This window comes from Acinetobacter legionensis (assembly GCF_048551735.1).
Lineage (GTDB): Bacteria > Pseudomonadota > Gammaproteobacteria > Pseudomonadales > Moraxellaceae > Acinetobacter.
Genome location: NZ_JBIMBV010000024.1, coordinates 1 through 57671, shown reverse-complemented (window position 1 = coordinate 57671; position 57671 = coordinate 1). Strand labels below are relative to the sequence as shown.

The window sequence follows — 57671 nt, the reverse complement described above, 5'->3', positions numbered from 1 at the left end:
ATTTTAGTCTGTATTTCTTTATAACCTAAAAATAAAGCATCTGTGTATTCAACTAGAAATAATCGATTTGGAAGTTTAGTCAGATTGTCTTGAAGTGCTAAGTCTTCAAGCTCTTTATTGGCTTGTAATAACTGTAAACTACGTTCTTCTAATCTTCGTTCTAAAATCGCTACACAAAAAGCAGAAACAAGGATCAAACTCGCTACAAAAATAATGGTAAACAATAAAATACCTTGTCCTTCGTGTAGTTGACTTCCAAAATGTTTTTCATGCACCGATGAGATCGTCGCCGCAGCCATACCAATATAATGCATTCCCACAATGCTGAGCGCGATCATGATCGATACAGCAATTTTATAGAGCATCTTATGATTAAAAGAATTCTTATATTTAAAGGCGAGCCAGAAAGACAATCCTGAACCACTTATAGCCATGATGACTGAGAGCATCACTAAAATAACATCATAATCAACTTGTTGATTTGGAATATTTAAACCCAGCATGCCGATATAGTGCATCCCAGAAATTCCCAACCCCATCAACAATCCACCCAAAATCAGCCGTACAATAGGCAAAGTTTCTTGAGTTGTCAGCCAAATCGCAAAAGTCGACGCCAATGCAGCAATAATATATGAAATCACTGTGAATGTTAGATCAAAGGAATAACCTTGTGGTAGATCACAAGCCAACATTCCGATAAAATGCATTGCCCAAATTGCAAACCCAAAAACCATGCCACTCAAGCATAATATAATTTTTTGTTGGCGAGGCGAATGTTGCGTAAATATGAGTTGTTCTAATGAAATAGCTACGTAACAGATGATAACTGCAATACATGCAGAGCCTATTACGAGATTACTATCATAACTCATATAACTCATAAAAATTTACTTCCAGTAATGAACCTATTTTTGTTATAAGCAACCTTTATATATACAACCTAAAATTGCGAGAAGGTTCACCTTTTTTAAAGAGCGTTCGTTTTACTTAAAATATCACTATCCTATTGAACGTCAAGTTATTTTTTAAATCGAAATAAAAAAGCATACCCGAGATATGCTTTTTTATTTTACCTAAATAGAATTTTTAGTTATTTACTTGTTAGATGTGCCAAATCTAACAGAACGTTGGCAGCTTCATTCACAAAAGTCTCTTCTTCTGGCAAAGCTGGGCGCTGGTTTACTTTCATTTTTGCTCTCGACTCAGCCAAAGCATCCAAACTTGCTTGGTAGCTTTCCCAATTTGAATATGGTTTTAGTCCTGTTTCAGTACGGCGTTTGTTCTCTGCAGCCAATGTTCTTGCTTCAAGCGCTATTAACTCCGCTTTACGTTTATCAATATCTAGAGAGATTCGTTTCTGATCTTTAGCTTCTTGAGCAATCGCTTTACGCGTCTCTAAATATTGGAACTGAGAATCGCCTGCCGTACGAACTTTTGATTTTTCACCAAGCTGTGCCACATAAGGTTGAATTGAACCTTCACGTTTAAATGGCGCAGTCGGAATCGTATCCCATTTCAGGGCATTTTTCGCTTTACGCTCACCAAACTCTTCATCGTAAATATCAACCAATTTGATATCTGGTATCACACCTTTGTTTTGTGTGCTTCCACCTGTAACACGATAAAATTTACGCTGAGTTAAGGTCGCTTGACCATAAGCAAGACTATCTAATTGAACTTGTGCAGTTCCCTTACCTGTTGTTGTGCTCCCTAAAATAACTGCACGATCGTAATCTTGGAGTGCAGCAGAGTAAATCTCACTGGCAGAAGCTGATGCTAAGTTAACCAAAACAGCCAAAGGTCCTGAATAAGTTTGAGCACCACCGTCGGTGTCTTCAAACACACTCACATTCCCGTTACCGTCACGGATTTGAACCACTGGGCCCTCTTTAATTACCTGCCCAATCATTTTGGCAACTTCTTCTAAAGAACCACCTGGATTATTACGCAAATCAATAATAATGCCTTCAACATTTTGTGCTGCAAGTGACTTCAATGCTTTATTGGTATCTTCTGAAACAGAGCGATATTCAGTCCCTGCACGACGTGCACGATAGTTCAAATAGAAAGATGGTATTTCTAAAACACCAAACTTATGCTTTTTACCATCACGTGTAAGTTCCACAGTCCGTGAACGGACACCAGCATCTTCTTCTTGAATCACATCACGAGTAATTGTGACAACTCGCGCTTGGCTCATAGAGGCACCAGCAGCTAACAATTTCACTGAAACTTTGGTTCCACGTTTCCCACGTATCAATCCAACAATTTCGGAACTTGGCCAGCCAATCACATCGACCATCTTATTGCCATCTTGTGCAACACCAATAATGCGATCACCCGATTTAACCTGTCCAGTCTTACTTGCCGGCCCACCATCTACAATAGTTTCAATCTTGGTGTAGTCTTCATTACCACGCTCAGGACGAATCGAAACACCAATACCTTCAAGTTGTAAGGTGGTTTGACGATTCAACTCCATGGCATCAACAGGTGGAAAATAATTGCTGTGCGGATCGTAGGTCAAGGTCATTGCATTGAGGATACGTTCCAGCACATCATCACTCTTGGTTCGTCCAATACGCTCTAGTTGGCGGGTATACCGCTTGGTAAGCGTTTGAACCGGTGTAAGATCTTCTGATGCGGCTAAATCCTGACCATTGGCCAATGTTGGATCATCTTTTAATGCTTTTTGTTTGGCTTGATCTTCTTGCTTAGCAATAGTGAGATTGATTAATTGCGACACCAGCATTTTACGCCAATAGTTTTGCAACTCGGCTTTGCTTGCAAAAAACGCAGCTTTTTCACGATCGGCATCAATAAACTCATTCGGTTGATTTAAGTTCTGTGTCTTTTTAAGTTCAGCCAATTCAAATTCATAAAATTCTTTTAAACGCGCTCGATAATGCGCATGAATCGCAAATGGTCCAGACAAATCACCTGCTTTTAGTTTTGCGCCAAGTGTTGCACCATACTGTTTTTTATATTGTTCAATTTCTGAAGCTAAAAATAATGTGTGCTCTGGATCGAGGCTATCAATATACATGTCTAAAATACGATTTGATGTGGTTGCATCTAAACGCATATTCAAATAATGCTGACGGTCAATCAATGTTGCAAGTTGACGTGTCACTAAAGCTTGATCTTGTGAAGGATGAATCGATTGAGACACGTTTGTAGCATTGGTTTCCGCCATTGCCTGATTGATGGTATGGGTAAAGAATAAACCACCTGTTGCAAGTGCTATAGCGCAAGCGAGAGTTTGAATTTTCATAAATTCTTAATACTTCCTTGGGTTTTCCAATTTCTATATCGTTTTTCAATCTGAACTCAACAGTTTCAATATCTTAAACGACTTTATCTGTTTATGTTGTGTAGTTTTAGCATAATCTGTACTGACTAAGTGTAGCAAATCATTGCAGAAATCGGGTATTGTTTCCCAGTTTAAATAAATACAACCGTGGATTCCTATGATCGGCGCATTGATGCTTGATATTGCAGGCACAGAACTTACTCAAGAAGATATTGAACTATTACAAACTCCGCAAGTCGGTGGCATGATTTTATTTTCAAGAAATATAGAATCACCTGCACAAGTTCGCGCATTAACCGATCATATGCGCCAAATTCGCCCAGACATTCTTATTGCAGTTGATCAAGAAGGGGGGCGAGTACAACGCTTAAAACAAGGGTTTACTCTACTACCAGCTATGGGGCATTTTGGTGAGCTTTACTTAACTCAACCTGAAAAAGCATTAACACTGGTTGAACAATGTGGTTGGCTCATGGCAATTGAAGTGCTTGCTGTCGGGATTGATTTTAGTTTTGCCCCTGTTTTAGATCTCAATGATATAAGTGATGTGATTGGCGATCGCGCCTTTGCAAAAAATGTACAAGATATTGTGCCACTAGCTAGTGCATTTATGAAAGGGATGCAACGTGCTGGTATGGCAACTACAGGCAAACACTTCCCTGGACATGGTTCAGTTAAAGCAGATTCTCATGTTGCTGCAGCAATTGATCCACGTGAATACCAAGATATTTATAATAATGATATGCAAAGTTTTATTCAGCTACAAACCCAGCTGGATGCACTTATGCCTGCACATGTTATTTATGAAAATGTAGATCCAAATCCTGCGGGCTTTTCACCCTATTGGATTGAAACGATTTTACGTCAAGAACTTCAATTTGATGGTGTGTTATTCTCAGATGATTTAAGTATGCAAGCTGCTTGTGTCGCAGGCGGAGCAGACGCACGTATCCGAGCTGCTCTCGAAGCTGGTTGCGATATGGGCTTGGTGTGTAATAATCGTGAATCAGCATGTATTGCATTGGCTGGAATTAACAATCTACCATTACCAAATCAAGCACGTTTACAACGTATGCGTGGCAAAATTCCAGATATCACCATTGGTGAAAAATTTGAGCTTGGAAATGAATGGCAAACTGTCAAAAAAGTCATTGAAGAATTTAAAAATTCACTTTAAAAAGAATAGAAACACATCTATATGATGTTGATCTAGAAAAATTAACATCTCTTTCTTTTTATAAAAAGAAAGAGAAAATTTTAAGCTTTTTAACAGTTTAAAAAGCTTAAAATGCATATCTCTAAATAGTGCATTGGGAAGGATAAAAAAGAAGAACTGAGTAAAATTAAATTTTAGTCTTCTTTTTAATTGTTTTCGTAATCATCGAATTAGAAAAAATATAAGTTAAGGATAACTATGTCAGACCAACAACTTTCAAAGCACCGCCATATCTCATTTACAGCCCATTACACAGGCTATATTTGGTATAAAATGGGAATTTCTCATCCATTATTTGCTACATCAAAGGGTAAAACTTTAGCGATGATTGCCCATCCAATAGAAAGTTGGGGAGAAAAATATGTAGGCGGCAGTATGCGTACCACACTCAAACAACGTCATACTATGTTAGATGAGCGCTTAGCTAAACTGATCGAACAGTCTCCTGACTTACAAGTATTAGAAATAGCCGCAGGACTATCACCAAGAGGTTGGTGGTTTAGGCAACATTATCCCACGATTGATTATCGTGAATTAGATTTGCCCGATATGGCAAAAACTAAGCAAGCAGCGCTTAAGCAAATTGATAACGCGAGCCCAGATGTATTGTCTGTAGATTTATTTACAGACGATTTTAAAAAAGCCTTTGACGTATTTGATCCCCAACGACCGCTCGTTGTGATCAGTGAAGGTTTAATTAACTACTTTACCAAAGCACTTTTACAACAATTGATTCAATCGATTTCCCAGTACGGACAAGACTTCAAGAGCTTACATTATCTCACAGACCTCTATCCTGAACCTGTAAAAAACAAACTGGCTAAAGTGATTTGGAATAGTAGCAAGCTATTAAAAATCATGTCTCGAAGTGCTTTTACCTTTCACTTTATCAATCCAGAACAAGTGAAAAATTTTATCTATCAAGCTGGTTTTCAAAAAGTTGAAGTAATCCAGCCTAATTCCTATTTTAATAAAAATTCAATTGAACACGATGCTGAAGAACATCTAGGTGATTTGGTGTGGATGATTGATGCACAACGATAAAGCAATCATTTGTTGCTATGATCGAGACTTGAACTCCTAACTATAAAAAACCAGTGAAAAAGACTGGTTTTTTAACAGAATAAACCCTGACTACCTTAAAGCTACAGCATTTTCTTGTTCAATACACACCGGTACTGTTTGAGTTTGGCGCGCGATAAAGCGTAATAAGCGATCTGCATTTTCAAAGCTACCATGCTTAAATAGAGCCCGAACACCAAATTCAGATGTTTCAAAAATCAAACATTCAATCGCAAACTCACCTTCATCATCACTTAAGTTTAAAGCCAAATCACGGGTATGTTCATTGACAAAAGCTAAATCCTGTTGATGATCAAGGCTTATCAATAGACCAAAATAATTTAAATCAATCACATCTACCTGTATCACTCTATTTGAATGGCGGTGGCTCAACTGGCGATGCGGATCAAGCACTTGAATACGTTGTTCTCCACGGCGCTCGATATGTTGCATTTGTTCCCGTGTGAAATTAACAATGCCATCTAGCCCTTGAATAGAATCACCTTTTAAATAAGTAGTGAATAAGGTCATGGTTTCTTTACGACGCTGTAATTGTGGAACATGATCTGCATTGGCAATCATTGCAAACTGCATGTCTGGACATTGCAAAGCAAAGTTTGCATTTTCATGGGGTAAGGTAAAACTGTCGTATTGACCACATGCCACCAGCGTATTGACTTGAGGGACCGGCACATGGTTTAACCGCAATAAGCGATTACAATTGATTTCATAACGTTCTTGTTCTGTATGAGAAAACTCAGCCATTTGCTTAAAGAACAATCTTTTTGCTGTAGGCGACATTCGGGTTTTGTCTAATTTAGCATGATTGACTAAATACAAAATGACCGCTTGACCAAACTCCCCCATACGTTGTTCTTTCATCAGCATCAATGATTCTTCTAACAGCATCCGCCAGCTTTTACGCGTTTCTTGCATGACGCCCATCAGGATCATTTTCTCGACCAATTCTGGACGTTGATCAACAAAAAATGAAGCAATCACAGAACCTAAAGATATCCCCACCACGGCAACCTTTTCAATCGCGACAATATCAAGCCACTGTCCCAACATACGAGAAAGATCTGGTAACTCTAATGTACCTGCTGATAAGCCAGAATCGATATTGGTGATTTGTTGATTGGCGCCCATTGAGGGCAAATCAATCAGAATGACTGGGCCACTTTCAAAAAACTGCTCGACACAATATTTATATGAGTTAAAGTTTTGGAATGCTCCACCCACAATCACAATAGGGGTATTGTGAATTGTTCGTGGATCTGCGATCGCCATATACTCAATTTTCCAGCCATCAATCCAAGTTGTTCTTGGTTCCTGCTTAAAACTATTTTTGTGGTATATGTCGAAAAAACCAAAGCTTGATAAAGATTGGTGTGATTCTGTGTCCATTTGGATAATGGAATTCATATCCTTCCTCCATCCTTGCTTTATTCTTTTAATATGCAAGATTTTGACCCGCATTATTCTTTCAAATTCGTGATACGTATAAATTCTGTATCACTTCAATGTCCTTATTGTTTCATTCTTACAGATGTGTGATTTATACGCAATCGCTAAATTGACCGTTTATCCAGTTTAAATGGCAAAAGACTTTGCAAAATATTCTGAGTTCTGGCAACACAAAATAAGTTTATTTCAGTGAAATACTTCCTTGGCTTTACTTAGACTGCTACTATCAAAGGGAAATTTTTAATGATCAAATAAACTGCTATGCAAGACTCAATTGAACAGTATATGCAAACTGTAGGGAAGCAAGCACGCCAAGCCGCTAGTGTTTTGGCAGGCGCAACTACACTTGCAAAAAATAATGCCTTATCTGCGATTTATACTGCTTTGGAAAATAGTCAACCGCAAATCTTGGCCGCCAACCAAATTGACATGAGCAAAGGTCGTGACAATCAATTGGATAGTGCTTTACTTGATCGTTTAGAACTCAACCCCACACGCTTTAAAGGAATGTTACAAGGCTTAAAAGATGTCATTGGTCTTGTCGATCCGATTGGTGAAATCACGGATCTTGCTTTCCGCCCAACAGGTATTCAGATTGGTAAAATGCGCGTGCCTTTAGGTGTGGTCGGCATGATTTATGAATCACGCCCAAACGTTACCCTTGAAGCTGCCTCACTTGCGTTAAAATCTGGCAATGCCATCATTTTACGTGGTGGCTCTGAAGCATTGAATTCAAATCAAGCAATTGCTGAAGCCATCCAACATGGTTTAAAAGCAGCGGGCTTACCTGAAACTTGTGTACAAGTGATAAACACCACTGACCGTGCTGCAGTGGGCCAATTAATTACCATGTCTGAATATGTTGATGTGATTGTACCTCGTGGTGGTAAAAGCTTGATTGAACGCATCACCAATGAGGCAACCATCCCAGTGATTAAACACCTTGATGGAAATTGCCATGTTTTTGTTGAAGCTCAAGCTGATCTACATAAAGCACTTCCTATCGCATTAAACTCCAAAACACATCGTTATGGTGTATGTAATGCAATGGAAACTCTCTTGGTTGATGAAAAAATCGCTGAGGAGTTTTTACCACGTATCGCCGAGCTTTATGCAGAAAAAAACGTTGAATTACGTGGTTGTAGAAATGTTCAAAAAATCTTAGGCAACGCTGTAAAACCAGCAAGTGAAGAGGATTGGTATGAAGAATATCTAGGCCCAATCTTAGCAGTGAAAATTGTGACAGGGATTGAGGAAGCCATTCAACATATTAACAAGTATGGTTCACATCATACTGATGCAATCATCACCGAGAACTTTAGCTTAGCGCGTCAATTTTTGACACGCGTAGATTCAAGTTCGGTCATGGTCAATGCTTCGACTCGTTTTGCTGATGGTTTTGAATATGGCTTAGGTGCTGAAATTGGGATTTCTACAGATAAAATTCATGCCCGTGGTCCAGTTGGTCTTGAAGGATTAACCTCTCAAAAATGGATTGTTTTGGGAGATGGTCAGATTCGTCATTAATTCCAAGCATGAATAACTCGACTCAGCATTTATCTTAACAATAAATGCTGAGTTTTTTACTTTTAATACATCGTTAAAATATAACTAAATTCAATTTTTTTTATAAAAAAACAATTAATTAAATTTTAAAACACCAAAACAACATCATTTTTATAGGACAAGATTATTTACAAGAAACTATATAATGCAGATAGATAAAAACGGCAATGAGTGATAATTTTTAACAATCAATTGATAAATATTAATTATTAATCAATATCAGGTCGATAGTCCAAAAGTCTAATCACCTAAAGTCTATCTAGGACAAAAAAACTACACATGGTACAACATGACTGCCGATCTAATTTGCCCTATATAAACAAGCATAATCAGATCAATCAGGATGACTTTTTTAAATTATAATTTCGGGTATTCAAACGTGTCTACATCAGTATTAGTAATTAACTGCGGATCTTCATCAATCAAATATGCGCTTGTTTCTGAACGTCGTGAAGATCGAATCTTTGGTTTAGCAGAAAACCTAGGTTCTGCTGATGCACGTATTAAAGGAATCACGGCGGGTAATCAGCCTCTTGAACTGTCAATTCCTTATGCAGACCATGAAAAAGCTTTAGAAACTATCTTAGGTCGCTTATCACAATATAAGCCTCAAGCCATTGGACACCGTGTCGTTCACGGGGGTACCTTAACCAAAGCGGAATTATTGACACCTGAAATTGTAGAAAAAATTCGTGAAGCAACACCGCTTGCACCGCTGCATAATCCTGCTCATTTAGTCGGTATTGATGCGACAATGCGCCTATTCCCTGAATTACCACAGGTTGCAGTATTTGATACAGCATTCCATCAAACCATGCCTGCACATGCATATCGTTATGCTTTACCAAAGTTTCTTTATACACAACACAATGTTCGTCGTTATGGTTTCCATGGTACCAGTCATGCGTATGTTTCTGAACGTGGTTCTGAACTTGCGGGTAGCTACAAACATGGCGGTTGGTTAACAGCACACTTAGGCAACGGTAGCTCAACTTGCGCAATCTGGAACGGTCAAAGTGTCGATACATCCATGGGACTTACCCCGCTCGAAGGCGTGGTGATGGGCACACGTAGTGGTGATGTTGATCCTAGCATTCATAGCTTCCTTGCTTCAAACTTAGGTTGGGATATCTATAAAATTGATAAAATGCTAAACAGCGAATCAGGTTTACTAGGCCTATCTGATCTTTCAAATGATATGCGTACCTTGATTGATGCCTCAGAACAAGGCAATGAAGATGCAACTTTAGCGATTGAAGTATTCTGTTATCGTTTAGCCAAATCTCTGGCTGCATTAAGCTGTGGCTTACCACGTATCGATGGTTTGTTCTTTACTGGTGGTATTGGCGAAAACTCTGCCTACATTCGTGAAAAAACTGTTGCTTACTTACCTCACTTCGGTTTCAACCTTAGCAAAGAACAGAATGATGGTTTAAAACGTGGAACAGAAGGTCGAATTGATGCAGGAACAGGCCCTCAAATTTGGGTAATTCCAACCGATGAAGAAGGTCGAATCGCTAAAGAAACGGTTCATGTTGTAGAACACGAGGTACAACAGGCTGCAAAAAAGCCTGAATCTGATATTGCGACAGCTTAAGCTGTCGTAAGTCTTGTACGAGCTTTGCGTGTACATGTTGAAATAGCAGCATACTCAAGATCATTATCTATAATGATCTTAATCAGATTTTTGATATAAAGCTATTTTGTAATCGTTTAAGCTGGCATAAATATATAAACCAGTCTTGTAGATGATTGGAGATATTCATCTTCAATTTATCCATGAATTCACACTATTTACTGATTAAAGAATCGTCTATGAAAACAATTTTATTGGTTCCGACTGGGGAAGGCGTTGGCTTAACGTCGGCGTGTTTAGGTTTGGTCTATGCATTGGAATGCCACGGTGTTAAAGCCGGTTTTTTAAAACCATTTTCACAAGAATTAATCACTGAACCAGATCGCACAACTGCGCTTTACCGTCATATTTCAAAATTAGATACAGTTGAACCAATAGCTTATGTAAAAATCACACAACAGCTCAATGATGGTGAAACAGATGAACTCCTTGAAGAAGCGGTCAGCTTACAACGCCAAATTGCAAAGTCCCATGACATTGTGATTGTAGAGGGCTTAGTACCAACTGCTCGTGATGCTTTTGCCAGTGATTTAAATGCCTCTTTAGCGCAAGCTTTAGATGCCAAAGTCATCTTCGTCAGCAATGCCAATATCGAAAAACCAGAACAAACTGCTGAAAAAGTTGAAGCACAAGTACGTAATTTTGGTGGAGCATCATCATCGCGTAATGCGGGCGTATTGTTTATGCGTACTCGTGGTCTACCTGCTGAATCTGCACAAATTCCAGTAACCATTGATCCAAGTTTACGTTTAGTTGCAGATACTGAAAAATTTAAAACTGAAATTCAAAAAACTTATGCACACATTGGTTCAGCAGCATTCCCAATTATTGGCTTAGTTCCATTCAGTGATACCTTAAGTGTGCCACGTATTTCAGACCTAGCTAAACAAATTCAAGCCACATGGATTAATCAGGGCAAAGCTAACACACGTCGTGTATTGCACAGTAGCTTAATTGCTTCAAATATTGAACATGAGCTACAAAAATTCGTTGCAGGCGAACTGATTATCAGTGCTTCTGATCGTATTGATGTGCTATTGGCGAGCAGTTTAGCCACCAGCAATGGCATTCCACTCGCAGGTTTAGTTTTAACTGAACATCATGAGCCAAATCCATTGGTTTTAGAATTCTGCCAGTCTGCAATTAAAAATGGTCTACCTATTTTACATACACCACTCAGTACCTTTGAAACAGCACAGCAGCTTGCCAATTTAAGCAATGAAATTCCTGTGGATGATACCGAACGCGCAGATCAAGTGACCCGTTTCGTTTCAAGCCATATTGATCCAGCATGGCTGACCCAGATGTTGAACGGTGACTATAAACCTCGTTTATCCCCTTCCGCATTCCGTCATGAATTGGTACAAAAATCAATTGCTGCAAAAAAACGTATTGTACTGCCCGAAGGCGATGAACCTCGTACTATTCAAGCCGCAGCGATCTGTCAATCACGCGGTATTGCGCAATGTGTATTGTTAGCAAAACCTGAAGCGGTACTTGAAGTCGCCAAAGCACGTAATATCGAACTTCCTGTGGATTTAGAGATTATTGATCCAGATCTGATCCGTGAAAACTACGTGACGCAAATGGTTGAATTACGTAAAGGCAAACTCAACGAATTACAAGCACGTGAGCAACTGCAAGATACTGTGGTCCTTGGTACGATGATGCTGGCACTTGATCAAGTCGATGGACTGGTTTCTGGTGCTGTACATACTACCGCCAATACGGTGCGCCCAGCATTCCAGCTGATCAAAACCGCACCAGAGTACTCATTGGTTTCTTCAATCTTCTTTATGCTGTTGCCAGATGAGGTTTATGTATACGGTGATTGTGCAATCAACCCCGATCCAGATGCTGAGCAATTGGCAGAGATTGCAATTCAATCCGCAGACTCAGCAAAAGCATTTGGTATTGACCCACGTATTGCCATGATTTCTTATTCAACAGGAACCTCAGGTGCAGGTGCAGAAGTCGAAAAAGTAGCTAAAGCCACTGAAATTGCCAAACAACGTCGTCCAGATTTATTGATTGATGGCCCTTTGCAATACGATGCTGCATCCGTTGAAAGTGTTGGCCGTTCTAAAGCCCCTGACTCTCAAGTTGCAGGTCGTGCCAATGTCTTTATCTTCCCTGATCTCAATACGGGCAATACGACTTATAAGGCGGTTCAACGCTCTGCCAATGTCGTCAGTGTTGGTCCAATGCTGCAAGGTTTAAATAAACCTGTAAATGATTTGTCTCGTGGAGCATTGGTGGATGATATTGTGTTTACCATTGCATTGACAGCGATTCAGTCAGAACAACAAACTACACATTAATTCTCTACTAATAATAAAAACCACCCAAATCAATTGGGTGGTTTTTATTATCGACTTACTATAAACGCATGCATCATGCTTTCATCTGACCAAACGATTAGATTGCTATCATGGTAATCAGGCAACCTCTTTTCCGATGAGATTAAAGTTTAGAAGAAATAGTTTAAACGGAATAAATAATTTCGAGGAGTCCCTGGCATTGCATTTGAACGCCAATATTCTTTATCCGTTAAATTATTTACAGCAATCGTCGCGCCCCATTTATCGTCTTTATAACCAATTGCAGCATCTACACGAGTCCAATCTGGCATTTTGATGGTATTTTCATCAGAAGTATAATAATCCCCCATATAGGTTGCACCAACCTCGCCATAAATTTTTTCGGTAGGAAGATAACGTACAAATAAATTGCCTGTATGCTTGGACACATTGCGTAAATTATTATCAACTAATTCAGGTCTTACATCATGTTTAGTAATTTTGGCATCTGTATAACCATAGCCACCTCGAACATAAATATTATTCAGTGCCTGACCAATAAAACTAAACTCTAATCCTTTAGATTCATTTTCACCAATAACAACATAAGGCGAGTTATTATCATCTGGATCTTTACGCGCTCGAATATTATGTTTTTTAATATTGAATACAGATAGTTGGGTGTTTAGCTTAGAATCTAGCCAATCACTTTTGATACCCACTTCATATTGATCAAGATATTGTGGCTCATAATTAAATGCGCTTAGGTCATCAGTTGCATTTATAACATTGACGCCCATATTACCACCAAAGGGTGAAAAACTTCGACTATAAGATGCATATAGACTTTGCTCAGGGACGGGTTGCCATACAAAACCTACATTTGGACTAAATGTCTCGTCTTTAACTTCGCGTGATTGTCGATATGAGGTTGAACTCTCTAATTTATTTGTGGTTTTTGATTCATAGTAATCATATCGCCCGCCTAACATCATTTTAAACTGATCATTGAAGCTAATAAGATCTTGAAGGAAAAGCGCATAATTTGTTCCTTCATTATAATTATGCGAGGTAGTAATATGCCCTGTACCACGGTTACTAAAACGATCACCTGTTAATGGATTAACAAACCCATAAATCAATGAGCCATCCTTGTTTTTATTTGATAGTAAGGGTTCTCTCTGCTCATAAGACCAGTCTGTACCGACTAGAATATTATGTTTAATTGTCCCAGTATTAAACTCACCAGTTATATCCCAAGTATTGGTTGTGGTTTTATTGGTTGTCTGTTGCCAATAATAAATTTGATTGATATAACCTTTATAACACCCTTTATTTGTATTCGTTGGCTTCACGTCAGCAGTACACATAGAGCCTAAATAAAAATGATCAAAATTTTGTTCCGACTCACGATGGCTTAAGCCCCAATGAAATTTCCAATTTGGTGCAAATTCATATTTAACATCTGTACGCATTGTTTGAAGAATATCTTCTACATAATCACCAGGTTGAGCAAACCCCATCTTAATTGAAGTTCCTGCAGGCAAATTATCATAAGCAGGCCCACGATCAGGAACTCGATTTATATTGTCGTAAGTAAATTCCGTTGTCCAAAGTAGCTTTTCATCATCACTACGATAAGTCACACTTGGAGAAATCATTTCCTCATTGGCGCCAATTTCTGAACGGAAACTATTGGTATCGGACTTTTCACCAACCAAACGTACAGCCCAGTTATCATTAAGTACTTTATTAATATCAAGCGTTCCGCCAACATTGTCATAAGAACCCACGTATGCCCCAACTGAGCTTCCCGAGTCAAAATTTGCATATTTGGTGACCATATTGATCACACCACCGCCGCCACTACGGCCATATAATACAGATGCAGGACCTTTTAAAATTTCAATTCGTTCAACATTGGCGGTACTGCGACGTATTTGTCCACTTTCACGCACACCATCACGATAGATATCCCCAGAATCCGCACTAAACCCACGCAGCATAATACCATCACCACGCATATCGTAACTGGTTGAAACGCCTGGTGTGCCTTGTAGCATGACACTCAAATCATTTGCACCATATAGCTTATATTTAGAAACATCAATTGTATCAATCGTTTGTGGTATATCTTTTTTATCTAAACCATTTCTCGTAACATTGGCTTGTTTATAGTCCACATATGTTTTTATTGGGTCACCATCATTCATTGCTTCAATTACAATCGTGGGAAGCGTTGCTGTACTTTTTTTCTGTTCTTCACTGCTATCTGTATTTGCAAATGTTAGAGAGGAAACGAAAAGTCCTCCCGTCGACAGCATCATTAAAGTTAAGCTTTTTTTAACAAAAGGCATGATTACACCGAAAACATAATGAGAATAGTTATCATTATAATACAATTTCTCACCAAAATTTACAATAACATGCTAATTTAACTACAAAATAATCATAGGTAAATAAAATAAACGTGAAAAGTACATTAAAGGAGATAGGCTTTTTTTTCTTATTTAGAAATTTAACTAAAAAATAACTTTAATACTCACAATTAAAATAGATGAGTCTCTTAATTTGAGAATCTTAAAATTTTTAGATATTTTTAATTTATTGCTTAATTTATTTTCATCTAGGTATTTTATATTCGCTTGGCTAACCAAACAGTATGTCCTGTACAATTACGGTCTTCTGCAATCATCGCTATCACTGCAAAATTATACTTTTTAAATAGTTCGTGGTACTCAGCCGATGATAAGCTCGCATGATACAGAGCATCACCAAACATCTCTCCAATCGCCTCCCCTTGGGATGGTCCACTGCTAAACATTGAAGTAGCACCAGCTTTTGTATATGGATTAAAAATTTCAAACATATTTCTCTGATCTTGTGGTGTAAGATGAAAAAACTATCCCAAGCAAGTATTGCATCAAACTTGCGATCTAAATTTACTGTTCGCATATCAGCTAAAATCCAAGTGTGCTCAGGAAAATTCTGTTTCGCCATTTCAATCATCACATCAGAACTATCAACACCTGTCACTGTATTCGCTTGCTCAATCAAATAAGCAGTAATGGGCTTTGCTGAACCACAGCCCAAATCCAGAATATGAGAGTGAGCTGGAATTAAAAGTTAAAAAGCGATCCAACCACGCTTTTTCATAAAGAAATTCCCCACGTAAATCAGTCCATGCACGGGCATTTTTTTTAAAATTTCAATAATATTTTCCGCAAGATGTGTATAGTTTTCCATATTGTTGTTATTCAGCCCAAGCTTCCGACTTCAAAAAGTATTGAGCTTTTTACCCTGTAAAATCTGAAATTTATTTCAATAAGATTATTCGATTGTCTCCTTTTAAGTTCAATTATTTTAAGGGAGAATTACCCTGTTTTTGTATGAATTTTAGAAGTTTTGGCAATGAATAAGTTTTTGTATTTTTGAATTCTAGATAGTTATCCTAGCGTGGGACGACATGGATGTCGCCGTGGGCGGGAATACAGGACGTACCCCTCACCCATGAGCAAAAACAAAGCACGGCTTTGTTTGCAGCGCAAGGTTTGACATCCCCTACGACAAGTGAGGCATCACCTACGCAAAGACATTTAAACGTTGAATGTAAGGTGTGGCATTGCAAGCTTTTTTATAATCAAACAATTTATTTTTCCATTCAATTGATGTAATTAACAATACTAATTAAGAGAAATATATTTATGTATCTAAGTTTTTTGACAGGTTGAATATATATAAAGTAGAAAAGTTGACTTGATCAACCAAAATATAAGCTGAGTTTCTCAAATAAAATCATAAAACTTTAGGCTGAAATTAGATCTAAGCCACCACAAAACAAGCAATATCACGTATAATTTAGCCCGCTAGCTAACAGCCCGCTCAAGAGATTTTTGATATGACAACTATTATCAAACAAGATGACTTGATCACATCGGTCAAGGACGCGCTTCAGTTCATTTCGTACTATCATCCACAAGACTTTATCCAAGCGATGAGCCGTGCTTATGATCGTGAAGAGAACCAAGCTGCAAAGGATGCTATTGCACAAATCTTAATTAATTCACGTATGTGTGCAGAAGGTCATCGTCCAATCTGTCAAGATACTGGTATTGTTAACGTCTTTGTTGACGTGGGCTTAGATGTTAAATTTGATTTAACCATGAGCTTAGATGATGCAATCAATGAAGGTGTCCGCCAAGGTTACTTAGAAAACTCCAACGTACTCCGCGCTTCAGTTTTAGCAGATCCTGCTTTTGGTCGTAAAAATACCAAAGACAATACACCTGCTGTAATTCACTACAAACTCGTTCCAGGCAATAAAGTCGATATTACTGTTGCAGCGAAAGGTGGTGGTTCAGAGAATAAATCTAAACTGGCAATGCTTAACCCTTCTGATTCGATCGTAGATTGGGTACTTAAAACTGTACCAACGATGGGTGCGGGTTGGTGCCCTCCTGGTATGCTCGGTATTGGTATTGGTGGTACTGCTGAAAAAGCCATGATGCTTGCAAAAGAATCGCTCATGGAAGAAATCAATATGGACGAGTTACTTCGTCGTGGTCCACAGAACCAAATCGAAGAACTGCGTATTGAAATCTTTGAAAAAGTAAATGCATTGGGTATCGGTGCACAAGGCCTTGGTGGTTTAACCACAGTGCTTGATATCAAGATCAAAGACTACCCTTGTCATGCTGCTGGTAAACCAGTGGGTATGATTCCAAACTGTGCTGCAACACGTCACGCTCATTTCCAGTTAGACGGTTCAGGTATTGCACATATTCAAGCGCCTTTACTTTCTGATTACCCTGAAGTGACTTGGGATACCTCAACATCTAAACGTGTTGACTTAGACAATATCACACAGGAAGAAATGAACTCATGGCAACCGGGCGATACTTTATTATTAAACGGTACTATCTATACAGGTCGTGATGCCGCGCATAAACGCATGGTTGATATGTTGAATAAAGGCGAACAGTTACCTGTAGATCTTAAAGGTAAATTCATTTACTACGTAGGACCTGTAGACCCTGTAGGCGATGAAGTGGTAGGCCCTGCTGGCCCAACAACAGCAACTCGTATGGATAAGTTCACACGTCAAGTGCTTGAAGCGACTGGCTTGTTCGGTATGATTGGTAAAGCGGATCGTGGTCCTGCTGCTGTTGAAGCAATCAAAGATAATAAGGCGACTTATTTGATGGCTGTTGGTGGTGCTGCTTATTTAGTATCTAAAGCCATTCGTGAAGCAGAAGTTGTTGCATTTGCTGACTTAGGTATGGAAGCTATTTACAAATTTAAAGTACAAGACATGCCTGTATCTGTTGCAGTTGATGTCAATGGTACTTCTATTCATGCGACTGCACCTAAAATCTGGCAAGCCAAAATTGGTAAAATCCCAGTGGTTGATGCTGTTGCACAATAATCTGATCTAAAGCTTAGATTAAGCTTGAGCATCACTTAAAAAGCACTCTATGATTAGAGTGCTTTTTATTTTGAGTCAGATCATGAACTTTATAAAATATATTTTTTTTCCTGGGTTATTTGTATGCTTGATCTCTATTCAAAGTTTTGCTTCAAACACAGATAGTGACGTCGTTGACCGACTAGCGCAAGGTATTATTATCAATCAGATATGGCGCCTACAATACAATGAAAGTGCAAAAAGGATTTATCAAAATCAAGCAGAAGATTTAATCAAAAACGGATTAAGTACAATAGAACTCACTGATGAAGAAAAACAAATCATCCCTCAAATTGTAGAAATTTATCAGGCAATACCAGAAAATATTCTCCGAGATCCACAATTTATCGCTCAAACCAAACAAATTCTTTTAGAATCGTTAAGTTCTCAAGAAATTGAAATGCTCTATCAGCGTGATAAAAGGTTGAGCCAAGAGCTGTACACAAAACTTGCCAATATTGACACAGAAATATTCATAGAAAGCAATGCTGCTATTCATAAGGCAGTCAATGACCCTCAATTTATCCAACAATATCGCAATAAAATTGGAGAAATTATTCAGCAACTGCATCATTTAGATGAAAATAAATAAAGGAAAACCTATGAAAATTAAGCAGTTCGTTTTAACTTTAAGTTTATGCTGTATCACAGTGTCAAGTTTTGCATCTCCAGCAACAGATAAAAGTGTCGACAAGTTGATGCAACTTTCCAATATCTCAGAGATTTTCAAACAAAGTACCCGCGATATGCAACCTTACTTTGACGATCAAGCAGAAGCACTTGTCCGCCAAGTGACGGGTGCTCAAACATTGAATATCGATCAACAAAATGCAGCACTACAAATTAGTGCGCTGTATAGTGATCTTCAACAACAGCTGGTAACTGACCCCGAATATCTCAACATGTTTAAATCATTATTTAAAAAGACCTTTACAGAAGAAGAAGTTCAAGCCAATATCGCTTTTTTAAGTACACCGATTGGACAATCTATCAATAAAAAGATGAACACCCTGATGACAGAAGTCATGCAAGAAACCACAACGTTTTCTCAAGAAAAAATGATGAAAGTAGAAAATCAAAAAGCATTGAAGGAAAAAATGGAAACGATTTTAAAGCCAATTCTTCAGGTTGATTAAGCTTTCACTCAATCATTTTATGATGTTAATTACAGCAGGATCCTATAGGTATTTTATGAAATTATTCCAACACTTACTACTTGCAAGCGCATGTATCACCACAAATTTTGCTTTTGCAGCGCCCGCTTCAGATCAACAAGTTCAACAATTATTGAAAGTCATGAATATTGATGAACTGCTGCAAGAAACATTACAACAGATTCGTCCTCAGCTAGATCAACAGGCTTATCAAATCATTCAAATGACGGTCAAAAAAGATCAGCTCAATCCACAAGAACAAATTGTCGCCAATGAACTTGCTGACAAAATGTATGAGCAAAGTAAAAAAACTGTTGCTTGGGATCAAATCAAACCCGTTTATCTTAAGATTTATAAAGACATATACAGTGCTGAAGAAGTTCAAGCTCAAATTGATTTTTATTCAAGTGCTATTGGACAGTCAATTTTGAAAAAAACACCTCAAGTTGCTCAAGAAACCATGAAAGTCATGAACAGCCAACTGATTAAAAGTGTACAAAATGCATCTGAAGATTTTAAAGAAGTAACTAAAAAATTAGATGCTTTAAAAAAGTCTGCAAATACTCAATAAAACAAATAAGAAAAGAGAGCTTCGCTCTCTTTTCTATATCAAGCAGCATCTAGCGATAGATTACCAAGTCATTGGATTCCAAAGTTTAAACTGCTGCCCCAAATGTACGTCATCACTCACTTTGTATGGCTCACCTTTGATTTTTTCTTTAGGTTTGATCAATCGTCCATCCGCAGTCATTTCTGCGACAAAATTAAGACCAGGTGTCTTCAATTGAGTCATTGAAATTTCTTTTAGTCCTTGTCGGGTAGGCATTTGCATTAAAGGCCCTACACGCAATAACCCAGCTTCACCATTTGGTCCACCGCGAAACTTTTCTTCTTCATATTTGACAAAATACTGCCCGCCAGCTTCCACTGAGAAGTAAGCAACTTTGGGTTTCTGGAAATGAAAAACAGTTAATGGACGACTGAGACTTAACTTATAATCCCCCTCAGCCAGTTCAATCCAGTAGTAATGATTACTGATCAAGCTTGGAATTTTCTTACCATTCAGAAAAAAATTGTTTGGAATAATTTCTTGTCTATTCCAACGACTATCAGGTCGATAAAAATACACAATTGCAGCTTGAGGATTCTGAGGTTTAACCAGCTTAAAATATTGCCCCGGTTTTTGATTGACCCAAGACCCTGTAGAAAATGATGCAACTTTATATTGTTCCAGCTTTTCATGAACCAACGAATCTTCTTTTTTGAAATCGATTGGCTCTAAAGTTGAGACAACTTTTGCTGGTTGCTGTTCAACAGATTGATGACTTTGACAAGCTGCCAACCCACAACTGATCAAAACGACTAGACCGATGTAACGCATGATTTTCCCTCACCGCGTATTTTTTATTTTCGTTTTTAATAAACCCTATTGTCTACAGCCAGCTTAACATTTCAATGACCATTTAAAAATAAAAAACGTGCAAATAGTCAAGCTACTTGCACGTTTCAGATGAATTGCACTGAGGATGAATCGAAACCCAGCTTTTAAGCTGACTTTGTATCCAACACCTTCAAGTCTACTTTTTCAACTTCAGTATTTTCATGCTTGGGTTGACGTTCAGGCTTAAACTCTGGCTCAGCTTTATCGTTGATAACAGCTTCATTGATAATCACAGTACCAACGTCTGAACGGCTTGGTAAGTCATACATCGTTTCAAGCAATACATTTTCCAAAATAGAACGCAGACCACGCGCACCTGTATTACGTTCTAACGCCTTTTTCGCGATCGCACGTAAAGCAGAATCTTCAAAAAGAAGGTCTACATTTTCCATCTCAAAGAGATATTGATACTGACGCGTTAATGCATTTTTTGGTTCAGTTAAAATCTGCATCAACGCGTCTTGATCAAGTTCTTCAAGTGTTGCAATCACAGGTAAACGACCAATGAATTCTGGAATTAAACCAAATTTCACCAAATCTGCGGCTTCAACTTGACGGAATAATTCAGATACTTTCTTACTATCGTCTTTATTCTTTACGTCTGCCGTGAAACCAATGCCACCTTTTTCTTGACGTTGTTGCACAACTTTTTCAAGACCAGAGAACGCACCACCACAGATAAACAAGATATTTGCAGTATCAACTTGAATAAACTCTTGTTGTGGATGTTTTCGTCCACCTTGAGGCGGAATTGACGCAACCGTACCTTCAATCATTTTCAACAATGCTTGTTGCACGCCCTCGCCAGACACATCACGTGTAATCGAAGGGTTTTCAGATTTACGGGTAATCTTGTCAATTTCATCAATGTAGATAATACCCTTTTGTGCTTTTTCTACATCGTAATCTGCTTTTTGCAAAAGTTTCTGAATAATGTTTTCAACATCTTCACCAACATAACCAGCTTCGGTCAAAGTTGTTGCATCCGCCATTGCAAAAGGTACATCAAGCAAACGTGCAAGTGTTTGTGCTAGCAATGTTTTACCTGAACCTGTCGGTCCAATCAGCAAAATATTACTTTTAGCAATTTCAACTGCATCTTTAGGCTTATGCCCTGTCTGAGATACTTTTAAACGTTTGTAATGGTTATACACTGCAACTGAAAGTGTTTTCTTTGCTGTGTCTTGACCAATTACATACTGGTCCAAAGCCGCACGAATTTCATGTGGTTTTGGCAATGGACGTGTTGCCCAATCGCCTGTTTCCACCTGTTGACTCGTTTGCACTAAGTCTAAGCACACATCCACGCATTCATTACAAATATATGCGTCCTCGCCTGCAATCAGCTTACCGACTTCAGACTGCGTTTTACCGCAAAATGAACAATGCTTTTGTCCTTGAGGAAGATCGGACATTTTCACTCCAAATTCTTAAATCTTATCTATAAATGTTTAGTCTTGAGGTCGTTTACTTAATACCTGATCCACTAAACCATATTCTTTTGCTTGCTGTGCAGTCATAAAATTATCACGATCTGTATCTTTAGCGACAGTTTCGTAATCTTGACCACTATGTTCAGCCATTAAACGATTTAAACGTTCTTTGATGAATAAAATTTCACGTGCATGAATTTCAATATCCGATGCTTGACCACGGAAACCACCCAATGGTTGGTGAATCATCACACGCGCATTTTCCAAGCAATAACGCTTACCTTTTGCACCAGCATTTAATAAGAAAGCCCCCATAGATGCAGCTTGCCCCATACAATAGGTCACTACATCAGGCTTAATAAATTGCATCGTATCGTAAATTGCCATACCCGCAGTCACTGAACCACCAGGTGAATTGATATATAAATGGATATCTTTATCTGGATTTTCAGCTTCTAAAAACAGCATTTGCGCGACAATAAGATTCGCCATGTTGTCTTCAACTTCACCAGTTAAAAAAATCACACGTTCACGTAAAAGACGTGAAAAAATATCGAAAGAACGCTCACCACGTGAAGATTGTTCTACGACTACTGGCACCAAAGCGCTTTCAATTGATGGAACATACATACGTTATTTATTCCTGAATTCTTGTTACTTCACTCATGTTCACAATATGAGGGATAATTGCTGAAAATGCAAAATATTCCCAACTTAATATCAGATATTTTTTGCATAAGTATTGTGAATGGAATGATTAAATCCATGTTTAAGCTCATAAAAAAAGGCGCCAAAGCGCCTTTTTTAGATCAAACAATTTAGCCTTGTTGGCGCGCTTGTTGCTCTTTTAACAAATCTTGATAGCTAACAACTTCATCAGTTACTTTAGCAGCAGCTAAGATATGATCAACAACTTGATCTTCTAACACTACGCCTTCGATTTGAGCACGTTGTTGCTTATCAGTTTTGAAATATTCGATCACTTCAGTTGGATCTTCATAAGAAGAAGCCATATCTTCGATATAAGCATCAACACGTGATTGATCTACTTCAAGTTTAGCATCAGCCAATACTTTGCTTACCAATACACCAAGTTTAACTGCTTTTTCAGCTTGTTCTTTGAACAATTCATCAGGAAGCATGCTGCTGTCAAATGCTTTAGCACCTTGAGCACCAAACTGCTGAGTAAATTGTTGAATCATTTGTTGACGTTGACGATCAATTTCTTGAGCCAACATAGATTCAGGAACTTCTACGTCATTTGCAGCAACAAGTGCATCAAAAGTTGCACCTTTTACTTGGTTCCGTAGGCCATTTTTTACTTCACGTTCCATGTTTTTGCGAACGTCAGCTTTTAATTTCTCTACGCCTTCTTCTTCAGTTAAACCGAAGATTTTAAGGAATTCAGCATCAATTTCAGGAAGTTTTTGTTTTTCAACAAGTTTAACTGTGATTTTAAATTGAGCCGCTTTACCTGCTAAGTTTTCAGCTTGGTAATCTTCAGGGAAAGTTACATCAATCACTTTCTCTTCGCCTTTCTTCATACCAACGATACCGTCTTCGAAGCCAGGGATCATACGACCAGAACCTAAAACAAGTTTAAAGTCTTCAGCAGCACCGCCTTCAAACTTCTCACCATCAACAGTACCTTCAAAATCGAAAGTTACTTGCATGTCTTTTTTAGCCATGCCTTTAGTTTCAGTCCATTCAGCGCGTTGCTTTTGAAGGTTTTCAAGCATTGCATCAACGTCTTTATCTGTTACTTCAGATGATTTACGTGATACTTCAAGACCTTCAAATTTAGCTTCAACTTCAGGATAAACTTCAACTGTAGCTTGATAAACTAAAGCATCATCTTTGTTTTCAACTTTGTCGATGTTTGGCATACCAACAGCGTTGATTTTTTCTTGTTGAATTGCTTCAAATACTGTGTCACGAATGATGTCGTTTACAACTTCTTGGTAAATACCAGCGCCGTATTCACGACGTACAACGTTTACTGGCACTTTACCTTGACGGAAGCCGTTGATCTTCACAGTTTTGGCAGTGCGTTTCAAGCGAGCTTCAAACTGCTCGTTAATACGGCTCGTCGGTACAGATACATTTAAACGACGGGCAACGCCCGAAACCGCTTCAGAAGTTACTTGCATGGCTTCCTCGATAGAATTTAATAATTACAGTTTTTCAAAAAGTGCCACATTATATGACAACATTTGAATATATACAAAACACCTGTGTAAATCATTTTATTTCGGTCACGGATTTCCCCATTATGTCGCTTTTTTAAACAAATCCCCTTCTTTGTAGTCAAAAGGCAGAAATCCGCATATTTTGAGAAATTTACCAAATTCAAATACTTTAGTGACAATAGAATAAATTTATTTACATTTTGAAATATCCAAAAATAAAGCTAAATAGATAAAATTCAAAAAGTTAAGTGAAAATTCAATACATTTTCAATTCATTTTCTCATCATAAACTTTTAAAACTATCGACAAATTCAATTTCAAACAGATGAAATAAACAATAAGAATCATTATTATTCGCATACAAATTTGCACTACTCTTAGTGAGTTTAAGTATGTCTTTTATCAAATCACGCAAAAAGATTGTTACTACAGCAATCGCTTCATCTCTTTCAGTTATTGCAACGTCAGCCATCGCTCAAGACGAAATCGCAAAACTACCAACAATTAAAGCACAAGCAACGACTGAACAAGGTTTAAAAGTAGATCAGTCTGCCAATACAAAATTTGTTGCGCCACTTTTGGATACACCTAAATCTGTATCTGTTATTTCAAAACAACTGATTCAAGATACTCAAGTAACAACACTGGCAGATGCACTTCGTACAGTTCCAGGAATTACTCTTGGCGCTGGTGAAGGTGGCAACCCAAATGGTGACCGTCCATTTATTCGTGGTTATAACTCTGAAAGTTCTATGTTTGTGGATGGTGTGCGTAATTCCACTTCGCAAAACCGTGAAATGTTTGCAGTAGAACAAGTAGAAGTTATTAAAGGGTCAGCATCTTCACTTGGTGGTGCTGGTTCGGTTGGTGGTAGTGTAAACATGATTTCTAAAGTCGCTAAAAAAGGCGATGCTTTAGAGGGTTCTGTTGCGGGTGGTACAGATAACTACCAACGTATTACCCTAGATGGCAATAAAGATTTTGGTAATGGGATTGCTGCTCGTATTGCTGTAATGGGACACCAAAATGAGAAAGCGGGTCAACATGACGGCGCAGAATATAAACGTGCTGGTATTGCACCAAGTATTACTTTTGGCTTAGATACAGCGACTCGTGCAACGTTAAGTTATTACTATTTAAAGTCAGACGATACACCAGATTCGGGTGTGCCATATAATTATGATGCTTCGAAAAAAGCAACTTTTGGTAAGCCTGTAGATGTTAAACAAGGCATTTACTATGGTTTACATGATCGTGATTTTCAAAAACAAGAAAACCAAATTGGTACAATTAAATTAGAACATGATTTAACTGACAATTTAACCATTACCAATACTGCAGTGTATAACAAGTCAACGAATGATTATCTTTGGACTCAACCAGATGACTCAAAAGGTAATGTCCTAAATGATAAAGTTTGGCGTCGTATTAACTCACGTATTACTGACACAGATATTTTCACAGATCAACTTGCATTGACTGGTAAATTTAACACTGGTGCAATTAAGCATAAGTTTAATGTTGGTGCAGAATATAGTGATCAAAAATCAGATAAAGGCAGCTATACAACTACTTATCCAGGTTATACAGGTACTACAACTGGTGGTTTCAACAGCGATTGTAAAATCAATGATGCGTGGTGTACGTCTTTAACAAATCCAAATTCGAAAGAAGAATGGTTAGGTTCTGCAGTTGCTAATCGTAATACCACCACGACTACAACAAAAGTTACATCAGTTTATTTGCTTGACAATATTGAATTTAATCCACAATGGCTACTTGATCTAGGTGTTCGTTGGGACAAATTTGACACTGAGCAAGTGACGAATGCAACAGGCGCAAAACTAGAAAATAATAAAGACTTTTTTACTTACCAAGCTGGTTTGACATATAAACCTATGAAAAATGGTTCAATCTATGCAAGCTATGCAACATCAGCCAACCCAGTGGGTGTTGATGGTGGTGATGGTTCAGAAGCGATCGGACAAGCTTATATGGACTTAAAGCCAGAAGAAGCGCGTACGTATGAAGTTGGAACTAAATGGGATCTTTTCAATGATCGCATAAACTTAACAGCTGCTGTATTCCGTACAGAAAAACAAAATACTCGTATCCAATTAGATGCTGGTACCTACACCAACGGCGGTGAAAGTAAAGTTGATGGTATTGAGCTTAGTGCTACAGGTAAAATTACAGACAAATGGGATATTACAGCTGGATACTCTTATCTAGACAGTGAAATGACCAACCCTGGCCCGTCATGTAATCGTGCTGGGACATGTACATACCCTAACCCTGCGAAAGGCAAACAACTTCCTAACGTACCTAAAAACTCTGCAACACTTTGGACAACGTATCAAGTGCTTCCACAGTTAACTGTTGGTGCTGGTGCATTAGGTATGGACAAAGTCTATGGTGATGCTGCAAATACTAAGTATGTATCTGGCTATGTACGTTATGATGCAATGGCTCGTTACAACATTAACAAAAATGTTGATTTACAGCTTAATGTAAACAACCTTTCAGACAAGCGTTATTTTACTAAAGCCTATGCATCTCACTATGCAACTGAAGCTGAAGGTCGTAATGCTGTTTTATCAATTAACTTTAAATATTAATAGTTAATATTTTAAAAATTAAAGTGAAATGGCTCCTGCTCATAGGGGCCATTTTTTACCGATAATTTAGCTCGTTGTGTCTTTTATTAAAGATAAATCTCATTGTTGTTAATCCTCACTAAAAAATAATTCTATAACTTCCAATAGTTACTTTTTACCAAAAAGTAAAAATACTTTAAATTTCAGCAATATGATCAAACTCCATCAATCATATCCCCTATAGTTTTCTTTAATTATATTTAATAGATTAAACAGTTTTTCCGTATGAATAATCATTTATATTTATTGTTAATGAAAATAATTATCATTAGAATTCGCAACACTGGTTACACACCCTAACAATTTCTCCATTATTGCGACATGATGTTTCCTGAGCAGTATTGGGTAAGTTTGATACAACCTGCGATGGACGCAAAAAATGGCTCAAAAATACTCTGTAAAAAACAAAAAAGTTAAAACAGTTGCACTTGCAATTGCTTTACCCAATCTAGCTTTTGCAGCAACTGAAGACACAACAGTACAACTTCCTACTATTCAAGCTCGTGCAGAACAAAATACTGCATATTTAGCAGCAAAAACATCTTCAACTAAACGTACAGAAAACATTTTAGATACCGCTAAAACTGTTCAGGTCATCACGGAAAAAGCACTCAAAGATCAAGGCTTACTTTCACTACAACAAGCCCTTGCAACAACTCCAGGCATTAGTTTTGGTGCTGGCGAAGGTGGTGGTGGTTATGGCGATAAAATCAACCTACGGGGTTATGATGCAACCTATAACACAACTGTAGATGGCTTACGTGATGCAGCATTAACCAACCGTTCTGATTTATTCAACTATGAAGCTGTTGAAATCATCAAAGGTGCGAATTCTGTTGAAAATGGTGTAGGACAAATCAGTGGGGGTGTCAATTTAGTCTCTAAAACACCTAAGAATCGTGACAGCAATGAAGTTACTTTAGGTTTTGGTTCAGATAGCTATAAACGCTTTACCGGTGATTTTAATAAAGTTGTAGATGAAGATTTAGCATTTCGTTTAAATATAATGGGGCATCAAAACACCTATGCGGGTCGTGATGAAGAAATGAAACGTTGGGGAATTGCGCCATCGGTTACTTTTGGAATCAGCGATACGACCAAGGCAACTTTATCTTACTTATATCAAAAAGATGAAAATGATCCACAGTACGGCGTTCCTTATTATAATGGCAAACCTGTCAAAGGGATTTCAGATAAAAATAACTATGGCTATAGCAACTTAGATCAACAAGATATTGAAAATCAGGTTGTCACATTTAAAGTAGAAAGCGAGATCAGTCCCAACGCAAAACTGAACTCCATTACTCGTTATAGTGATATTCAACAAAAAGCAACTGTTTCTGCACCACAAGGAACATTTTGTTTAGCAGATGGCACATCACCAACAGCACTGACCAATACCAACCAAACTGGATATAAAAATTGTAATGTAACTTCTGGTACAACCACGATTACTGTTCCAAAGGGTTCATATTATATTTCTGGTCCACGTGGTTATTATCGTGATACCCATAATAAGCAATTTGCCAATGACACCAACATCAATGTGCAATTCAAAACTGGGGTTATCGATCATGCTCTTGTTGCTGGGGTTGGCTTTAGCCGTGAAGACTATGAGATTACCACAGCTGGCTTTTTATATAATTCAAATGGTTCATCAGCAGGCAGTTCTATTACTAACCCGCTTTACATGGATGTGTACAATCCAGATAACTTTTGGTATGGTCCAACAAATTTCCGTAAAACAGCTGTTGCTGAAGGCTACTTAAATGTTTATTCAGCGTATTTGTTTGATACTTTAAAGTTTGGTGAACAATGGTTACTTAACCTTGGTGTGCGTAATGATTATACTGACGGTCAATATCGTTCAGATACTATTTCAACAACTAATGCAGCGGTAACTCGTGGTCAAAACTATAAACAGTCTGATAATTTAATTTCCTATAATGTAGGTTTGACATTTAAACCAACACCAGCAACTAGTCTTTATTTGTCTTATGCTAATGCTCAAAAGCCGGTACAAAATACTGCAAGTGGTGGCTGTTCTCAAACTATTACCAACAATGCAATCACAGCAAATTCTTGCAGTACAGACCCAGAAAATGCAGTTGCCTATGAAGTGGGGGCAAAGTGGCAAGTAAATCCTAACTTCTTAGTGTCTGCCGCAGTATTTCGTAATGAACAAGATAAAGTCCGTGTAACCAATGATATACCTGGACAACCAGATGCCAAATTAGATGGTAAAAACTATGTACAAGGTGTTGAACTTGGTTTAGCCGGTGAAATTACGCCAAAATGGAACATCACAGCTAGTGCTGCTTATATGGAAGGAGAATACGACCAAACTAAAGTCAATGGTTCACCGAATATTGACTTCCAAAAAGGTGACAAATTGGTCAATGTTCCTAAAGTTTCAGGCAGCTTATGGACAACGTATCAATTCAATGATCAGTGGCAAGCTGGCTATGGCTTAACCTATCAAGGTGAAATGTATTTAAGTACACGTTCAGCGACGAATAATCTTGTGCCACAGGTCAAGTCTGAAGATTATGTGATTCACAATGCTTCTGTAACGTACAGCTACAACAAAGATTTAAGTTTCCAATTATTGGGGCAAAACTTAAGCGATGAGAAGTACTACACCCATATCCGTAACAATGGTTGGGCAATGCCTGGTGAGGGTCGCAAAGGCGTATTCAACATCAACTATAAGTTCTAAGATTTAATCAATCTATGTTAAAATTCAGCGTCTGATTCATCAGGCGCTGTTTCTTTTTTGGGGAAGAAAATCATGATTTTACATATTCCAAATTTACTTAGTCTGGATGAACTAAATCATTGTCGTCAGACACTTTCTCAAGCAGAGTGGACAGATGGAAAAGTAACAACAGGCTATCAATCTGCACATTTAAAAAATAATTTACAACTGGCTCAAGATTCTCAACAAGCATTAGAACTTGGACAAATCATTCAAAATGCTGCCAACGCAAATCCTTTGTTCTTTAGTGCCGCACTTCCAAAAACATTTTTACCTCCGCTGTTTAATTGTTATCAACACGGTGGAAATTTTGGGATGCATGTTGATAATGCTATCCGTCGCCATCCTCAACTCAATCAGTACTTAAGGACAGATGTGTCTTGCACTGTTTTTCTCACCAATCCCGATGAATATGATGGCGGCGAACTGGTGATCGAAGATACTTTTGGTACACAAGAAGTAAAACTTCCAGCTGGCGATGCAATTGTCTATCCTTCTACCAGTTTACATCAGGTCAACCCAGTCACTGAAGGTGCACGTATTGCCTCGTTCTTTTGGGTACAAAGCTTTGTATCATCCGATGCGCAACGACGAATTCTCTTTGACTTAGATCAAAATATTCAAAAGCTGACCATCGAGCTATCTGCTACACATGAGCAAGTGATTAGTCTTACAGGGATCTATCACAACCTTCTACGTGAATGGAGTGATTTATAAGTTTTAGCTTGCAAGTCATTATTGTAATGAAAGTGTTTTGTATAAATTTGGACAATCAATAAATGAGTAAAAAAATCCAAGCACCACTCACTCAAATTCCAGCATATTTACAGACCATTGCGGATTACGAGAAACAAGCAGAACAGCATCTGCCTGAAAACACTTGGCACTATTTGCAAGGTGGGGCGATGGATGAGCAAAGTGTTCAAGAAAACTTACAACAATTTAAAAATATTCAACTGATTCCAAGACTGCTCAATGACTTAACTCAAGGCTCGACCGAATGTGAGATTTTAGGACAAAATTTTTCTCATCCAATTTTTCTTGCACCGATTGGACATCAACAATTGTTCCACCCTGACGGCGAAGCTGCGGCTGCACTAGCGGCCGAAGTTTTAGGAAGTAATATTGTACTGAGCACTTTCACCAATACCGATATGCGAAGTTTAAAACAAGAAAACCCTTTGAAATGGTTTCAATTGTATTGGCAAGGTGATCGTGAGAAATCATTGGCCTTAGTTCGACTCGCAGAACAACAAAATTTTAAAGCGCTTGTGATTACAGTAGATTCACCGCATACAGGGATTCGTGATCGTGAACGTCGGGTGAATTTCCAATTGCCAGAAGGCATGCAACACCCCCATACCCCCACCCACATTCCTCTACCCGAAATTTCTGAGCATCAACATCCAGTATTCAATGGCTTAATGCAAATTGCACCCAAATGGGCAGATATCGAATTTATAATTGCCCATAGCCATTTGCCTGTAATTTTAAAAGGTGTGCTACATCCACTCGATGCAAAAAAAGCAGTCGAAATCGGAGTAAAAGGCTTAATCGTTTCCAATCATGGTGGGCGGGTACTCAATACGAGTATTTCCCCACTGATCGCCTTAGCAAAAATTAAGGCCGTTGTTCCTCATGATTTTCCTTTGCTTTTGGATGGTGGAATCCGTCGTGGTACAGATATATTTAAAGCATTGGCATTAGGCGCATCTGCGGTGCTGATTGGCCGTCCTGCGATCTACGGGCTCTCTGTTGCTGGTGCTTTAGGTGTCGCCCATGTGATTAAAATTTTAAAGGAAGAATTTGAAATTACCATGGCATTAATGGGAACAGCTACCGTAAAAGAAATCAATCAAGAATATATTTTTCAAGATTAAGACATTCAAAGAAAATTTTTCTCTCAACTGATATTTTTTATGCAAATTAAGGAAATTATTTCCAAGATAATTGTTTTAGAATTAATCTCAAGTTAAACCATTTGTAAGTTATCAGTGTTTAGATTTATCTCGTGCTACCCACGTATAAGTTTATGAAAATTTATAAGTGTTTTCATCATAAAAACACTTGTAAATTGAACAGATAGACACAATCTATATTTGTAGTAAGTTGCCTTTACCCAAGAGACGAGCAACAACAACTACACAAGGAGTTCCCTCATGATGTTGGCTGATCCAAGTAAAAAATATCGTCGCATGTACCAACGTGTAGACTTGCCTGACCGTCAATGGCCAAATAACGAAATCAATAAAGCGCCAATTTGGATGAGTACCGACCTTCGTGATGGTAACCAAGCGATTTTCGAACCAATGAACATCGAACAAAAATTCAAAATGTTTGAAATGTTGGTCAAAATTGGCTTTAAACATATTGAAATTGGCTTTCCTTCAGCTTCACAAATTGATTTTGATTTCACCCGTAAGTTGATTGAAGAAGGTCATATTCCAGATGACGTTTATATCGAAGTCTTGGTGCAAGCCCGTGATCATTTAATTGCACGCACCTTTGAAGCCTTACAAGGTGCGAAACGCGCCATTGTGCATATCTATAACTCAAACTCACCCACTTTCCGTAAAAAAGTATTGAATGTTGATGTCAATGGTGCAAAGCAATTGGCAATGAATGCGGCAAGCAAAGTAAAAGAATATGCAACCAAACAGCCTGAAACTGAATTTATTTTCCAGTACAGCCCAGAATGTTTTACAGCAACAGAATTAGAGGTTGCTAAAGATATTTGTGATGCTGTGACTGAAATTTGGGAAGCATCGCCTGACAATAAAGTTATTTTAAATTTACCTGCAACTGTTGAGGTTTCAGGTCCGCATGTCTATGCCGACCAAATCGAATGGATGCATCGTAATTTGAAACGTCGTGATGGTGTGATTATTTCAGTGCATTGTCACAATGACCGTGGTTGTGGTATTGCAGCATCTGAGTTAGCGATCATGGCTGGTGCTGATCGTGTTGAAGGTTGTGTATTTGGGAATGGTGAACGTACTGGCAACGTTGACGTGGCTGCAATTGCATTAAACATGTACACACAAGGTGTGGCATGTGAGTTAGATTTCTCAAACATTAACGAGATTATTGCCACAATAGAAGAATGTACTGGTTTGCCTGTACATCCGCGTCATCCATATGCAGGTGATTTAGTCTTTACTGCATTCTCGGGTTCTCACCAAGATGCAATTAAAAAAGGCTTTGAGTTCCAAAAAGATGAAGAAATTTGGGATATGCCTTACTTACCAATCGACCCTAAAGATTTAGGTCGTGATTATGATGCGGTGATTCGTGTCAACTCACAGTCGGGTAAAGGCGGTATTGCTTACTTGCTAGAATCTAACTATAACGTGGTTTTACCTCGTCGCTTACAGATTGAATTCTCACAAATTGTTCAGCAAGTTGCAGATGAAGAAGGCGTTGAAGTTTCAGCTCAACAAATTTGGACCTTGTTTAAAGATACCTACGTTGCTGCAAAAGATGCACATTATTCAGCAAAAAACTATAGATTGTCAGATGAAAATGGTAGTCAAGTGATTGAACTTGATGTGGTCATCAATGGTGAAACTCAGCACTTACGTGGTGAAGGGAATGGTCCAATTTCTGCGATTTTAAATGCACTTCAATTACCAATTGATGTCTTAAACTACGAAGAACGCAGTATCAGTTCAGGCGCACATGCAAAAGCGTTGGCATTGATCGAACTTCAAGTCCAAGGCACAGGTAAATCTGCATTCGGCGCTGGTGTACATGATAATATCGTCACCTCTTCAATTGAAGCAATCATTGCCGCAACCAATCGTTTGATTGACCAAGGTGTTTTAAGTACTGAACAAGTCATCGCAGCTGCTGTATAAGCCATATCAGTTAAAAGACTTTAGAAAGGATGCCCCTAGTGGTATCCTTTCTTTCATTCATGGATATTAGCAAGTGACTTTCTCGAATAGCTTTATGCCTCTCAAAGATAAAAAATACGTGGAAATTTCATCCATGATTGTTTGAGATCAGACAGCTGTGAATGAGTAGCGAGTAAGTTCCGTAGTGATCATAAGATCGTTCTGTTGCAAAGCTTTGCATTTCATTTTCCAAAATGGAAAATAAGTTAAAGCCAGTGAAGTGAAGACATTCCATTTCGACTCACTATCGCTCTAGACATCATCACTCATTCTGAAAGTGAACTTTAATGATAAAACACTATTGTGAAAACCATGGAATATCATTAATTTATTAGCTATATAGATGTCTTAGATATCTCTAATATTCGTAATTTATCGACCTTCTAAAACTTTAAGGTGAACATTTCCAGTGTCTTTTCCAGCTGATTCAGTGGGGCTCGTTACTCCACAAAAGTTTGAATTTGAAGAACCGTTAGAGCTTGAGTGTGGTCGAGTATTGCCACGCTATGAAATCATGGTGGAAACCTATGGTGAGCTCAATGCAGATAAATCAAATGGAATTTTGATTTGCCATGCACTTTCAGGACATCATCATGCGGCTGGCTATCACCACGAAGACGATAAAAAAACAGGCTGGTGGGATGCATGTATTGGGCCAGGTAAAGCCATTGATACTTCGAAGTTTTTCGTGGTCGCACTCAACAATATTGGAGGTTGTAGTGGCTCAACGGGACCCACTTCACCTAACCCTGAAAATGAAAATCGCCCTTATGGTCCTGACTTTCCATTAGTGACAGTACGTGATTGGGTTAAAACCCAAGCCCTACTCTCTGACCGCTTAGGGATAGATGTTTGGTATTCAATCATTGGTGGTTCTTTAGGTGGCATGCAGGCTTTACAATGGTCTGTGGACTATCCTGACCGTTTACAAAAATGTGTCATCATTGCCAGTGCACCAAAGCTTTCCGCACAAAATATTGCATTTAACGAAGTGGCACGTCAGTCTATTTTGTCTGATCCAGATTTTCACAATGGCCGTTATTTAGAACTCGATAGTTATCCAAAACGTGGCTTAATTTTGGCACGTATGGTGGGTCATATTACCTATCTTTCTGAAGAAGCCATGAAACAAAAATTTGGTCGTGATTTAAAATCAGGCAAGTTTATGTATGGTTTCGATGTTGAGTTCCAAGTTGAAAGCTATCTGCGTTATCAAGGCGAACAATTCAGTCGAAACTTTGATGCCAATACTTATCTGATCATGACCAAAGCCTTGGATTATTTCGATCCATCACGTGAATATGAACAGTCACTCACTAAAGCCCTATCAAATACCAAATGTCGCTTTTTAGTAGTGTCATTTACAACAGACTGGCGTTTTAGCCCAGAACGCTCGCAAGAGATTGTCAACGCCTTGATTACCAATCAAAAACCTGTGAGTTATTTGGATATTGATGCTGAGCAGGGCCATGACTCATTCCTATTCCCTATCCCCTTGTACGTCAAATCCTTACGTGCATTTTTAGGTGGTATTGAACACCTTAATTCAACACCTAAGGAGGCTTTGTAATGCGTATTGACCAACAGCTTGCAGAAAAATGGATCAATGCTGGTGCAAGTGTGCTCGATTTAGGTTGTGGTGATGGCGAATTATTGTCACAAATGAGCAAAAAACAGCAAATTCATGCTTACGGGCTAGAAATCGATCAAGAAAAGATTGCAATTGCCGTCAGCAAAGGGTTAAATATTATACAACAAGACTTAAACCTCGGTTTGGGACGCTTTGCCGACCAGTCTTTTGACTATGTGGTTATGGCACAAGCTTTGCAAGCTGTAGATGCACCTGATGTGCTTCTGCGCGATATGGTGCGTGTGGGGAAACAAGCAATTATTACGTTTCCTAACTTTGCGTATTGGAAAACACGGTCTTTCCTTGCACTGAAAGGCAAGATGCCTGTTTCTGATGCCTTACCGTATATGTGGTACAATACACCTAATATCCACTTATGCACCTTTCGTGATTTTGAAGCATTATGTGCTGAAAATCAGATTCAAATTATTGATCGACTCGCTGTAAATGGGAACCAACAAGGTAGCTTTTTAAGTAAAGCCATACCAAATTTGTTCGGCGAAGTCGCTATTTATCGAGTGAGCGCTCTATGAAGAAATTATTATTAGGCAGTACGTTATTTTTTGGGCTAGTGAGTATTCAAGCCCATGCGGACTATGTACCGCAGCAACAACAATCTGTATCAGCAATGGCAGCACAATATGCACATATGAATGTGACAGATTTGCAAAAAGCAGCCAAAGCTGGTCAACCTGCTGCACAATTTTATTTAGCAACACATTTCCAGGCTGGTACTGGCGGTGTATCTAAAGACCTTAAACAAGCATTTACATGGTTTAAAGCTGCGGCTGACCAAGGTATTTCTGCGGCTCAGTTGAATGTTGGTCGTATGTATGCTGATGGTTTAGGCGTTTCTAAAAGCGAAACATCTGCGCGTCAATACTTTGAAAAAGCAGCAAGCCACGGCGATAACCGCGCAAGCTTTAATCTTGCGGTGATGGAAGAGCAAAAGAAAAACTACATGGGCGCTTATCAGTGGTATGAGCTTTCTACACGTGATGGTATGTTAGACAATAAAGTAATTAACATGTCGCAAACCAAAAAAACTGCTTTGGCTGCTAACTTAACTCAAGACCAAATTCGTACTGCAACACAACGTGCAGATCAATGGATTCAAGCTCAATAATTTGATTTTCATCGATCATAAAAGCACCTTCGGGTGCTTTTTTTACTGCTATCCATTTAAGTATTTCAACTGGGATTATTGACAATGCAAGACCTATTCAAACAATTAATTCAATATGAATGCGGGTTGCATCATCGTGATCGTCAAAACTTTCAAATACTTGATCAACGGTTACATCCAGATTTTAAAGAAATTACCAAATCAGGGTGGGTTGTGCATAAAGCCCAAATGATTGAAGCACTTTTAAACGATACAGATACCGACATCATTCAAGCACAGGATTTTCAAGTTCAGTCGTTATCTGATCATAGCGTTTTACTGACCTATCAAAGCCATCAAATCAATGTGGCAACTCAAGCTCAATACAATGTGGCTTTACGCAGTTCAATTTGGGTTATGAATGATCACGGTATATGGCAAATGATTTTCCACCAAGGCACCACTTGTGCATTTGAGAAGTAAATCGAGTTCTTCTATGTATGGAAAAATATGCAAAAGAAAAAATATTATGCTTCACGCAAACAAATAATTCCTTTGGCGATTTTTGCTGGAATTTTGGCCTGCCCCTTTTGGGCTGCGACCGTGCTTTTAATCTTGGAAATATTTGAATGGAAGAATGGCTTAAAAAGTCTCTTTTCGCTATTTCTTGTTACGCCATTGGGTCTCATTGCTTATTTTTTCAGTAATAAAGCTTTTCAGATATTTAGCAATCAACGTCCTATTTTAACCCTCTCCCAAGACATGATTAGAAGCATTGATTTTAAAGGTAGAGTGATCATTAAAAAACACATTAAAATACCAGAGATCTATGAAGTTGAGCTCAAAAATACCTTACTTGATCGACAATACTATTTACTTTTTATCATGAAAGATAACAGCAAACAGAAACTCAATGTTGGACTAGGTTTTATGAAAAATGAGGATGTTCTCGATTTAAAACAACAGTTAGACAAACGCATTAGCGCAAAAGCAAAACATATCCAGTAAAGCGTAAAGGACGAGAGAATTTAGCCGCATTTTATGACACAGATTAAGTTAAAATATCTCAATTTTAAATTTTGAGTCTGCATCATGTCATCAAAAGATTGGTTATCACAAGGAACACTGGTACTCGCAAGCAATAACAAAGGCAAAATTGCTGAATTTGAAAAATTGTTTGCTGAATTGGCTTTACCCGTTGAAGTGATTCCTCAAGGTCAACTGAATATCGAAGACGCGATTGAAGATGGCTTAAGCTTTATTGAAAATGCAATTATCAAAGCACGTCATGCGAGCCGTATTTCAGGTAAACCTGCGATTGCTGATGATTCTGGGATTTGCGTTCCCGTATTAGGTGGAGCACCTGGAATTTACTCTGCACGTTATGCAGGTGAACATGGCGATGATGCAGCCAATAATACAAAATTGCTGGAAAACCTTAAGCCTTTACGCCAAGACGATCAAGCGATTGAAGCAATGTTCGTGTGTGTATTGGCATTGGTTGAACATGCAGATGACCCTTTACCACAAATTTTCCAAGGGATCTGGCAAGGTGAAGTACTAGAGCAAGCTCGAGGTGAAAATGGCTTCGGTTATGACCCACTGTTCTGGTTACCCGAGCTAAATATTTCAAGCGCAGAAATGAGTAAAGCAGAAAAGAACAAAATTAGCCATCGTGGTCAGGCGATGCAATTGTTTAAAGCAAGCTTGAAATAAGCAGTTAAAACCAGCCGTTTAAAATCATACGATTTTGTTAGATTCCTCCTCGCCTTTGAGCAAAGGAGGAATATGATGGATATCGCTAAAACTTATCTAAAACGAAGCAAAATAAACCAATCAACCGATAAAACTATAAAAAATGAATCAACACACCATATAGGATGCATACCACACAACTGACTATCGTTCCCGAAGCAATATATTTTGCTGAAACCCCAGTGCCTTGATAGTGGGTTTCCAATGCGACAATATTGGCAGCTGGCGGTAAACAAAACAGTAAAAACATCACCCCAATATATTGATGGATCTGTGGAACAGGTAAAAAGAAATAAGCCAGACTGCACAATACAACACCACAAACTAACTTTAATATTGCGAGCTTAGTACTGGACAGTAAATCCTCGATATGGACTTTGGTTTTTCTTAACCACATCCCCAATACACACATACCAGTAAAACTCATACTCCATTTAGCCAGAGTATAAATCCAATTAATCCAATCATTTGTCTGAAACTGTTGCACATCAAAACAACGTAAAAGCCCTGCAATGATCAAGGCAATCACAGGTGGCGATTGCAGTACTTTTTTGATAAGCAATTGTTTGGATTGCGGGGCTGAACTTACCGAAGTCACAGCCCAAGAGTTTCCAAAAATTGAAACCCCGATATAGAGTGGTATCATCAGCATACTATTGTCTGGACCAAATATAGCCAAGGCAATCGGAAAGCCGAGCCATGCCATATTGGTATAGCTAAAACACAATGAAGCTAAACGATCTTTAGACAGCGTGAGATAAATAAAGAAAAGCGTAAAGCATGAGAAAAAAGCAAATAAAATTAAAGCAATACTGCCCGATTTATAAAATACCATATTGTAAATAATCACAATCGGGATAAATAAGCGAGCCAACAGCAAAGACATGAGTGATTTTAAGTTTACTGAAAATTTGCTATTTGCCAGTATCAGCCCACAGATAAATGATAAAACTGGAAATAACAAAGCCACAATACAACACCTTATTCTCAAATCATGAACATACTAGCATTTTCCAAATACAGATGATGTTTAACATATCAAAATAATTTATAAATATTGTCTGTCTTTAAATTGAAATATTAGTGTCACTTTTTTGTCATGGATAACTGTTGTTATAGCTGTTATTAAATAGGAGTTAAAACTATGGCTGGATTATCGATTTGGCATGTACTTATTTTTGCAATTGTTGTGATTCTACTATTTGGTACATCAAAGCTGAAAAACTTAGGTAAAGATGTTGGTGGTGCCGTCAAAGATTTTAAGAAATCAATTAAAGAAGAAGAGACAACAACTGCTTCACTGACTGAAACGCGTACCCTAGAACATCAAACAAGCAATACTGATGTGAACTCTACAGTAAAACACTAATCGGTGAGGCGTAGATCATGTTAGATGTTGGATTTTCAGAACTGTTAGTGTTTGGGATCATTGCTCTGTTGGTATTGGGACCAGATAAACTTCCTGAAGCTGCGCGTTTTGCTGCCAAATGGTATAGCAAATTTAAACGTGCAATTAGTAGTGTCCAAAATGACATCGACCGTGAATTACGTCTTTCTGAATTTAGAGAACAAATGCAACAAGAGATGCAAAAAATTCAAGAACTTGAACAAAAAATGCAGGCTCAGATGCAGGAGTTACAGCAACAAAAAATTGCTGTAGAACAAGAAAGTCATCTCGCAATAACAGACAATAGAAAAATTCACACGACTTATCATAAACTTGATATTACGGTTCCCGCTATTTATATGTCAAAGACTTGGTTAGATAAACAAAACTGTACTGTAACTCGACCACAAATTGTTCTTGTTAAAGAAGTACCGCAATTGAAGGTGGCTGTATGAGCGACTCATTAGCACCACAAGTACATGATGCCTCATCTACCGAGACGCCGCCTTTAGATGCGATGCCGATTACTCAACACCTGATGGTGTTACGTAAGCATTTATTTAAAATTGTTGGCGCGCTCATCGCTATATTTTTTTGTTTATTGCCATTTGCCAATAAGACCTATATTGCGTTATCAGAACCACTCAGAAAACAATTACCTGCAACCTCAACCATGATTGCAACTGATGTTACAGCAACCTTCATGGCGCCGTTTAAGTTAAACTTCTTTATTGCGCTGATGTTGGCGATGCCCTTTATCATCTATCAACTTTGGGCGTTTATTAAACCTGCATTATACGAAAAAGAAAAAAATCTAGCATTTCCATTGTTGTTTGGCAGTATTGTGCTGTTTTATTCAGGGATCGCTTTTGCTTACTTTATTGCATTGCCATCCATCCTGCATTTCTTTATCAGTGTTTCACCAGAAACCGTCGCGCCAATGACTGACATCAATAGTTATTTAAGCTTCTGTCTAAAATTATTTTTGGTATTTGGTGTGACCTTTGAAATCCCAATTATTACTTTAGTTTTAATTTTAGTTGGCTTCGTCACCACTAAAACATTGGCTGAAAAGCGTCGCTTTATCGTGGTGGGATGTTTCTTCGTGTCTATGTTTATTACCCCACCAGATGCAATTTCAATGATCATGCTCGCAATTCCAATGTGGATGCTATTTGAGCTGGGTTTATTGCTGGGTAAAGTGATTGAAAAACGTAAAACTGTAGATGCTTAACTATCAAAATAAAAAACTTTTTAATATTTAAATGACTTCTTTTGAGGTCATTTTTATTTTAAGTTTGTTAAATTCTTTTTTAGAAACAATTATTAAAACAAGTCTATTGCTTAATCTTCTGCCCTTTTATTCAAATACATTAGATCTATTTCACAAGTCGAAAAATGATCATGTTGAGTGAATTATATTGCGATCGAAAGTTCCTTCTCCCCTCGTGAGACGGATAGGATGAGAGCGATTTTATGCTGATCTATGCTTTTGATAAGCGTTTATAAAAGAAGCCTATTATTAAGAGCTCTTTGTTAAAAATCTCTATTTTTTAAAACAATTGAAAGTTAATCCAGTTTATTCAATTCACTAAGCAGATATCATGCTTAATCAGTCATAACCTACATTCTTATAGAAATTGAACAACGGAGTAATGGTCTAAATATAAATATGACAATCCTATTACTTTCTTAAAATAAGATTAAATTTAACCAATATTAAATATAAGAGTAAGAGATCTTACACATTTGTTCTGTATGTTTTTAAGCTGAATCAAAATCACATTTAATCAAGACTTAAAGCCAAAGGGAATCGTATGACAGACCTCACGCCATATCATGAAAATCAAGAGTTAGATAACAATACTTCGAATAACACACATTTCCGTGACATTTTAGAACAACGGATTTCTCGTCGTAGTTTAATTACAAAAACAGCAAGTGGTGCAGCTGCTCTCGCTTTAGCATCGAGCCTAGTCGGCTGTAATGACGACGATGACAATAACTCAACCCCAACAACGATCGTCAAAAAACCAGAAAAATTCACCTTTAACCCTGTTGCAAAAAACCTCAATGACATCGTCACTGTTCCTGCTGGTTATGAAGCAAATGTGCTTTATGCTTTAGGTGATCCATTAATGCAAACGATCCCTGACTGGGATGATAACAATGTTCCTTCAGGGGTCAGCTTTACAGCGCGTTCAGGCGATTGTCATGATGGTATGAGCTATTTTGGCTTAAATTCCAATAGCTCTAAATATGATGCTAAAGCGTCAAACCGTGGCTTACTGGTCATGAATCATGAATCATGAATACATTAATCAAACCTTCTTACATCCTAAAGGTGCAACAAAAGTAAATGGTCGTCGCCCAGAAGATGAAGTGATTCGTGAAGTCAATGCGCATGGTGTTTCCGTCATTGAATTAAAGAAAGATGCAACTACACAAAAAGTAGAGATTGTTAAAAGCTCTCCATTTAATCGCCGTATTACAGCGTCAACGGTCATGGACTTTGCAGGCACAGTTGCAGGTTCAGACTTGGTGAAAACCAAATACTCAAGCTCAGCAAAGCAAACACGCGGCACACATAATAACTGTGGTAATGGTTATACCCCTTGGGGAACTTACCTCACCACAGAAGAAAACTTTATTGGATACTTTGTGCGTAATAAAGGTGATGATGCAAAACGTAGTGCGGCTGAGATCATCGCACTGAATCGCTATGGTTTAAAAGATGGTGCCAGCTCACGTTATGGCTGGGAAACCGCGATTGGGGCAATCGAAAGCCAAGACTTATATGACCGCTGGAACTCTTCAATTACTGCTGACTCCGCAGACAAAGATTATCGAAACGGCGCAAATACCTTTGGTTGGATTGTTGAAATCGATCCGTTCGATAGTCGTTCAAACCCCGTTAAACGAACATCTTTAGGTCGCTTTGCGCATGAAGACTGTCGCTCAAGCCGTTTAATCGAAGGAGAAAATCTAGCCTTCTATATGGGCGATGACTCACGTGGCGAATATATCTACAAATTTGTATCTGATGCGAAGTGGGATGCAAAAGATGTAAATGGTGGCTATCGCGCTGGCGATAAATATATGAACAGTGGCAAGCTATATGTTGCGCAGTTCAATAATGATGGTACAGGTAAATGGATTGAATTGGCGTATGGTAAAAACGGTTTAAATGATAGCAATACCGTCTATCCTTTCAAGTCTCAAGCCGATGTCACTACTTTTGCACGTTTAGCCGGTGATTCAGTCAAAGCCACTAAAATGGATCGTCCAGAATGGGTTGCGGTGAACCCAGAGAATGGTGAAGTCTATGTCACACTAACCAATAACTCGAACCGTGGTACAGCACATGCATTAGATGCCGCAAATCCACGAAACTATAGCGACCCAGAAGGTGGTAAAGGCAATGTAAATGGTCACATTATCCGTTTCCATGAAAAAGATAATAAAACTACAGCTGAAAGCTTTACTTGGGACATCTACCTCTTTGGTGCTGAAGCAAAAATGGCCAGTAACATCAACTTGTCTGGGTTAAATGATAATAATGATTTATCTTCACCAGATGGTATGTGGTTCGACCCACGTGGTGTACTTTGGATTCAAACGGATGATGGTGCTTATACAGATACCACCAACTGTATGATGCTTGCTGCACTCCCTGGTAAAGTCGGTGATGGTGCAAAAGCAATAACATCTGCTGGGCAAGAAACGATCGTGGGTAAACAAGTCACTGATGAAAACCTGCGTCGCTTCCTAACAGGTCCAAAACAATGTGAAATCACGGGTGTCACCATGACACCCGACTACAAAGCCATTTTTATCAATGTTCAACATCCAGGTGAAGACTCACCTAGCTTTGATAAACCATCAAGTAACTGGCCTGCATCACAAAAAGATCCAAGCAACAAGACTGCTCGCCCACGCTCGGCAACGGTCGTCATTACTCGTAAAGATGGCGGTGTAATTGCGGGTTAATTAAATTTATTTTTTTAAAGCCATAGTGATAAAAGTTGCTATGGCTTTTTATTTTTCGATAGCACGCTGAATCTCGACTAACTCCCCCATATGTTCACCTTGTTGCGTTTTTTCAACCCAATCAATCTGAGTACTGCTTATTCTTAAAAAGTTGGAACAGCGTGTCCCATAAATTGGGCTTTGAATAAATGTTGAAGACAACAACGCTTCCATCTCAGGATTAATTCCAGTATTGGGCAGTAAATCAGGAATAATTTTTCGTTCATCTTCTAAAATATCCCAAACAGCGAATTGTAGATCTTGCTCAGAGATAGAAGGGACTTGCAACATGGGTAAAAATTCTTGGGTAAAGCGTTTACGTAAATGCTTGGTTTTTTCCCAATCATCTGACATCAAGCCATTTGAAACGACAAATACACCTTGGGATAACACTTGTGGGGCTTCACCGCGATTACTCATATAAACAGCTTGCTGTCGATCACCCACAAATAAGTTAAAACCCGCATAATCTCTTTGCTGCTTTTCCAATGCTTGTGCAAAACGAATTGGTGTTTGATCTGACGCTAAAAAGGCTTGAATCAAATAGCCACGCGTAGTGGGATAAGTTTGTTTATCAGCACCATCACGATAATTGGTAATCACTGCCCAACGTCCCTGTGGTGTAACCCCCATCCATGTTCCGCCTGATTGCAAATCTTGCCCTGCAATAATCGGACTGTTCGCCCATGACTGTAATTGAGTGCTTGGACGATGGTAGAATTCGTCACGATTTGAAATTAAACAAACAGGTAAATCATCCAAAACTTGCCAAGCCAATGCCACAATACACATAAAATACATTCCATGAAGTTTACACATTGAATGTACAACATTTTTAATATGTTTCAGCTAAAATCTGTGCAAAATAGAAAATCAAGGATTAGGAATGCTCACCTACCCGAATATTGACCCAATTGCGATATCACTGGGTCCACTCAACGTCCATTGGTATGGGCTGATGTATCTCTTGGCATTTTTATGTGCTTGGGGACTTGCTACTTATCGTGCTAAACAACGTGCTGACTGGAACTCTGAAATGGTTTCAGATCTGGTGTTCTTTGGTGCACTTGGAGTTGTGCTCGGTGGTCGTGTAGGCTATGTTTTATTTTACGAGTTTAGCAAATTTTTAGCAGATCCTATCTGGCTATTTAAAGTTTGGACTGGTGGTATGAGTTTCCACGGAGGCTTCCTTGGTGTAATGATCGCCATGCTTTTGTGGTGCCATAAATACAAGAAAACTTGGTTTGAAACACTAGATTTCATTGCACCCTGTGTACCGACGGGCTTGATGTTTGGTCGAATTGGTAACTTCATAGGTGGTGAATTATATGGTCGTCAAGTTTCTGACCCTAACTTTGCGCTAGGTATGATCTTCCCGACAGATCCACTACATTTGGTTCGTCATCCATCTCAGCTCTATCAAGCGCTGTGTGAAGGACTGCTGCTGTTCCTTATTCTATGGTTCTATAGTGCTAAACCACGCCCACGTTATGCCGTATCTGCAATCTTTCTAATGGGTTATGGCTGTGCTCGATTCTTTATGGAATTCTTCCGTGAACCTGATGCGGATCAAGGTTATATTTTGTTTGGTTGGATGACCAAAGGTCAAATCCTCTCATTCCCAATGATTCTGATTGGATTATGGTTAATTTGGTATGCTTACCAAAAGAAAATTTTTGACTGGGGTCCACAAAAAAATAATTAAGCCTTATGAGCTAAGTTGAAAAAGGTGAAGCTAAGCTTCACCTTTTTTATGCTAAATTATCATTATCCAATTTAAACGAAATCACTATGCTTGAATTTTGGTTTGATCCTAAAGTCTCGGTTGCAAAGAAGCTCATTTTTCTTATTTTATTGGTACTGGTCACTATTGGACTCTATTGGTACCAGCCTTTAACCCTTGATAATATTTTACTTTTTGCAGGTACAGGTATTATTTTTCTGATTTGTCGTTACTGTAAAGTTCATTTTGCAGCCCAAAACCCCACAGGATTTCTTTATCGTTTATTGACCTGGATTCCACTGGCTTTAGTTTTGGCATTGGTTTTTAAAAATATGAACAATGGTGAAATTTTGATCCCAGGCGCTCAAGGTATTGGTTTTATGGCTCTAGCAGTTTGTATTTTTTCACCACTATCCCTACTCAATCAAAATTCGTCTGAACAAGTCTCTAAATAATGTTAGATTTTTGGTATTCAGCGCGCTGTAGTCGTGAAATTAAAGTCGTCATTTCAATCTTAACCTGCGCAATAATTTATTATTGCACCACGATTGAGAAGTTAAGTCCAACGTTTACCGTGATGTGTTTAGCGATTGGAATCTCTACACATTTATTAAGAATGCTCGGGCTAAAAATCTCTAAAAATAATGTCTATACTCAAGGTTTCAAAATTTTATTTTCCATCTACCCTTTTCTTGCACTTATGCTTTTAATGGCTTTTTTACCTGCACAACATAAAATATTGACATCAATTCAAGCCCTTGGCTTTGCTGCTTTAGGTCTATTTATCATGTCAATTTATCAAAATCGCGCAAAACGTTTTGACTAAAGATGTTGTAAAAAAAAGCATTGCAATAAAAAAGGAAGCCTTTCATTCCAAAAGCTTCCTTTTTTATCTTTTAATCCGTAATAGATTAAATGATTTTGACTGTGAAACTAAGCAGCTAAACGATAATACTCATAGGTTACATTTGGGTCTTTATACACATCGTAACTACGCTGTCTAAAGTCAGAAACCCATTGAGAACCTGTAAATCCAGCAATATGGCCATAACGATGGCGACTGGTACTGTTGATGATATAAATATCACCTTCTTGAGGATTATCAAAGTCAGGACGGATTTGCTTATAACCAATCTCAGTTAAAGTCGAACCCCAATCTGAAGCCGCAACTGGATGATCAGAAAAACGTGCACCAGCTGATTCAAGCGCTATACGCACATATCTTGCACAACGATGTGCAGTAGTACTACGTGACATACTGACAAGTTTTTCAGTAAATTTACTAATATCGATTAAGCTTTCTTTCTTAAATGCTTCAGTTTGATTTTTAAAAGTTTCAAATGCTTTATTTTTTAAGTATTCATCTGGTCGAAAATTATTATTTTGATTTTCCGATCGAATCTGAATATGAACCGTGGGATTCACGTATTCATTCATATTAACATTGTGGTCGTAAATCATGCATTGTCCTCAAACTGCCCTTTTGAATTGATTCAAACTACCTTGTTTAAATCAATAACAACTTTTCACAAGCCATGAATAGTAATCAGCAATTCTTAAAATGTAGACTTAAAACATGTAAAAAAATATGTAAGTGTTAATAAATCTCATTTGTAACGCCTCAAGCTACTGAAACTGCTGACATTACACAATTCATCACTTGGGTTTGTTTGTTTAAAAATTAATCAATAGAGGTTTACTGGGCCGTATCATTAAAATATTTTCTTAATCTAATCAACACATTAAACTGTCAATTCAGTCACACTTTTGTTTTATGAATTCAGCAAAATCGTATGCCAAAGAAAGATTTTTTCAATAAAAAGCTGATGTTATCAACATCAGCTTTTTAGAAATTATGCCGTCGGTGCTTAATAACAATCCCAGTTATACACCACTTTAGAGAAATCTCTTTTTTCAAGATCATCCGGATGAATAAAGAAGTTCCCTACACCTGAGTCGCCCCACATGATCTCAATACCTTCAGCTTCACCTGTATCGATCTGCAACAGTAAAATATAATCTTGAATAGATTCATTGTATTCACGCGGATCAGATTGAGTAAAAAATGGATATCCACCTAAACGATGACCGCTTGCGGAAAAAACTTCACTGTACTCATCACAAAACTCTTCTTCATTATCTTTTTCATAAGGGTCTGTGACTTTTTGAGCAAAATCAAAATTATTCATATCAATATAGCTTTCAGCCTTCTCAAACTGAATCGCAGACTGTCCTGCGATAGGACTATAAATATCGTCCTCAACAAAACTTGGAAAATCGCTTTGTAAAAGTGCAAGATCTTGCTCAATCTTGTCATAAAAAACCACCCGAAAGCCATCTTGCTTTTTTTGATCATCAAAATTGAGACCATATAAATCATCATGCGGATTGATAAAAAACTGTAAAATTCCAGACTTTGGATAATGTTGATTTTCTGGCACTTCTGCAAAATTGATCTGCGCCAATAATTGTAGGTCATCCCCCTCCGCGCTCTGCGGATATTGCGTCTCTACAGGTAAATAGGGATTTCCACCCACTTTGCTTTGCCAAATCTGTAAATCTTCAGTCGGCACTAATGATATTTCTATACTGTCTTTTTTTGTCGCAATAATTTGCGTTTTATATGGCTGTAAACATGCTGGGAGCTCATTCAAATTTATACTCATTTTCAAATACTCTTAGTTTTAGCTGTTAGATGGATGCAAAACAGAAAATAATCTAGCTTAAAAAGAAACTCAGATTAGTATAAACTCTGAAGCTATTCAGAAACATTACGAATGGGTAATCATGCGACATAATCTGTCATTTATGTCGTATGGACGCCCCAAATTGGACACTATATGAAAGCGTATTTAGACCTTCTACAACATATCCTAGACGATGGCGGTGACAAAGGTGATCGTACTGGTACTGGTACTCGTTCTGTATTTGGTCATCAAATGCGTTTTGACTTGTCAAAAGGGTTTCCGCTACTAACCACTAAAAAGGTTCATTTCCGCTCAATTGTGATTGAATTGCTGTGGTTCCTAAAAGGCGACACCAACGTTCAATATCTTAAAGACAATAAAGTTTCGATTTGGGATGAATGGTCTACCGCTGAGCAGACTGCCCGTTTTGGACGCCCTGAAGGGGAGTTGGGCCCAGTCTATGGTCATCAATGGCGTAACTTTGGCGCTACGCAAAAAGATAATGGTTTGTTTGAAAATGATGGTTTTGACCAAATCAGTTGGTTGGTCAATGAAATCAAGACCAATCCAAACTCACGTCGTTTGATTGTGTCTGGCTGGAATCCAAATGAAGCAGGTAAAGTTGCCTTACCGCCATGCCACACTTTATTCCAATTTTTTGTTCAAGATGGAAAGTTGTCTTGCCAACTTTATCAACGTAGTGCAGATGTTTTCTTAGGGGTGCCATTTAATATTGCCAGCTATGCTCTACTGACTCATATGGTTGCTCAAGTTTGTGGTTTAGGCGTAGGTGATTTTGTCTGGACTGGCGGTGATACACATTTATATGTTAACCATTTTGAACAAGCGAAACTTCAGTTAACACGTGAGCCCTTACCACTGTGCCAACTCAAATTAAATCCTGAAATTAAGGATATTTTTGACTTTAAATTTGAAGATATTGAAATTACAGGTTATGAGTCACATCCTGCAATTAAAGCACCTGTAGCTGTTTAAATATTTTAATTCAGTCTTTCCTTATTCCCTCCTTGCAATAGGAGGGAAAATTTTCCAATGGATAATAAGCGAATTCATTATGACATTTAAAAACTTTGAAATTGTGCATGTCGTTGCAATGGATCAACAACGCTGCATTGGTAAAGCGAACGATCTTCCATGGCATATTTCAGCAGACCTTAAGCACTTCAAAGAAATCACCCAAGGTGGTGTTGTGGTGATGGGACGTAAAACGCTTGAATCGATGGGACGTGCATTACCTAAACGTGTCAATTGGGTGATTACCCGTGATCAGGATTGGAGTTTTGCTGGAGTTAAAACGGCCCATAGTATAGATGCTGCTTTGGAGCAAGCGATTCCTGATGTATTGGTCTCAGAAAAACCTGCCAGTATCTTTATCATTGGTGGTGGTGAAATTTTTAAACAAACCATGCACATTGCTGATCGTTTAGAGCTCACCCACATTGAACTCGATGTACAAGGTGATGCGTATTATCCAGAAATTCCAGCGGAATTTAAAAAAGTTGCGAGCGAGTCACATGTTGATGACAAAACAGCTATTGCTTTTGAGTTTGCAACATACCGAAAATAGCACTGAACTTTATGAATAAAAATAGTGGCTTATGGATAGCTTAAAAGCAAGATCAATACTGCATACACTTGGAATGGGGATAATCCATTCCTTGTTTAGCTTATTTGTCGTATTGAGCAGCCTGTGGTTTTGTTTCGCAATTTGGATTCAACATCCCTTAGGAAAGATTTTCAGTTATATCATCATCCCTATTTGGATTATTTTTGCACTGAGTATTCTTGGAATCTATTTTACTAAAAATATATTTAGCCGAAAAACTGACAGTTTGATCTATATCATCGCCTTTATTGTCAGCTTAGTCTGGTACTTTAATATTCCTGCGCAACAAGATCGTCAATGGAGTCCAGAAGTTTCCAGAATTTTTACTTACGAGCAGCAAGGTCATCTTGTCACGATTCATAATGTCCGTAACTTTAATTGGCACTCCCCTGATCAATATGACGAACGCTGGGAAACCAGAAGCTACAACTTAGATGAGATTACAGGCGTCAATATCATCACCTCTTATTGGATGGGACCACAGATTGCCCATACCTTGGTTAGCTTTGATTTTTTAAATCAGCGCCCACTCGTTTTTTCCATTGAAATTCGGAAAGAAAAAAATGAAAACTTTTCTGCAATTGGTGGTTTTTTTAGACAGTTTGAGCTAAGTCTAATCGCTGCAGATGAAAAAGATATTGTTTATACACGGAGTAATATTCGAGGTGAGCAGGTTTATTTTTTCCCGATTCAACTACCAAAAGCAGAAACCAAAGCATTGTTTGAAGAGTATCTTTTGAAATCTTCCGCTTTGGCAGAACATCCAAAGTGGTACAACACCCTAACCAGTAACTGTACAACTTTGGTTTTTGATATGGTTCAGGCAATTTCCCCTGAAAAATTACCAACAGATTATCGTTTATTGGCTTCAGGTTATTTACCCAATTATCTTTATGATTTGGGTGCATTAAATCATCAATGGTCAATCAAAGAATGGTATAAAAAAGCACATATCAATCCAAGAACAGCTGAATATGCTCAGTTTAAATATCAAAATAGCGATAACTTTTCTAAAGTGATTCGTTTTGGTTTACCTGATGAACATGCTCAATAATGTATAGCTTTAGTCAGCTCGTCTTTATGGTTTAACTCAATTTTGTTTATATAATCATTAAAATTAGGAGAATACGCATGTTTAAATCCATACTCGCAACCACATTCATCACAGCAACGCTCTTATTTTCTGGATGTGCATCTACACCAAGTGCTGATCAACAAAGCCAAAATTTAAGTTTGTTGCAAAACAAAAATTGGACACTCACGCATATTGGTGCAACAGAATATAAAGCAACACCAAATGCTCACAACGTACCAAGTATTCAATTTGGTTCGGATTTACGGGTAAGTGGTGCAGATGGTTGTAATCGTATTATGGGTGCATACGCCATCAAAGGACAGCACTTAACCTTAGGGCAACTCGGCTCTACTCGGATGTATTGTCAGGACACTATGAAACTCGCGGCTGACTATACTGAAGCACTCAATAAGGTGAAAGGTTATCAAGTCTATGACAAAACGTTAAAGTTAGTTGATCAATATGGGAATCGTGTTTTGCAATTTACAACGCCATAACATCGTCTAAGCAGTTATTTATATACACAGTTTAAAAGCTTAAAACGTTAGGCTTTTAAACACCTCAGATTATAGAATCCAATATCAACAATGAAATTGAATAAAAATTTTAACTCAATCAATGAAAGACAATAATTTTACTACACACGCTGTCTTATCATTGGGATTAGAATAACAACAACTTAAAATTTGGATATTTCTATGAAGTTCATTGGCCTTATCTTGATCTCATGCCTAATTTTATCTGCATGTAGTTCAATGAATGTAAAACCTACGGTTGGGGTAAGTATGGGAACATCTATTAAATAAAAAAACAGCGCCGAAGCGCTGTTTTTTATCAATAAAAATTATGGGCATGTAGTCGTATTGATACCATAAGGACTGTTTAAATTTGGTCCGAATGTCCCATCAGTACTGTAATCAGATGCAACTGAAGCCAGCCCTAAATTATATGTCGTTCTAAATGGTAATGTCGCAACTTGTGATGATGCGCCAATTTGTACATTAAGCCATTGAGCATAAATCTTCGGATAACGAATCACAAAATCAAATTTCCCTTCAGCATCCGTTGTATACGTTGCCGTAGCCCCTTGTCCTAAGAATGTTGGTACTTTAACGGGAATGCTGTTTACTTCATTATTGGTAATTGCACTATATGGCGCGGTTACAGCACAACTATGTGCTGAATTGATTGTTGTTAATGCAGGAAAGTCATCAGTCGTATCTGCTGGCGTTCCATTATTGTTCATTGGAATACCATTACTTAAATAAATATTTGGATTGTTCAAGTTATAATAACCACTACCAGGTCCAACCCATTTTAATACTGGATCAGAGCCAGGCACAGGTGCTAACGCCCAAATGTAACGACCTTTAACATAATTAGTTGGATTAATATCCATTTCCACTTTTTGATTCGCTAACGGCTTACCATCAAAATCGACAACACTTACTGATAAATTTTTCGTGTAGTACACACCGTCATTTGAAGATCCCGTTTCTGTAGGATTAACACCGATAACAATTGATGCAACTGGATTCTGCACAACTGACTGCACAACATCAATACGTGAAATTTGAGTTGCGTCTAAATACCCAGCTTCACTGAATGTCGCTGTTAAATTTAAATCATCAGCATCAAATGCTGCTGCAGTATATGTCGCATTACGTGCACTTTCATCAACCTTAACTTTAAATACTGCTTGTCCATTTTGGTCGGTTGTTAAACCAGATGCACCAACAATAAGTACCCCATTTCGAACAAAATCTTTGATATTCAAGTTGACATATTTATTCGCAACACCACCACCATTTTGATCGACTAAAGTCACCGTAACATTTGCTAGATCATTACGCACATTTAGTGTTGCTTTATTCGACTCGATTCGTAAATTATAACGCGCAGGTTGAGGTGCTGTTGGTGAAGGTTTAAATGCCGTTAAACGATAAATCTGTGTTGTTAAGGCACCATTTGTATTGGTATTACTTGCTGTGAGTTCAATACCACTTGCCAATAACAAGTCTCCATCAGCAGTATTACCATCCACTTCCACAGAGAAGAAAGCATTACCATTTGAGTCAGTTTTTACAGTCTGTGGTTTACTTGTATTTGTTGGGTGTCCATCTCCTGGTGTTCCAATAATCAATGTCGCAGAATTATTCGCCGCTAAGGTTACATCTTCATCTCTAACAGGAAGACCATTGTTATCAAGCAATTGCACTTTAACAATTGTTTTATCACCAGCAACACTTAAACTTGCCTTAGAAGAATCTATAGTTAAATGATTTGGATTCACTGCCTCAAAAACACTAAATTCTAAGGTAGATACAACATCAACACCCTTCGGATTTTTAATCGTACCTTTGATTTGAATTGCTTTAGAACCTAAATCAATTAATGCTTGTTTAGCAGCACTTGGAATATCTTTTGGAATCGTAATCGTAATCTGTGTTTGACCATTTGCTGCTGTGACTAGCGAATCATTACTTAAACGAATTCCTGCATCATAAGCTTCTTTATTTAAAGCTAAATTTACAGGATAGCCTGTATTAGCACCTAATTCATCTTTAACTGCAACTTGAACTTGATAACTTTTGCCAAACTCTAATTCTTTTTTATCAGCAGTTAAACGCAAGTTTACAGAATCTTGAGGGATAGCAACCTGAATCGAACCCGTCTGCTGAATACGATCACCATTATTACGATTTGTACCCACGACAGCAAACGTGATGCCATTCTTGATTAAGCTCGCATCATAAGCACCTTCAGCAACTCTAATGGTAAATTCAGCTTCACCCTTACTATTTGTTGTTAAATTGGAGTCTGACAATGAAACTCGAGAACCCGCTAAACTTGATAATGCAATCGCGACAGATGTATTTGGAATAATTGTTCCATTCTCATCTTTAGCAATTACTTTAACACGGACTTCTCCACCCAATACAGAAACGGTTTGAACATCATAGCTCAGACTTAACGCAGCCAAATCTGGAATGATAACCACAGGTTGAGAGATCTCAACTTTACGTGTAACGGTATAAGCAGAGCCATCGGTACGTACTCCTTTTACAGCCACGGTAAGGCCATTTGCAACTAAGTTTGCCAACTCACTTATATTATTGGCTTTCACCTTAATCTTAAACGTTGCTTGACCTTGGTCATTCGTTGTAAGTGTTGCCGCCGTAGCGAGGCTCGCTCCATTACTTGTCGCCGCATCATTTAGCCCGATAGACACTTTTTGATTCGGCAGCGCCTTACCATCTGTACCCAACGCATTAACGGTTACATCGAAGGTTTGTTCGTTATTTGCGGTTAAAATGAGGCTACCCAACATATCAATATTCAAGTGATCTAAATCAATTTCACCTTGAGCTGTTGGTGCTTTGAAATTGAGATTGACTGTACTTGCCGCGCCAACTCCATTGGTTGGTTTAGCAATGAGGCCTAAACCATTCTCAACTAATGCTTTTTGGGTTGGACTTCCACTTGCTTTATACTGATAGGTAAAGGTTGCATAACCTGTTGCATCCGTAAGTGCATCCGCAGAACTGGATAGACTTAATCCTAGGCTTTGCAACTCTGAAACTGAATATGCCTTTGAAAATCCTAAATTAACAGTCTCTCCTTTTAATGCACTACCTTTTACACCTGTAGCTTTCACTTTGACTACAATGGTTTGATCCTTAGTGTAATCATAGGCCACATTAATCGGGTCTATTGCAAGATAACTTAATGCTTCCTCTGACTTCGCTTCATCTTCTACTGTAATCTTAATGCTGTTTGTTACATTATTATCGGTGGTAAATGTTGCAGTAATACCTGCCGCAACTAAAGCTTCAACAGCTGCCGGCGTTTTAGCATTGGTTTTTAAGGTGTAAGTGACATAACCTGTTTTAAATTCCTGTTCTGCACTTCCATCAAAAGTAACACCATTAGAATTCGCTTCAGCATTTAGGCTCAGTTTGACCTTACCTTGAGTCGCGGCTTCACCTTTATTATTAATTCCTTTAACAGTAATGGTAATCGAATCATTTTTTGCATTAATCTGATACGAAGATGCAATTTCAAGACGTTGAAGTGCCTGCTGGTTTGATGCTCCAGTATCAGCAGTTGTCACTTTAACTGTTGCTGTTGCAAAAATATCTGCGGAGTCACTATAAGTCGCTTTTAAGTTAATTCCTTGTTGAGATAAGGCAATCGGATACGATGATGCAGATTTAAGGGTAAATACTGCATAGCCTTTCGCATCAGTTGTCACTTCTGCCTGATCAATCGTGACACCATATACAGCACTACTATCTGTAAAAGATAATTTTACTTTTTTATTGGTTAAAAGATTACCATCACTATTTTTTGCAACAACAGTAACTTGCGTCGTTCCACCTTGTGCAACGATAGGGCTATCTTGAGTAACTATTTCTAATTTTTGAACAATTTGAGAAACATCTTTAAAAGTAACTGATGCTTTTGCTTGGCTCTCAGCTTTAAACTCATCCACTAATTTAAAATCTAAACTTGACGAGGTTAATACAAGTTGAGCAATGTCAGCTGCCGTTAAATCACTATTCGCAGTAATATTAAAGGTTGCTTTGCCTAGCTCATCTGTTTTTAAGGTAGAACCATTTGTAATCGAAAATTTACCTTGCATTTCAGCAGGTAAAGCTAAAGATACAGATTGATTCGCTTTTACACCACCATTTTTATCTGTGACTTGGGCAGTAATAGAAGCTGAACCTTTTGGTAAATTAAGCACAACTCCCTGTTGGATTTTAAGATTATATTCACTTTGAATCGTGCTTGTTTTTTTAATATTAAGGGTATAAACCTGTTTAATTGTTGTTCCATCTACAGTTGCAGTCAGCTGTACTTTTCCAGAATTCGCATTCAGTGTAGGAATATTTAATTCAAATACCGCAACACCATCATCACCAGTCGTTACTTGAGAACTCTTACTTGTTACACCTAATTTTTCACTATCTGTAATCGATAAATTTACCAGTTTAGCAGCAACACCACCTTTATCACTGTTCAAGGCTTGAACTGAAATTAATACTTTAGAATTGTCATAAGCAACATCAATTGGTTTAGCTTCAGCATCTTGTAGCGAAAGCCCCAAACTTTCTACAACTTTTTTAGTATCCGTGGTTGAACCATTACCACCATTTTCTGTACCTGTTCCACCATTATTCTTATCATCCCCATAATATCCACCACCTCCACCGCCGCCACACGCCACTAAAGCTAACGAGGACGCCAGAACTGTTGCTTTAACCCCTAATTCTTTAAATTTTGTTAAGTAAATCATAATTTCATCCATTGTATTTAGTATAAGTTTTGCCCTAAAAATACTTTTATGGCTTTTACACGAAATGTACTCAAATCTACAAAACTTTTCAATCTAATACTTGTGATATATTGAAAAAATATAATTTGACGACACTCTTTATATGAATATTTTTTATAAATTGCTATTAAATCTTTAATTAATATTTCTTGTAATATAATTAAATGAGGAGAAGATATGTACGACATCATCATCATCGGCGCAGGTACAGCAGGTATTAGTGCATATAAAGAAGCAATCAAATATACATCTAACATACTGATTATCAATAAAGGTCCATGGGATACAACCTGTGTCCGTGTTGGCTGTATGCCAAGTAAAGTTCTCATTTCAACTGCAAATCGAATGTATGACATTCAAAATGCTAAAGAAGTCGCTTTAGAGGTAAAAGCAGAGATCGATACACGTCAAGTTATGCAACATGTCAGAAATTTACGTGACCGCTTTGCTCGTGCGACGCTTAAAGATGTAGAAAGTTGGGAAACTGCACATAAAATTGATGGCGAAGCTAAATTTGTAAATGCAAATACGGTTGAGGTCGATGGAAAACATTATCAATCTAAATCATTTATTCTTGCTGTAGGCTCAACACCGACTTATAACCAGGATTGGAAAAATAAAATAGGCAATAAACTGATCACATCGGATGAAGTATTTGAACTTGAGACTTTGCCTAAATCTATTGCCGTAATCGGTAGTGGTGTGATTGCAATTGAAATGGCTCAAGCAATGCATCGCTTAGGCGTAAATACGACTATTTTTGCAAGAAGCAAAAAAGTAGGGGTATTGAGTAGCCCTAATTTACAAGAAATTGCACAAACGGAATTATCCAAAGAACTTAATATAAAATTTGAAGTTTTACCTGATTCAATTCAAGATCTTGAAAATGGTGTTGAAATATCATTTATCGAAAATAATGAGTCTAAATCCATACAGGTTGACTATATTTTAAATGCGACTGGTCGTGCTACAAACTTATCAACCTTATCCCTCGAAAATATTGATCAGGCATTCTCAGATTTAAAACAATTACCGGTTCATCACAACACTAAACAATTGGCTGATTTTCCAATATTTATTATTGGTGATGCTTTCACTCAAACACCTTTACAACATGAGGCTGCGAATGAAGGAAGAAATGTCATTTCAAGTTGTTTAAATTTCCCCAATGTATACAACTTAAATAACCTATCACCTTTAGGTATCGTGTTCTGTAGTCCTGAAATGGGAATTGCTGGTCAAAGCTTTGCCTCACTATCAAAATCAAACATAGATTTTATTACAGGTTTTGCTTCTTATGAAAAGCAAGGTCGTGCATTGGTTTTAGGTAAAAATAAAGGTGCTGCTGAAGTTTATGTAGATCAGCAAAGCAGAAAACTCTTAGGTGCTGAACTTTTTGTTGAATCTGCTGAACATATGACTCACTTACTCTCTTGGATCATTTCCGAAGAACTAACAATTGATGAAGTATTAGCAAAACCTTTTTATCATCCAACTTTGGAAGAAGGCTTAAGAACAGCATTAAAACATGCCCGAAGACAACTTAAATAACGCTTTTACCTGAAGCTCTATTTTGAAGAATAGAGCTTTTATATTTTCTTCCAAACATTTCTATTTCATTATGCCACTAAACAGCGCACATAAAAAAACACCCCGTTCTCGCTAGAGACCGGGGTGTTTTAGATTTAAAAGCTGGCGATGACTTACTCTCACATGGGTAACCCCACACTACCATCAGCGCTAAGAGGTTTCACTTCTGA

Annotated in this window: 45 protein-coding genes and 3 pseudogenes (1 of these 48 running past the window's edge); 33 read left to right on the top strand and 15 right to left on the bottom strand. The window is 38.0% G+C overall.

Going from position 1 to position 57671, the window contains the following annotated elements; translation table 11 throughout:
• Positions 1-881, bottom strand: the 5' portion of a protein-coding gene (locus ACG9ZL_RS18360; RefSeq protein ID WP_336954578.1) for a bifunctional diguanylate cyclase/phosphodiesterase. Its footprint begins 1195 nt before the window's first position; the window shows 881 of its 2076 coding nt (coding positions 1-881); the start codon lies at positions 879-881; its stop codon lies off the left edge, out of view.
• A 209-nt stretch (positions 882-1090) separates the two neighbouring features.
• The gene (locus ACG9ZL_RS18355) at positions 1091-3274 is read right to left on the bottom strand and encodes a carboxy terminal-processing peptidase (RefSeq protein WP_336954577.1); all 2184 of its coding nucleotides are present in this window, start codon (positions 3272-3274) and stop codon (positions 1091-1093) included.
• A 196-nt stretch (positions 3275-3470) separates the two neighbouring features.
• Between ACG9ZL_RS18355 and nagZ the strand changes: the two genes are divergently transcribed.
• Together nagZ and ACG9ZL_RS18345 are read left to right on the top strand one after the other, a co-directional pair.
• Positions 3471-4490 carry a beta-N-acetylhexosaminidase gene (gene nagZ / locus ACG9ZL_RS18350; RefSeq protein WP_419361072.1) on the top strand — a complete coding sequence of 340 codons (1020 nt, stop codon included), beginning with the start codon at positions 3471-3473 and terminating at the stop codon, positions 4488-4490.
• 237 nt (positions 4491-4727) lie between these two features.
• Entirely contained in the window at positions 4728-5573 is an 846-nt protein-coding gene (locus ACG9ZL_RS18345) for a class I SAM-dependent methyltransferase (RefSeq protein WP_419361069.1), read from the top strand.
• A gap of 90 nt (positions 5574-5663) precedes the next feature.
• On the opposite strand, the pseudogene ACG9ZL_RS18340 reads toward ACG9ZL_RS18345, so the two are convergent.
• Positions 5664-5891: pseudogene (locus ACG9ZL_RS18340) on the bottom strand (alpha/beta fold hydrolase); the annotation flags it as partial.
• Positions 5892-5968: 77 nt separating this feature from the next.
• Positions 5969-7016 (bottom strand): annotated as a pseudogene (locus ACG9ZL_RS18335) (alpha/beta fold hydrolase); the annotation flags it as partial.
• A 303-nt stretch (positions 7017-7319) separates the two neighbouring features.
• Here ACG9ZL_RS18335 and ACG9ZL_RS18330 point away from each other — a divergent pair.
• From ACG9ZL_RS18330 to pta, 3 genes are all read left to right on the top strand, one after another.
• Positions 7320-8585 (top strand): glutamate-5-semialdehyde dehydrogenase, encoded by a 1266-nt coding sequence (locus ACG9ZL_RS18330; protein ID WP_336954572.1) that lies wholly within the window; start codon positions 7320-7322, stop codon positions 8583-8585.
• A gap of 418 nt (positions 8586-9003) precedes the next feature.
• Complete coding sequence (locus tag ACG9ZL_RS18325; protein ID WP_336954570.1) at positions 9004-10221, top strand: acetate/propionate family kinase; 1218 nt, start codon at positions 9004-9006, stop codon at positions 10219-10221.
• Between the two features lie 218 nt (positions 10222-10439).
• Positions 10440-12581 carry a phosphate acetyltransferase gene (gene pta / locus ACG9ZL_RS18320; RefSeq protein ID WP_336954569.1) on the top strand — a complete coding sequence of 714 codons (2142 nt, stop codon included), beginning with the start codon at positions 10440-10442 and terminating at the stop codon, positions 12579-12581.
• Positions 12582-12730: 149 nt separating this feature from the next.
• On the opposite strand, the gene ACG9ZL_RS18315 is transcribed toward pta, so the two are convergent.
• Both ACG9ZL_RS18315 and ACG9ZL_RS21320 read right to left on the bottom strand, forming a co-directional pair.
• Entirely contained in the window at positions 12731-14917 is a 2187-nt protein-coding gene (locus ACG9ZL_RS18315) for a TonB-dependent receptor (RefSeq protein ID WP_419361063.1), read from the bottom strand.
• A 343-nt stretch (positions 14918-15260) separates the two neighbouring features.
• Entirely contained in the window at positions 15261-15617 is a 357-nt protein-coding gene (locus tag ACG9ZL_RS21320; RefSeq protein ID WP_512700348.1) for a class I SAM-dependent methyltransferase, read from the bottom strand.
• Between the two features lie 413 nt (positions 15618-16030).
• Between ACG9ZL_RS21320 and ACG9ZL_RS18305 the strand changes: the two genes are divergently transcribed.
• From ACG9ZL_RS18305 to ACG9ZL_RS18285, 5 genes are all read left to right on the top strand, one after another.
• Complete coding sequence (locus ACG9ZL_RS18305; RefSeq protein ID WP_419330601.1) at positions 16031-16234, top strand: hypothetical protein; 204 nt, start codon at positions 16031-16033, stop codon at positions 16232-16234.
• A gap of 224 nt (positions 16235-16458) precedes the next feature.
• A complete protein-coding gene (locus ACG9ZL_RS18300) occupies positions 16459-17985 on the top strand; it encodes a fumarate hydratase (RefSeq protein ID WP_004726542.1) in 1527 nt (508 codons plus the stop codon).
• Positions 17986-18067: 82 nt separating this feature from the next.
• Positions 18068-18616 (top strand): hypothetical protein, encoded by a 549-nt coding sequence (locus ACG9ZL_RS18295; RefSeq protein WP_336954566.1) that lies wholly within the window; start codon positions 18068-18070, stop codon positions 18614-18616.
• Positions 18617-18626: 10 nt separating this feature from the next.
• Positions 18627-19160, top strand: coding sequence for a DUF2059 domain-containing protein (locus tag ACG9ZL_RS18290; RefSeq protein WP_336954565.1), 534 nt, complete (start codon positions 18627-18629; stop codon positions 19158-19160).
• A 55-nt stretch (positions 19161-19215) separates the two neighbouring features.
• Positions 19216-19749: a DUF2059 domain-containing protein gene (locus ACG9ZL_RS18285; protein WP_419328736.1), complete on the top strand. Its 534-nt coding sequence runs from the start codon at positions 19216-19218 to the stop codon at positions 19747-19749.
• A 60-nt stretch (positions 19750-19809) separates the two neighbouring features.
• Here the strand turns inward: ACG9ZL_RS18285 and ACG9ZL_RS18280 are convergent, their stop codons facing one another.
• The 4 genes from ACG9ZL_RS18280 to tig form a co-directional block, all read right to left on the bottom strand.
• Positions 19810-20559: a DUF2846 domain-containing protein gene (locus ACG9ZL_RS18280; protein ID WP_336954563.1), complete on the bottom strand. Its 750-nt coding sequence runs from the start codon at positions 20557-20559 to the stop codon at positions 19810-19812.
• A gap of 164 nt (positions 20560-20723) precedes the next feature.
• Positions 20724-22034: an ATP-dependent Clp protease ATP-binding subunit ClpX gene (gene clpX / locus ACG9ZL_RS18275; RefSeq protein WP_336954562.1), complete on the bottom strand. Its 1311-nt coding sequence runs from the start codon at positions 22032-22034 to the stop codon at positions 20724-20726.
• Positions 22035-22070: 36 nt separating this feature from the next.
• The gene (clpP, locus tag ACG9ZL_RS18270; RefSeq protein ID WP_004726532.1) at positions 22071-22682 is read right to left on the bottom strand and encodes an ATP-dependent Clp endopeptidase proteolytic subunit ClpP; all 612 of its coding nucleotides are present in this window, start codon (positions 22680-22682) and stop codon (positions 22071-22073) included.
• Between the two features lie 188 nt (positions 22683-22870).
• Positions 22871-24202 (bottom strand): trigger factor, encoded by a 1332-nt coding sequence (tig, locus tag ACG9ZL_RS18265; protein ID WP_004726530.1) that lies wholly within the window; start codon positions 24200-24202, stop codon positions 22871-22873.
• Positions 24203-24633: 431 nt separating this feature from the next.
• Here tig and ACG9ZL_RS18260 point away from each other — a divergent pair, with 431 nt between their 5' ends.
• The 11 genes from ACG9ZL_RS18260 to rdgB all read left to right on the top strand — a co-directional run bounded on the left by ACG9ZL_RS18260 (position 24634) and on the right by rdgB (position 38003).
• Positions 24634-26859 (top strand): TonB-dependent receptor, encoded by a 2226-nt coding sequence (locus ACG9ZL_RS18260; protein WP_419361059.1) that lies wholly within the window; start codon positions 24634-24636, stop codon positions 26857-26859.
• A 418-nt stretch (positions 26860-27277) separates the two neighbouring features.
• Complete coding sequence (locus ACG9ZL_RS18255) at positions 27278-29617, top strand: TonB-dependent receptor (protein WP_419361057.1); 2340 nt, start codon at positions 27278-27280, stop codon at positions 29615-29617.
• A 72-nt stretch (positions 29618-29689) separates the two neighbouring features.
• Positions 29690-30373, top strand: a complete 684-nt coding sequence (locus tag ACG9ZL_RS18250) for a Fe2+-dependent dioxygenase (protein ID WP_004726525.1) — start codon at positions 29690-29692, stop codon at positions 30371-30373.
• Between the two features lie 62 nt (positions 30374-30435).
• On the top strand, positions 30436-31536 hold the full coding sequence (locus ACG9ZL_RS18245) for an alpha-hydroxy acid oxidase (RefSeq protein ID WP_419361054.1): 1101 nt from the start codon (positions 30436-30438) through the stop codon (positions 31534-31536).
• A 279-nt stretch (positions 31537-31815) separates the two neighbouring features.
• Complete coding sequence (leuA, locus tag ACG9ZL_RS18240) at positions 31816-33513, top strand: 2-isopropylmalate synthase (RefSeq protein WP_336954557.1); 1698 nt, start codon at positions 31816-31818, stop codon at positions 33511-33513.
• A gap of 448 nt (positions 33514-33961) precedes the next feature.
• On the top strand, positions 33962-35122 hold the full coding sequence (gene metX / locus ACG9ZL_RS18235) for a homoserine O-succinyltransferase MetX (RefSeq protein ID WP_004726519.1): 1161 nt from the start codon (positions 33962-33964) through the stop codon (positions 35120-35122).
• Complete coding sequence (gene metW / locus ACG9ZL_RS18230; RefSeq protein WP_004726517.1) at positions 35122-35715, top strand: methionine biosynthesis protein MetW; 594 nt, start codon at positions 35122-35124, stop codon at positions 35713-35715. Before metX ends, metW begins: the two co-directional genes overlap by 1 nt.
• Positions 35712-36308 carry a tetratricopeptide repeat protein gene (locus ACG9ZL_RS18225; protein ID WP_004726515.1) on the top strand — a complete coding sequence of 199 codons (597 nt, stop codon included), beginning with the start codon at positions 35712-35714 and terminating at the stop codon, positions 36306-36308. Before metW ends, ACG9ZL_RS18225 begins: the two co-directional genes overlap by 4 nt.
• An 84-nt stretch (positions 36309-36392) precedes the next feature.
• Complete coding sequence (locus ACG9ZL_RS18220; protein ID WP_105713372.1) at positions 36393-36770, top strand: nuclear transport factor 2 family protein; 378 nt, start codon at positions 36393-36395, stop codon at positions 36768-36770.
• 27 nt (positions 36771-36797) lie between these two features.
• Positions 36798-37295, top strand: coding sequence for a hypothetical protein (locus ACG9ZL_RS18215; protein WP_419361051.1), 498 nt, complete (start codon positions 36798-36800; stop codon positions 37293-37295).
• 84 nt (positions 37296-37379) lie between these two features.
• Entirely contained in the window at positions 37380-38003 is a 624-nt protein-coding gene (gene rdgB, locus ACG9ZL_RS18210) for an RdgB/HAM1 family non-canonical purine NTP pyrophosphatase (RefSeq protein ID WP_336954553.1), read from the top strand.
• 133 nt (positions 38004-38136) lie between these two features.
• On the opposite strand, the gene ACG9ZL_RS18205 is transcribed toward rdgB, so the two are convergent.
• Positions 38137-39012, bottom strand: a complete 876-nt coding sequence (locus ACG9ZL_RS18205; protein ID WP_419361048.1) for an AEC family transporter — start codon at positions 39010-39012, stop codon at positions 38137-38139.
• A gap of 174 nt (positions 39013-39186) precedes the next feature.
• On the opposite strand from ACG9ZL_RS18205, the gene tatA reads away from it, so the two are divergent.
• The 4 genes and pseudogenes from tatA (at position 39187) to ACG9ZL_RS18185 (ending at position 43419) form a co-directional block, all read left to right on the top strand.
• Positions 39187-39411, top strand: a complete 225-nt coding sequence (tatA, locus tag ACG9ZL_RS18200) for a Sec-independent protein translocase subunit TatA (RefSeq protein ID WP_419361045.1) — start codon at positions 39187-39189, stop codon at positions 39409-39411.
• Positions 39412-39428: 17 nt separating this feature from the next.
• Positions 39429-39884 (top strand): Sec-independent protein translocase protein TatB, encoded by a 456-nt coding sequence (gene tatB / locus ACG9ZL_RS18195; RefSeq protein WP_419361042.1) that lies wholly within the window; start codon positions 39429-39431, stop codon positions 39882-39884.
• Positions 39881-40663 (top strand): twin-arginine translocase subunit TatC, encoded by a 783-nt coding sequence (gene tatC, locus ACG9ZL_RS18190; RefSeq protein ID WP_056514073.1) that lies wholly within the window; start codon positions 39881-39883, stop codon positions 40661-40663. Before tatB ends, tatC begins: the two co-directional genes overlap by 4 nt.
• Before the next feature lie 583 nt (positions 40664-41246).
• Positions 41247-43419 (top strand): annotated as a pseudogene (locus tag ACG9ZL_RS18185) (PhoX family protein).
• Between the two features lie 48 nt (positions 43420-43467).
• On the opposite strand, the gene ACG9ZL_RS18180 reads toward ACG9ZL_RS18185, so the two are convergent.
• Positions 43468-44250 carry an NRDE family protein gene (locus ACG9ZL_RS18180; RefSeq protein ID WP_336954549.1) on the bottom strand — a complete coding sequence of 261 codons (783 nt, stop codon included), beginning with the start codon at positions 44248-44250 and terminating at the stop codon, positions 43468-43470.
• A gap of 94 nt (positions 44251-44344) precedes the next feature.
• Between ACG9ZL_RS18180 and lgt the strand changes: the two genes are divergently transcribed.
• The 3 genes from lgt to ACG9ZL_RS18165 all read left to right on the top strand — a co-directional run bounded on the left by lgt (position 44345) and on the right by ACG9ZL_RS18165 (position 46007).
• Positions 44345-45163 (top strand): prolipoprotein diacylglyceryl transferase, encoded by an 819-nt coding sequence (gene lgt / locus ACG9ZL_RS18175; protein ID WP_336954547.1) that lies wholly within the window; start codon positions 44345-44347, stop codon positions 45161-45163.
• An 86-nt stretch (positions 45164-45249) separates the two neighbouring features.
• Positions 45250-45636 carry a hypothetical protein gene (locus ACG9ZL_RS18170; RefSeq protein ID WP_336954546.1) on the top strand — a complete coding sequence of 129 codons (387 nt, stop codon included), beginning with the start codon at positions 45250-45252 and terminating at the stop codon, positions 45634-45636.
• Positions 45636-46007 (top strand): hypothetical protein, encoded by a 372-nt coding sequence (locus tag ACG9ZL_RS18165; protein WP_419328715.1) that lies wholly within the window; start codon positions 45636-45638, stop codon positions 46005-46007. Before ACG9ZL_RS18170 ends, ACG9ZL_RS18165 begins: the two co-directional genes overlap by 1 nt.
• Before the next feature lie 107 nt (positions 46008-46114).
• Here the strand turns inward: ACG9ZL_RS18165 and ACG9ZL_RS18160 are convergent, their stop codons facing one another.
• Positions 46115-46642 (bottom strand): hypothetical protein, encoded by a 528-nt coding sequence (locus ACG9ZL_RS18160; protein ID WP_004726489.1) that lies wholly within the window; start codon positions 46640-46642, stop codon positions 46115-46117.
• Positions 46643-47049: 407 nt separating this feature from the next.
• Positions 47050-47847 (bottom strand): YwqG family protein, encoded by a 798-nt coding sequence (locus tag ACG9ZL_RS18155; protein WP_336954543.1) that lies wholly within the window; start codon positions 47845-47847, stop codon positions 47050-47052.
• Between the two features lie 174 nt (positions 47848-48021).
• On the opposite strand from ACG9ZL_RS18155, the gene thyA reads away from it, so the two are divergent.
• The 4 genes from thyA (at position 48022) to ACG9ZL_RS18135 (ending at position 51067) form a co-directional block, all read left to right on the top strand.
• Positions 48022-48864, top strand: coding sequence for a thymidylate synthase (gene thyA / locus ACG9ZL_RS18150; protein WP_151801587.1), 843 nt, complete (start codon positions 48022-48024; stop codon positions 48862-48864).
• 79 nt (positions 48865-48943) lie between these two features.
• Positions 48944-49456, top strand: coding sequence for a dihydrofolate reductase (locus ACG9ZL_RS18145; protein WP_336954542.1), 513 nt, complete (start codon positions 48944-48946; stop codon positions 49454-49456).
• A 31-nt stretch (positions 49457-49487) separates the two neighbouring features.
• A complete protein-coding gene (locus tag ACG9ZL_RS18140; RefSeq protein WP_336954541.1) occupies positions 49488-50549 on the top strand; it encodes an Lnb N-terminal periplasmic domain-containing protein in 1062 nt (353 codons plus the stop codon).
• 77 nt (positions 50550-50626) lie between these two features.
• A complete protein-coding gene (locus ACG9ZL_RS18135; RefSeq protein ID WP_234622392.1) occupies positions 50627-51067 on the top strand; it encodes an META domain-containing protein in 441 nt (146 codons plus the stop codon).
• 347 nt (positions 51068-51414) lie between these two features.
• On the opposite strand, the gene ACG9ZL_RS18130 is transcribed toward ACG9ZL_RS18135, so the two are convergent.
• Positions 51415-55872, bottom strand: coding sequence for a hypothetical protein (locus tag ACG9ZL_RS18130; protein WP_336954540.1), 4458 nt, complete (start codon positions 55870-55872; stop codon positions 51415-51417).
• A gap of 216 nt (positions 55873-56088) precedes the next feature.
• Between ACG9ZL_RS18130 and ACG9ZL_RS18125 the strand changes: the two genes are divergently transcribed.
• Complete coding sequence (locus ACG9ZL_RS18125; protein ID WP_419328697.1) at positions 56089-57462, top strand: dihydrolipoyl dehydrogenase; 1374 nt, start codon at positions 56089-56091, stop codon at positions 57460-57462.
• Positions 57463-57671 lie beyond the last annotated feature (209 nt).

Coding starts and splice junctions, on each gene's coding strand:
- ACG9ZL_RS18355 (WP_336954577.1), bottom strand. CDS start 3,274: ATGAAAATTCAAACTCTCGCTTGCGCTATAGCACTTGCAACAGGTGGT.
- nagZ (WP_419361072.1), top strand. CDS start 3,471: ATGATCGGCGCATTGATGCTTGATATTGCAGGCACAGAACTTACTCAA.
- ACG9ZL_RS18345 (WP_419361069.1), top strand. CDS start 4,728: ATGTCAGACCAACAACTTTCAAAGCACCGCCATATCTCATTTACAGCC.
- ACG9ZL_RS18330 (WP_336954572.1), top strand. CDS start 7,320: ATGCAAGACTCAATTGAACAGTATATGCAAACTGTAGGGAAGCAAGCA.
- pta (WP_336954569.1), top strand. CDS start 10,440: ATGAAAACAATTTTATTGGTTCCGACTGGGGAAGGCGTTGGCTTAACG.
- ACG9ZL_RS18315 (WP_419361063.1), bottom strand. CDS start 14,917: ATGCCTTTTGTTAAAAAAAGCTTAACTTTAATGATGCTGTCGACGGGA.
- ACG9ZL_RS18305 (WP_419330601.1), top strand. CDS start 16,031: ATGTCGCCGTGGGCGGGAATACAGGACGTACCCCTCACCCATGAGCAA.
- ACG9ZL_RS18300 (WP_004726542.1), top strand. CDS start 16,459: ATGACAACTATTATCAAACAAGATGACTTGATCACATCGGTCAAGGAC.
- ACG9ZL_RS18295 (WP_336954566.1), top strand. CDS start 18,068: ATGAACTTTATAAAATATATTTTTTTTCCTGGGTTATTTGTATGCTTG.
- ACG9ZL_RS18290 (WP_336954565.1), top strand. CDS start 18,627: ATGAAAATTAAGCAGTTCGTTTTAACTTTAAGTTTATGCTGTATCACA.
- ACG9ZL_RS18285 (WP_419328736.1), top strand. CDS start 19,216: ATGAAATTATTCCAACACTTACTACTTGCAAGCGCATGTATCACCACA.
- ACG9ZL_RS18280 (WP_336954563.1), bottom strand. CDS start 20,559: ATGCGTTACATCGGTCTAGTCGTTTTGATCAGTTGTGGGTTGGCAGCT.
- clpX (WP_336954562.1), bottom strand. CDS start 22,034: ATGTCCGATCTTCCTCAAGGACAAAAGCATTGTTCATTTTGCGGTAAA.
- clpP (WP_004726532.1), bottom strand. CDS start 22,682: ATGTATGTTCCATCAATTGAAAGCGCTTTGGTGCCAGTAGTCGTAGAA.
- tig (WP_004726530.1), bottom strand. CDS start 24,202: ATGCAAGTAACTTCTGAAGCGGTTTCGGGCGTTGCCCGTCGTTTAAAT.
- ACG9ZL_RS18260 (WP_419361059.1), top strand. CDS start 24,634: ATGTCTTTTATCAAATCACGCAAAAAGATTGTTACTACAGCAATCGCT.
- ACG9ZL_RS18255 (WP_419361057.1), top strand. CDS start 27,278: ATGGCTCAAAAATACTCTGTAAAAAACAAAAAAGTTAAAACAGTTGCA.
- ACG9ZL_RS18250 (WP_004726525.1), top strand. CDS start 29,690: ATGATTTTACATATTCCAAATTTACTTAGTCTGGATGAACTAAATCAT.
- ACG9ZL_RS18245 (WP_419361054.1), top strand. CDS start 30,436: ATGAGTAAAAAAATCCAAGCACCACTCACTCAAATTCCAGCATATTTA.
- leuA (WP_336954557.1), top strand. CDS start 31,816: ATGATGTTGGCTGATCCAAGTAAAAAATATCGTCGCATGTACCAACGT.
- metW (WP_004726517.1), top strand. CDS start 35,122: ATGCGTATTGACCAACAGCTTGCAGAAAAATGGATCAATGCTGGTGCA.
- ACG9ZL_RS18225 (WP_004726515.1), top strand. CDS start 35,712: ATGAAGAAATTATTATTAGGCAGTACGTTATTTTTTGGGCTAGTGAGT.
- ACG9ZL_RS18220 (WP_105713372.1), top strand. CDS start 36,393: ATGCAAGACCTATTCAAACAATTAATTCAATATGAATGCGGGTTGCAT.
- ACG9ZL_RS18215 (WP_419361051.1), top strand. CDS start 36,798: ATGCAAAAGAAAAAATATTATGCTTCACGCAAACAAATAATTCCTTTG.
- rdgB (WP_336954553.1), top strand. CDS start 37,380: ATGTCATCAAAAGATTGGTTATCACAAGGAACACTGGTACTCGCAAGC.
- tatA (WP_419361045.1), top strand. CDS start 39,187: ATGGCTGGATTATCGATTTGGCATGTACTTATTTTTGCAATTGTTGTG.
- tatB (WP_419361042.1), top strand. CDS start 39,429: ATGTTAGATGTTGGATTTTCAGAACTGTTAGTGTTTGGGATCATTGCT.
- tatC (WP_056514073.1), top strand. CDS start 39,881: ATGAGCGACTCATTAGCACCACAAGTACATGATGCCTCATCTACCGAG.
- ACG9ZL_RS18180 (WP_336954549.1), bottom strand. CDS start 44,250: ATGTGTATTGTGGCATTGGCTTGGCAAGTTTTGGATGATTTACCTGTT.
- lgt (WP_336954547.1), top strand. CDS start 44,345: ATGCTCACCTACCCGAATATTGACCCAATTGCGATATCACTGGGTCCA.
- ACG9ZL_RS18170 (WP_336954546.1), top strand. CDS start 45,250: ATGCTTGAATTTTGGTTTGATCCTAAAGTCTCGGTTGCAAAGAAGCTC.
- ACG9ZL_RS18165 (WP_419328715.1), top strand. CDS start 45,636: ATGTTAGATTTTTGGTATTCAGCGCGCTGTAGTCGTGAAATTAAAGTC.
- ACG9ZL_RS18160 (WP_004726489.1), bottom strand. CDS start 46,642: ATGATTTACGACCACAATGTTAATATGAATGAATACGTGAATCCCACG.
- ACG9ZL_RS18155 (WP_336954543.1), bottom strand. CDS start 47,847: ATGAGTATAAATTTGAATGAGCTCCCAGCATGTTTACAGCCATATAAA.
- thyA (WP_151801587.1), top strand. CDS start 48,022: ATGAAAGCGTATTTAGACCTTCTACAACATATCCTAGACGATGGCGGT.
- ACG9ZL_RS18145 (WP_336954542.1), top strand. CDS start 48,944: ATGACATTTAAAAACTTTGAAATTGTGCATGTCGTTGCAATGGATCAA.
- ACG9ZL_RS18140 (WP_336954541.1), top strand. CDS start 49,488: ATGGATAGCTTAAAAGCAAGATCAATACTGCATACACTTGGAATGGGG.
- ACG9ZL_RS18135 (WP_234622392.1), top strand. CDS start 50,627: ATGTTTAAATCCATACTCGCAACCACATTCATCACAGCAACGCTCTTA.
- ACG9ZL_RS18130 (WP_336954540.1), bottom strand. CDS start 55,872: ATGATTTACTTAACAAAATTTAAAGAATTAGGGGTTAAAGCAACAGTT.
- ACG9ZL_RS18125 (WP_419328697.1), top strand. CDS start 56,089: ATGTACGACATCATCATCATCGGCGCAGGTACAGCAGGTATTAGTGCA.